Source organism: Actinomyces gaoshouyii, from assembly GCF_002072175.1.
Taxonomy (GTDB): domain Bacteria; phylum Actinomycetota; class Actinomycetes; order Actinomycetales; family Actinomycetaceae; genus Actinomyces; species Actinomyces gaoshouyii.
This window is the reverse complement of sequence record NZ_MVIV01000009.1, coordinates 1-57,208: the sequence shown is the minus strand read 5'-3', so window position 1 is coordinate 57,208 and position 57,208 is coordinate 1. Positions and strand designations below refer to the sequence as shown.

Genomic DNA, 57,208 nt, shown 5'->3' with positions numbered 1-57,208 from the left:
ATGATCATGACCGACCACCCGACCACTGCCGAGTCCACCACCGCTCACCCGATGGCCGCCCAGCACTCGCCCGCCCCCATCCCGTCCGGCGTGGACGTCGCCGCCATCGAGGAGGCGCTGCGCGACGTCATCGATCCCGAGCTCGGGATCAACGTCGTGGACCTGGGCCTCCTCTACGGCGTCTCCTTCGACCCTGACGGGACGGTTGTTCTCGATATGACTCTGACGACCGCGGCCTGCCCGCTCACCGATGTCATCGAGGAGCAGGCCCAGCAGACCCTCGCCCTCATCGCCGACAAGGTGCGCATCCAGTGGGTGTGGCTGCCGCCGTGGGGCCCGGACAAGATCACCCCCGAGGGCCGCGAGCAGCTGCGCGCCCTCGGCTTCAACGTCTGATCCGTAGCCTCGAGACCGGTCGAAAATAGCATCGAGACCGGTTCACTCGGGCACGGCGGTCGTTGATTCACCGGGGCGGTGGTTCCCATCGCGCCCCAGGCCCTGGCGCTCTCGACCCGGCCGCCGACGAGCGTTCCGCTGCTTGCAGCCTCCACGAGGAAACTGCGGATGGCGGCGCTGCGGGCGCGCGACCTCTGCTCCCAAGCCGGCCCGCGCCGGACCAGGACCGATCCCGGGGCCGTCTTAGGGCCGGCGCAGTATCGCGCCTGGCTACGGTAGCCGCGGGTCGGGCGCCCCGATGACCGCCTCGCGCAGGACACGCGCATGCGTCCGCGCGTGGTCATAACCCGCGAAGAGCATCGTCAGCCTTCCCGCAGCGCCAACGCGCGCAGATGCGCCACGGCGCCCCGAGCGGCCGTCTCGTCGGTCAGCTCGGCCCGGTATGCCTCCACGAACTCCGGCCACGGCAGGCCCCCGGAGTGGAAGGCCCGGCGCAGCCCGGTCGACGGCGCCGACTGCTCCTCGGGCGGGTCACTTCCATGTACCGGGGAGAGGGCGACGCGGATGGTGGCGTCCACCGCTTTCATCGTTATCGCGAAGAAGCCGCTGGGCAACCTCGTGCGCCAGGACTTCGGCCCCTACCTCGTGGCGACGGGAGCGACCTTCGGCGTGATGCTGAGCCGCGTCATCAAGCACTGGGAGCGCTGAGCGCGGTCAGGGCGGCTCGGCCCCGCCGCCCGGGATCCGCCACCTTGCCCTGAGGGCACTCAGAGCTGGGAGGCGGCGACGGCGAAGGTGTTGCAGGCGCTGAGGTCGCCCTGCTCCAGGCCCGTCTTGAACCAGCGCACACGGGACTCGGAGGAGCCGTGCGTCCAGGAGTCCGAGTCGACGCCGGCCCCGGAGCGCTGCTGGATGTGGTCGTCGCCCACGGCGGAGGCGGCGTCGAGGGCGGTCTGGATCTCCTCGTCGCCGGGCTTGTTGAGGAAGGGCTTGCCGGTCTCGGGGTCGATGGTCGTGGAGGCGTAGTGGACCCAGGTGCCGGCGTAGCAGTCCGCCTGGAGCTCGGTGCGCACGGAGTCGGAGTCGGCGCCGGTGCCGGAGCGGTCGGTCTTGCTCATCGTGCCCTGGAGGTTCTGGATGTGGTGACCGAACTCGTGGGCGACGATGTACTCCTCGGCCAGGGGCGTGTCATTGGCGCCGAGCTGGGACTCCATGTCGGAGAAGAAGGACATGTCGAGGTAGACGGTGGAGTCGCCGGGGCAGTAGAAGGGGCCGACGGCGCTGCTGGCGGACCCGCAGGCGGTGGAGACCTGGTTGCCGTTCCACAGGACGAAGTCGGGCTTGGCGTAGGCGCGCCCATCCTGGGCGGGCAACTGCTCGCCCCATACCGCGTCCAGGGACTCGGCGGTGGCCACCATGCGGCACTGCGTATACGTGTTGGCGGCCTCGCCAGTGGTGCACATCGAGGTGTCGATCGATGATGAGCCCGTCTGGGCGGCGCTCCCGCCGTCGTCCTGGCTCACCAGGCCGGTCAGGTCCACGCCGGTGAGCTGGGAGAGCAGCATGACGGCGATGACCGCGACCACGGATCCGCCGCCGATGGCGGCGCCGCGGCGCCCCGTCGATCGTGTCGAGACCCGATCGGGGTCGAGCTCGATGCCAGAGTTGAAGGACACGGTTCCTCCGATGCGGTGCGGGAGCCGGACGACTGGTCCTCCGGCGCGGGACGGCACCAAGAGTACCGGTAGAGCCCGGGTAGGCTGGCCACGTGCTCTACGACCTGCTGTACAAGACCGTGCTGACGCGAATCGATCCTGAGGTCATCCACGACATCTGCATGGATGCGATCGAGGTCACCGGGCGCGTTCCCATCGTGCGGGACGTCGTGCGCCAGATGTGGGGGCGCCGCCCGAGCCTGCCCGTGCCCAGCGCCTCCCAGGGCGGCCCCTTCGCCCGCCCGGTTCCCGGGATCCTGGGCCTGGCCGCGGGCATGGACAAGGAGGGCAGGGCCGTCGAGGGCCTGGACATGCTTGGTTTCGGCTTCGTCGAGGTCGGCACGTTCACCGCCCGCGCCCAGCCCGGCAACGACAAGCCCCGCATGTGGCGCTACCCCGAGATGCGCGCGATCCGCAACCGCATGGGATTCAACAACGACGGCGCCGATGAGGCCGCCCGCCGCCTGCGCGCCCTGCGCTCGACGCCGCGGGGTCGCTCGATCGTCGTGGGCGCCAATATCGGCAAGACCAAGGCCACTGAGCTCGAGGACGCGGTCGAGGACTACCGCTACTCGGCCTCCCGGGTGGCCCGCTGGGCCGACTACCTCGTCGTCAACGTCTCCAGCCCCAACACCCCCGGCCTGCGCAGCCTGCAGAGCGTGGAGTCCCTCAGGCCGATCCTCATCGCCGTGCGCGAGGCCGGGGACGCCGCCGCGCGCAGGCGCGTGCCGCTCCTGGTCAAGATCGCCCCGGAGCTGGCCGACGAGGACATCGACGCCGTCGCCGACCTCATCCGCGAACTGGAGCTCGACGGCGTGGTGGCCACCAACACCACCATTGCCCATGACCTGGGCGAGGGGGGCCTGTCCGGCTCGCCGCTGCTGCCCCGGGCCCTGGAGGTGGTGCGCCGTCTGCGCGCGCGACTGGGGGAGGGGCCCACGATCATCGGCGTCGGCGGCATCTCCTCGATCATGGACGCCGAACTCATGCTCGAGGCAGGTGCCGACCTCCTCCAGGCCTACTCGGCCTTCATCTACAACGGCCCGGCCTGGCCCGGCCGCATCAACCGCGCCCTGGCCGTCTCCCACGCCCGCCGCCCCGTGCGCTGAGGCGTCTTCTCCCACCGGAGGGGAGCGGGGGCGGCGCACGGGACTTGTTGGCCCGATCAGGCCGGGCGCGGATTGGGGGAGACGGTGCGGGTCCGGGCCGGATCGCGCATGATGACGTCGCCGAGCGCTGCGTCGATCGCCTTCATGATCGACTCATCCAGGACGACTCCGGAGGCCCTCACCGTGTCCCTCAGCTGCTCGGGGCACGAGGCTCCTACGATGGCCGCCGAGATGGCGGGGTTCTGCAGGACCCAGGCGATGGCGAGCTGGGGCATGGTCAGGCCCGCCTCCTCGGCCACGCCTCGCAGTGCCTGGACAGCGGTGAGGACCTCGGGGCGCATCCACCTCGAGATCATGTCCTTGCCACCCCTGCCATCCGTGGCGCGCGAGCCCGCGGGCGGCTCGGCGCCCGGCAGGTACTTGCCGGACAGGACTCCCTGAGCCATGGGGGAGAAGACGATCTGCCCGAGCCCCAGCTCGGTGGAGGCGGGGATGACCTCGCCCTCGATGACCCGCCACAGCGCGGAGTACTGGGGCTGGTTGGACACCAGGCGGAAGCCCATCTGAGAGGCCAGCCCCTGGCCAGCGCGGATCTGCTCGGCCGTCCACTCCGAGACCCCGATGTAGAGGGCCTTGCCCGCGCGGACCACGTCCGCGAAGGCCTGCATCGTCTCCTCCAGCGGGGTCTCGTAGTCGTAGCGGTGCGCCTGGTAGAGGTCGACGTAGTCCACCCCGAGGCGCCTCAGCGAGCCGTTGATGCCCTCCATGATGTGCTTGCGGGACAGCCCCACGTCATTGGGGCCCTTCGGGCCGATGGGCCAGTAGACCTTCGTGAAGATCTCCAGGGACTCCCGGCGCTGCCCGGACAGGGCGCGCCCGAGGACCTCCTCGGCGGCGGTGTTGGCGTAGACGTCGGCGGTGTCGAAGCTCGTGATCCCCAGGTCCAGCGCGGTATGAACGCAGTCGATCGCAGTGTCGGCCTCGACCTGCGAGCCGTGGGTGAGCCAGTTGCCGTAGGCGATCTCGGTGATCTTCAGTCCAGATGAGCCCAAGTGGCGGTAGGTGACCATGCGTCGACACTAGCCCGGGGGCGCGCCGCGGCGGAAGGACTCTTGCGCCGATGGCGAACTGAGCCGGCGCGTCATCACTCCGGGTACTGGCGGCGGGACACCTGCGGCCTGGGCTGGCGCATGCGGCGCATGGAGACGCAGCGGGACATGACGTACCAGAAGATCCGGCCCTGGGACGACCAGGCCTCGCGGCCGAACTTGGTGTCGAGGCGGCGGCGCAGGATGAGCCAGCAGGCGATGACGTCGAGAATCATGATGAACGTCAGCGCGTACAGGCCGAGCATCAGCCACAGCATGAGCTGCTGCATCGACTGCCCGAAAAGGCTCAGGATGACAACGGCGAAGGCCACGGGGATGAAGAACTCGCCTATGGAGAAGCGGGCGTCGACGTAGTCGCGGACGTAGCGCTTGACCGGTCCCTTGTCCCGCGAGGGGAGGTAGCGCTCATCCCCTGTCTCCATCGCCAGGCGCTGGCGCTGCCACGCCTCGTCCCTTCTCGCCCGGGCCTCGCGTTTGGCGGCCTTCCGGTCCGTGGGCACCACCGGGTGCAGGCGCCTGGCCTGGGCATCCCTGCGCTTGGGGGTGGGGCGGCCCTTGCGCCCGGCCTTGGACGGCGTCGTCTCGGGCTCGGGAGCGGGAGCCTCGTCCTTCTTGAAGAGCTTCACCGGCTCAGGGTAGCGGCTCATCCGCGATACCCTGCAAACCATGATCGCAGTCGACTCGATCCGCGCCGCGGTGCGCGATGCTTTCCCCACTATCGTCTCCGACCTGACTGATCTCGTGGCCATCCCCTCGGTCTCGGCGGCCAGCCACGACCAGGCCCAGGTGCTCCGCTCCGCCGAGCACGTGGCCTCCCTCCTGCGCGATGCCGGGCTGGAGGCCGAGGTGACCAGCGTGGACTGCCCCGACGGCACGCCCGGACGCCCCGCGGTCCTCGCCCACGCCGATGGCCCCGCCGGCTCCCCGCGCGTGCTCATCTACTCCCACCACGACGTCCAGCCCGTCGGCGACCCCTCCGCCTGGCAGCAGGCCGACCCCTTCGTCGCCGAGCGGAGGGGGGAGCGCCTCTTCGGGCGAGGGACCTCCGACGACGGTGCGGGCGTCGTCACGCACCCCCACGCCCTGCGGATCCTGCGCGAGCTCGGCGGCGGGCAGCTGCCCTGCTCCGTCACCGTGTACATCGAGGGCGAGGAGGAGGTCGGCTCGCCGTCCTTCGAGGCCTTCCTCGCCGCCCACCGCGACCGGCTCGACGCCGATGTCATCATCGTGGCCGACTCCTCGAACTGGAGGGTCGGGGTCCCGGCGCTCACCACCTCGCTGCGAGGCGTCGTCCAGGTCGATGCCCGCATCGACGTGCTCGACCACGCCCTGCACTCGGGCCAGTACGGCGGTCCCGTCCTCGACGCCGTGACCACCATGTGCCGACTCGTGGCCACGCTCCACGACGACGCGGGCGACGTCGCCGTCCCCGGCCTGGTCAGTGAGTCGGCCGCCGCCCCCGACTTCCCCGAGTACACCGAGGAGGACTTCCGCGCCGACGCCGGCGTGCTGCCCGGCGTCGAGCTCATCGGCACCGGGGACCTCACCGCCCGACTGTGGACCAAGCCGACCATCACCGTCATCGGCATGGACGTCACGCCCCTGGAGCGCTCCGGCAACGTGCTCGCCCCCTCGTGCACCGCTCGGATCTCCATGCGCATCGCCCCCGGGCAGGACCCCGACTCGGCGATCGAGGCGCTCACCTCCCACCTGGCGTCCCACGTGCCCTTCGGCGCTCGCCTGACCGTCACCGGGCGCGAGGCCGGCCCCGCGTTCCACGGCTCCTCGGACACCCCCGCCGGCCGCGCCGCCCATTGGGCCCTGACCACCGGATTCGGAGTTGAGGCCGTCGACATCGGCCAGGGCGGCTCCATCCCCTTCATCGCCACTCTCCAGTCCACGTTCCCGGGCGCTCAGGTCCTGGTCACCGGCGTCGAGGACCCGGACACCCGCGCGCACAGCGAGGACGAGTCGATGCACCTGGGGGACCTGGAGCGCATCGTCGTCTCCGAGGCCCTCCTCCTGGCGCGCCTGGGCGGTGCCATCGAGGCATGAGGGTCCTCCTCGCCCCGGGGCCGATGAGCCCCGAGCCCGGCGGCGCACCCATCACCGAGCTCGGACTGGGCGCCCGCGACGTCGCCGAGGCCCTGGCCCGCGGATGGTCACGCGCCCGCCCGGACGATGCCCTCGCGCTCCTGCCGATCCCCGACGGCGGCCCCGGGCTCACCACCGTGATCCGGCCGAGCGCCGTCGAGAGCCGGACCATCCTCCAAGCCCCGGGACCTCTGGGAGGCACGAGGCAGGCTGATCTCCTCCGTCTCGCCCCCGCGGGCGGCGCGGGCACGGGACCCGCCGCCCCGAGCACCACATGGATCCTCGACGCCGCGAGCATCGCCCCCGTCCCCGCCGATCGCCATGAGGCGGGCCGCGAGGCGGAGCACGGCAGCACACGGGGCTTCGGCGAGGCCCTGCGCCAGGCTCTGGAGCGCGCCCACCAGGGCGACGTGCTCATCGTCGGGCTCGCGCGCACCGCCGCGCACGACGGCGGCGCCGGGTTGCTCGACGCCCTCGGCGGGCCCGAGCGGGCCCGTAGCCGGATGTCCGGGCGCAGCATCATTCTCGCCCTTGCCGACACCCTGCCCCTGGGCGGCATGAGCGGGGCGGGGGAGGGGCTGACCGCCCTCACCGGCATCGCCCCGACTGTGGCGCAGGACCTCGACCGCCGGGCCTGCTCCCATGCCTCGGCGCTCATCTCCGCTCTCGCCAGCGATCATCCCGCCCCCAGGTCGCTGCTCGACCCGACTGCGGGTGGAGGGGCGAGTCCCGGGGGCAGCCATGATGGGCGGCTGCGCCCCTCGGCCTGGGGAACGGGCGCCGGGGGAGGGGCCGCAATAATCCTGCGGGCGCTCGGGGCCCGGGCCCTGCCGGGCGCCCGCGTGGCGGCGGGACTCCTGGGCCTCGGGGCCGCCGCGGAGGAGGCCGACCTGCTCGTCACGGCCGTCGGGGAGGCCTACGGCATCCTGGCCGATTCGGTGGCCGAGGCGGTCGGCGCGGCGGCCTCGCGCCTCGCCCTGCCCGCCATTCTCGTGGCGGGACTCTCGGCCGTTCCCCGCGGTGAGCTCGCTGGGGCGGGCATCGTCTCCCAGTACGCGCTCGCCCCCGCGGGGGCGAGCGGTGAGCGGTGGTTCGACGGTGGCGCCCCCGGGATTGCCCGGGGCTTGGAGGGCATGGGGGAGCGCCTGGCGCGCACGTGGTCCCGCTGAGCCCCGGAGCGCGGGGAGGCGCCGTCGCCTCAGCGCAGCACGGCGATCCCAGGGGCCATGGCGGTCGAGCCCCGCACAATGAGGTCGGGGATGAAGGTCATCTCCGCGTCCACGGGCTTCTCACCGTTGATGGCGGCCAGTAACGTGGACACGGCCGCGCGGCAGATGGCCTCCACCGGCTGGCGGACCGTTGTCAGCGGCGGATGCGTCATCGCCAGGAGGGGGGAGTCGTCGTAGCCGATGACGGAGATGTCCGTGGGGACCTCGCGGCCGGTGGACTGGATCCCCTTGATCGCGCCCAGCGCCATCATGTCCGACCCGCAGATGATGCCGGTGCATCCCTGCTCCGCCAGGGCGGTTCCCGCCGTCGCCCCGCCCTCATAGGTGTACAGGCTTTCCGCGATCCGAAGGTCCTCGCCCGGGCAGCAGGCCCGCATGGCGTCCTCGTAGCCGGCGCGCTTGCGCACGGCGGGGACCATGCGCGCGGGACCGGTGGCGAATCCGATCTTCCGGTGCCCGAGATTGGCCAGGTGCTCCACAGCCATCCTCGCGGCGGCACGATCATCGGTGGTGAACCCGGGCGCCTTGATCATGGGAGCGTTGCCGTTGAGCGTCACCAGGGGCACGCCCCGGGATCGCAGCCTCTGGTACCGGGTGACACTGCCCGTTGTGTCGGCGTGCCGCCCGGAGACGAACACGATGCCGGACACGCCCCGCTCCACGAGCATCTCGATGTACTCGTCCTCGCTGACCCCGCCGGGTGTCTGGGTGCACAGCACCGGGGTGTGCCCGCTGGGGGTGAGCAGCTGCTCGATCTCCTGGGCGAAGCGCGGGAAGATCGGGTTGCTGAGCTCGGGGACGATGAGGCCGACGAGGCCGCGGGAACGGTTGTCCACCGACTCGGGGCGCTCGTAGCCCAGCACGTCGAGCGCAGCGAGCACCTGCCGCCGGGTCTCGTCGGCCACGTTCGACTTGCCGTTGAGGACGCGGGAGACGGTCGCCGTCGAGACACCGGCCTGCTCGGCGATGTCCGTCAGCGTGATGCGCTGCGCCACTGCTACCCCTTCGCGGATGGGTGATCGGCCTGAGCCGATGCTTGGTTTCTGGGATGACTCTACGTCCCGTTGGCCCGGGGATGCTCACGATTCGGCGCCGCCCGCCGAGATGAGGACCGCCCGTGGAACCGGCGGGCGGGGGAGCTGGGGAGGATGACGGACCCGCCCGCCATGCCGTGGGGCGGAAGTCGTGGACTAGGGCGGCGGGCTGGCTCAGGCGACGGTGTCCGCCACGCACCACACCGTGGTCGTGGGGGGCACGATGAGGCGACCATCAGTATGTGCGAGCTCATGCGAGGCGAGCAGCACCTCGGCGTGCTCCGGGAGGCCGATCGAGGTGCTGGTGGTGTTGGTCAGGACGAGCATGTCCCGGACCAGGATCGACAGGGCGTCATCCGGGCACCACTCCATCCCGGAGACGAAGGCCATGGGGGCGTGGGGGAGCTGCCTCTCCCGCCGCAGATGGGAGGCGTGGCGGACGGTTGCCACCGGGGAGCCGAGCAGATCGCCCTGCTCGTCGGCAAGACGAGTGACCTCCTGGAGGAGCGACATCGGGCTGTCGTCCTTGTCATCGTCGAGGATGCCGACCTCGTCCCCCTGGCGGAGGTACACCGCTCCCGGCAGTGCCAGCATGAGCGTCTGGAGCGCGGTTCCACGGCGCAGGCGCGTGGCGCGGTCCGTGACGAACCAGCGGCGGTCGTCACTCGGTTCGAGATCAGGGTGATAGCGGTACGGGGGCATGACGCGCCAGGCGGGCGGGGCGCCGAAGCGCTCGTACTCCTCCAGTGAGGCCTTCAGATGCCGGGCGATTGAGTCGGCGTCCCAGCGCGTGAGGAAGAGCCTGTCATTGCGCAGATGGTGGAACCAGTCCTTCTGCAGGTGGTGGCGCAGGCTGTCCCCGTACTCCGCGGTCACGTCCGCGCCGAGGATGCCATCAGGGGTTGAGGAGCTCACGAGCATGAGCAGTTCCGCGCAGGTCCGGCTCAGTAGGTCGAGATCGGTCTCCTGACTGACCTCCGGTGGGAGGATCGCGCCCAGATCGATGCCGTCGACGCCGGCGTCGATGAAGCCCTCCGCTCGCTCGATGAGCCCGGGGCCCAGGGCCTCATGACCGGCTGTCAGCGGGTTGTCGTCATGCGCGTGCCGACCGGTGACCGGCCCCAGGGCTCCCGAGAGCCTGGCGATGACCCGCAGACCCCTGAGATGGGCGGCCTCGGAGAAGCGGCGGAGGTCCTCCAATCCGGGGTCCTTCAGCCCGAGGAGGCTGGGGCGCACGAGGATGCCGTCGGAGCCGAGCGACTGGGCATGGTCCAGCAGGCCGACGGCCCTGTCATGATCGACCTGGCCGACCACCGGGGCGTTGATCTCGTAGATCTGGGCGCCTCTCCACCAATCGCGATCACCGCTCTGGGGACGATGGACCAGGGTTGTCGTCGTCATGACAGCCGGCTTCCTTCCGCCGAGCGCGAGCGCGGCATCGACCCGGCAGCGCGCCAAGGATAGAATTAGATCGTAAGGAGAGGGCCCGTCGGGGATCGGGATGCCTCGGGTGCACCGACCATACCAATGCCGAGCCCTTGGCGCAGGTCGTCCCGATCTCTCCTGGCAGGAGTCTTGTCACATGCTCATCGGCGCGCTGCCCGCCGCGGGCACACCGCGCCCCGACTGGCTCGAACCCCGCACCGGGGGTGCGCTACCTTGGGTGGATGACCCCGCCAGCACGCAGCGATGACAGCGGCCCCCTGCTACCGGCCCCCGCCGGCGCAGTGGGCTACAGCCATGAGGATGCCGAGCGCTTCTGGCCGGAGCGGGCGAAGAACCCCCAGCGCACCCCCTTCGAGCGCGACCGCGCCCGCGTGCTGCACTCCTCCGCCCTGCGCCGCCTGGGAGCCAAGACGCAGGTGCTCGGCCCCGCCTCGGATGATTTCGTGCGCACCCGTCTCACCCACTCCCTGGAGGTCGCGCAGGTGGGCCGGGCGCTCGGGCAGGAGCTCGGCTGCGATCCCGACGTCGTCGACGCCGCTTGCCTCTCCCATGATCTGGGCCACCCGCCGTACGGGCACAACGGGGAGAGGGCCCTCGACGAGGTGGCCCGCTCCATCGGCGGTTTCGAGGGCAACGCCCAGACCTTCCGCATCCTGACCCGCCTGGAGCCCAAAACCGTCGATGCCACCGGGCGCGGCCTGGGGGTCAACCTCACCCGCGCCAGTCTCGACGCCGTCGCCAAGTACCCCTGGGCCAGGGGGGAGGGGCCTGGTGGGCCGGAGGGGAAGAGCGCTCGGAAGTACTCCGTCTACGACACCGACCGGGAGGTCTTCGAGTGGATGCGCGCGGGCGCCCCGGCCGGGCGGCGCTGTATCGAGGCGCAGATCATGGACCTGGCCGACGACATCGGCTACTCGGTTCATGACGTCGAGGACGCCGTGGCGCTGGGGCGCATGGACCCGGGGTCCCTCGACCGCCCCGGTGAGATCGACGGCATCATCGGTGCCACACGGGCCTGGTATGGCCCCGCCTTCAGTGCCGATGAGCTCGGTGCCGCCTGGGAGCGCTTGGCCGGGGCCCCGTACTGGATCGACTCCTACGACCATGGCATCGCCGACGCCGCGGCCCTCAAGAACCTCACGAGCCAGCTCATCGGCCGCTTCGTCGGCGCCGTGGCCGCGGCCACCAGGCAGGTGGCCGGCGATGGCCCGCTGACCCGCTACGCCGCGGATCTCGTCATCCCCGCCTCCACGGCCGCCGAGATCCTCGTCCTCAAGGGCGCCGCCGTCCGCTACGTCATGGCCCCCCGGGAGCACGAGCGCGTCTACCTCATCCAGCGCACCGAGATCTTCGACCTGGCCGATGCCCTCCTGGAGTCGGGGGACAAGCACCTCGACCCGATCTTCGCCGGACTCTGGCGGGCCGCGGACGACGACGCCGGGCGCGCCCGGGCGGTCATCGACCAAATCGCCTCGCTGACCGACACCTCCGCCCGCGCCTGGCATGCCCGCATCTGCGGGCTGCTCTCCGAGATCCCCGATGGGCTGTGAGCGCGAGGAGCGCGCGGCCCGGGATCCGCCGCGCCTCCATCCCCGCCCCCGCGCGCCCGGTCCGTTGCCGTCAAGGCCCGGACGTAGGATGACGCCATGGCGGGACTGATCAAGCGCGAGGACATCGACGCGGTGCGCGAGCGCGCCCGGATCGATGAGGTCGTCGCCGAACACGTCACCCTCAAACCCGCCGGTGTCGGCTCGCTCAAGGGCCTGTGCCCCTTCCACGACGAGCGCACCCCCTCCTTCCACGTCCGCCCCCAGGTGGGCATGTACCACTGCTTCGGCTGCGGCGAGGGTGGGGATGTCATCTCCTTCGTCCAGAAGATCAACCATCTGCCCTTCACCGAGGCCGTCGAGTACCTCGCGGGGAGGGTCGGCGTCCAACTGCGCTACGAGGAGGGTGGCGGACAGGTGCGCCGGGGCGTCGAGCCCGGCACCCGGCAGCGCCTCCTGGACGCCAACCGTCTTGCCGAGGCCTGGTTCGTCGAGCAGCTCGCCAGCCCCGCCGCCCAGCACGGTCGGGACTTCCTCACCTCGCGGGGCTTCGACCGCCTCGCCGCCGAGCGCTTCGGCGTCGGCTACGCCCCCGCCGGTTGGGACAACCTCGCTCGCCGCCTGCGCGACGCCGGGTACACCGAGGCCGAGCTCGTGGAATCCGGCCTGTGCTCCCAAGGGGGGCAGGACGGCCGCCGCGTCTACGACCGCTTTCGCGACCGCCTCATCTGGCCCATCCGCGACGTCACCGGTGCGACGCTCGGCTTCGGGGCCCGTCGCCTGTCCGACGAGGACAAGGGCCCCAAGTACCTCAACACCCCGGAGACGGCCATCTACCACAAGGCCCAGGTCCTCTACGGTCTCGACCTCGCCAAGTGGGACATCGCCCGCGAGCGCTCGATCGTCGTCGTCGAGGGGTACACGGACGTCATGGCCGCCCACCTGTCCGGCGTGCCCACCGCCGTGGCCACCTGCGGCACCGCCTTCGGCAGTGAGCACGTGCGGATCGTGCGCCGCCTGCTGGGGGATATCGCCGATCCCTCCGCGGGCGTCATCTCCGGCAACCGGGTGCGCGGCGGTGAGATCATCTTCACCTTCGACGGTGACGCCGCAGGTCAGAAGGCTGCCATGCGAGCCTATGCGGAGGACCAGCACTTCGCCGCCCAGACCTTCGTCGCCGTCGACCCCCACGGCTACGATCCCTGCGACCTGCGCATGGCAGAGGGCGACGAGGCCATTCAGCGCCTGCTGTCCCGGCGCATCCCCCTGTTCGAGTTCGTCATCCGCACCTCCCTGGGCAGCGTCAACCTGGACACCGCCGAGGGGCGTGTGACCGGGCTGCGGGCCGCGGCGCCCGTGGTCGCCGGGATCCGCGACCGGGCCCTGCGCCGCGAGTACACGCGGCGCCTGGCCGGCTGGGTCGGCATGCCCGACGATGAGGCCCGCGCCGCCGTGCGCGCCTACGAGGGCCGCGCCCGGCGCATCGAGGATCCGCCCCCAGAGGACGGCGGGCAGCCGGCCACGGCGGCGCGCCCGGGACTTCCCACGGCGGATGACCCCGTGGTCGCTCTGGAGCGCCAGGCCCTGGAGGTCATCCTGCAGATGCCGCTCGTCGCCGAGCGGGCGGGCGCCGACGACATCGCCCCGGCCTCCTTCACCCTCCCCATCCACCGCGCAGTTTTCGAGGCCGTGCAGGCCGCGGGCGGCACCATCGCAGTGCCGGGTCTCGTCGAGAGCGCCAGCGTCGCCGGCATGGAGCCGCGCGAGGCCCAGTCCCGTGCGATCCGCCACTGGATCGACCTCGTGCGCGGCGGGGCCATCGCCTCTGTCGACTCCGCCATCACCGAGCTCGTTGTCGCCCCACTGCCGCTGCCCGCGCCGCGCGGCAAATCACCTGAGCTCGACGCCGAGGCGGTGCGCCGCTACGCCGAGGGGGTGCTCGCCGCCCAGGTGCGGCTCGATATCAATCGCCGCCTGGCCGAGCTACGTGCTCGGCACCGGCGCATGAGCCCCGAGGACGAGGGCTATCGGGATCTCTTCGAGGCGATCACCGGCCTGGAGCGCCGCCGCCTGCGGATCGGGCAGCGCGCATGAGCTCAGCGCGCTGGCCCCGATCCCATGGGCGCGATGAGGAGGAGCGGCGGCGCCGGCGGCGCTGGCGCCGCAGGGGACTCACGCCCGCCAGCCTGCCCGCTCCCTGCCGGGCCAATCTGCCGGCGGGCAGGCTCCTGGGGGCCGTGCCGATCGATGAGTCGGGGGAGTCCTGGGCCGTCGCCATGGCAAGCGGGCTGGTCATCGTGTCGACCGACGCCCTGGCCGCCGACCACCCCTGGGAGCGAATCGACAAGGGCTCCTGGGACGCCGAGGCCCGTGCCTTCACCCTCACGCTCTCCGACGCCCCCGAGCGGTGCCTATCCCTCACGGTCCCCGCCCGGATCCAGCAGGGGGGCGCGGCCCGCCCCGTCGCCGTCGACCGCTTCGCCCGAGCGCTGCGCCAGCGCGTGGAGGCCTCTCTCGTCCACCTCGTCACCAGGATCCTGCCCAGCGGCGCCCAGGCGAGGGTCGCCATCAGACGGGGCGCGGACGGGGCCCTCTCCGCCGTCGCCTCCCCGGAGCCCGCTAGTGCGGCGACGGCGGAGGACCGCGCCGAGCTCGAGGCTCTTCTACGGGAGGCCTGCGACAGTGTGGGTCTGGACACACGCTGACTTTGCCTTGCTCTGGCGCGCATTCACGGGCGCGGCGCGATTCGACGCCCCGGCTCGGGGTTGCTAGAGTTCAATCCGCGCTCAGCGCCTTTCCCGCGTAGCTCAATGGCAGAGCATCCGACTGTTAATCGGACGGTTGCTGGTTCGAGTCCAGCCGCGGGAGCCCATAGGGCCCCGGTCCTAAGGACCGGGGCCCTTCGCGTCGTCCTCTTCGGCGGGCCGAGGGCCTGCGTGACTGTCGGGACTGGCTGGCGAGTCGTCCACGGGCGCCTGGAGACCGTCTCAGGCTCTGCCAGGGCCGGTGCGCCGTGCCGCCACTGCGCTGCGCGGGCTTCATCCTGGGCGTCGTTTGACCGCTGAGGGCAGTGCTTGGCGCTCTGTGGCATCGGTGGGCCGTTGAGAGCATCGCGGGGAGCGCTGCCCTGGGCGTCCCAGTGCTGCTCACGATGAGTGGCGAGCGGGCGCCGCGACCCGTCCTATCAGCCCGCTGGCCGAACTGCGGGAGCGAAGGATGCGCTTCATACCTCTATGAGTCATCCCCCACCCATGTGATCGTCTCCCCTGCTCGCCGGGATGCGGAAGTGCAGGTGAGAGCGCCAGTGCGCGCGTGAGACCACTGCCTATCTGGTGGTTTGGTCGATGGAACCTGAAAAATAACTGATCAAAGCGCTAGTGAGGGTGGTCTAACATGGGGAGCACGACCCAGTGGTGCTGGACGGCGGTGAGGGAGGAGGCTCTCCGCCACTGACCGGCGTCATGACGACACAGGAGGGAACTCGTGCCTCGAGCCGAAAGCCCGGGCGAGAATCCGATGAGCGATGGCCCCGCTCCAGCCGGCCCCCGTCACGTGGGAGGCAGTACCGCCCGCCTCCTCGGATCGCGGCGCGTTGCGCTGAGCGCGGCGGCGGTCGGCGCGGTTGGCGGGCTCAGCGCCCTGCTGCGGGACGGCGGCCCGGGGGGTGATGCGTTCTCCACGCCCACCGGCGGGCCGGCTCCGGGCGAGGGCGGCCCCCTGGCTCTGCCGGACTGCCTCATGCGGACCGTGGCCGGGGGCAACGAGGGGGACACCGGCGACACCAGTCCGGACTCCTCCGCTGCGGGCAGCGGGGCGAATGGCGGCGATGGCGCCGGCGGGGCGCAGGGCGCGGGCAGCGCCCCCGACGGCTCCGGGGTGTCCGACGGCGGCGCTCAGGCCCCCTCAACGGCCCGGGGCGGCACGGGCGGCGCCGACCGGGGCGCCGCGAGCGGAGCCAACATCGGCGAGGCCCCGGCTTCCTCCGGCAGTGGGAGCGTTCCGGAGATGGCCAAAACCGATGCCCTCGATGTCTACCGCAAGGCTCCGGGAACAGTGGACCTCGTGGCCTGCTCCGAGCTCGCCCCCGGACTCCAGCTGCGCACCTCCTCGGCATGGCACCTCGCCAGACGCGCCTCCATCGCCGCCACCGCCGAGATCGTCTCCGATATCGAGTCGATGGGCGCCACCGCCTGGATCGAGGGGCAGTTGGCCCCCGAGGGCATTGATGACACCTACGCCGAGAGCCTGGTCTCACGTCACTACGGGTGGTCCCAGCTCTCCGCCCTCGAGATCAAGCAGATCACCGGCGACCACTCCGCCAAGGCCTCGCCGTCGGTCATCAACGCCGCCCTGACCCGGATGCGCTTCGGCAACAGGGTCCTGGCCGAGTCCGTCGTCGAGCTGATGGCGGACCACGTCTACGTCCCGATCCACGGCAAGGGAGAGCCCTTCATCACGGAGTTCGACGTCCTGCTGCGCAAGCACGCGCTGGGCCGCTACGCCGATTTCCTCTACGCTGCGGTGACCAGTGCCGCCCTCCTGCGCGAGCTGGACAACACCGCTTCCACTAAGAACAACCCCAACGAGAACCTGGGGCGCGAGCTCCTGGAGCTCTACACCGTGGGGCGCGACTCCTACTCGGAGGACGACGTCAAGGTCTCCACCCGTATCCTGACCGGCAACGGCAATGACTGGTCCACCATGGGCTACGCCTACCGGTCGGAGGACCACGCCGTCGGGAGCGTCGACGTGCTGGGCTTCTCCGACGCCAACACGGACGCCTCCGCCGGTCAGGACATGCTCAAGCGCTATGTCGAGCATCTGTGCCACCTGCGGCCCACCGCGCTCAGGCTCGCCAAGAGGATCGCTCGCCGCTACATCGCCGATGAGCCCTCCGACGCCGCCGTGGAGGCGATCGCAAAGGCCTACTTGGACAATGACACATCCATCGCCTCCGCCGTCAAGGCCGCGCTCACTCATCCCGACTTCGCCGCCTCGGTGGGCAAGAAGTGGCGTCGCCCTACGGAGTTCTACATGACGATCGCCCGAGCCGCGCACGCCCAGGTCGCCGTCGCGCATGGGGACGTCAACGCCGGCGACTACTTCAACCTGGGCTCCTACGGCTGGCTCATCAAGGAGGCCGGCCACGAGCCCCGGATGTACGGGAGCGTGGACGGCTACCCGGATACCGCTGAGTTCTGGATGTCCGCGGGGACCACCATGGCCCTGTGGAACGGCGCCCAGAACGCCGTCGACGGCGATAAGAAGGAGTCGGGCAGGACCGACTGGCCCACGGCGCTGTCCATCACCGCCGGCCAGCCCGCGCTGGAGACGGCGCGGCGCATCAGTTGGCACCTGACGGGCTACGCCTGGACCGACACCGAGCTCTCCGGCGTCGCCGAGGTGCTCGCCGGCCTGCCCGGCACCGGCTCCGCGGCCACGTGGACCGTCACTGACAAGAACCTCACTGCCTTCGCCGAGCACGCGGTCCGCCTGTGCTTCTGCAGCCCTTACGCCTTCCTGCGCTGAGAGGAGACGGGACAATCATGGAGCGCTCAGAGCCCGGGACCCGCAAGACCCGCTTCACCCAGGGCGCCTCCCTCATGAGGGAGGACATCGTCACCCCCATGCACCATCACGACGAGGCCCAGGACGCGCTCCTGGTCGACGTCGATGGGCAGACCAAGCACATGACCGGCTGCCAGGCCGACGACTACGTCACCGAGAAGTACGATCTGCCCGAGCTCACCGAGGTCGACCACGTCGACGGCGGCCCCACGAATGTCAAGCGCCGCCATATCCTGGCCGGCGCGGCCGCCGGCTTCGGCGCGCTGCTGACGACCACCTCCGTGCCCCGCTACTCCTTCGCGGCCCCCTCGGGCGACGGCGGGAGCGAGCTGCTCGTCTGCGTGTTCATGCGCGGTGGCTTCGACGGCCTGTCCGCCGTCGTCCCCCTCAACGACCCCGCCTACTACGCGGCCCGGTCCACGATCGCCGTGCGCGCCGAGCAGACGATGCCCCTCGACTCCACCTGGGGCCTCAACAGCCACATGAAGTCCCTCAAGCCGATCTGGGACGCCGGGGAGATGGCCATCATCCAGGGCTCGGGCTCGCCGGACGTCTCCCGCTCGCACTTCACCGACCAGGTCACGGTGGAGCGGGCCGCCCCGGCATCGGTCCGCTCGGGCTGGCTCGGCCGACACCTCCAGACCAAGTCGACGAATACGGGGACCTTCCGGGGCGTCGCCATCGGGACCTCCACGGTTTTCTCCCTGACCACCAACAACCTCGATACCCTGGCGGTGTCCTCCATCGACGAGTTCGACCTGCGGGTCTGGGGCGGAGACGACATGAAGTCCCGAGTCCGGCGGGCCCTGGACGAGATGTACGGGGGCGCCGGGGGAGAGGTCCAGCGCTGTGCGCAGTCGGCCTTCAACGCGGCGAGCACCCTTCAGCAGGTCCGCTCCTCCTACCCCCGGACCTCGAGCGCCGGCTACCCGGACTCCGACTGGGGCAGGGGGCTGGCGGAGATCGCCCGCATGGCCAAGGCCGGGGTGGGCATGGAGGTCGCCTGCATCGACATCGGGGATTGGGACATGCACTCCGGCCTGGGCCAGGCCGCCGACGAGCAGGCATGGTTCTCCCGGCGCGCCCGCGACTTCGCCGACGGCCTGGCGGCCTTCCGCAAGGACCTGGGGGACAAGTGGGAGACGACGACGATCGTCACCATGAGCGAGTTCGGCAGGCGCGTCGCGGAAAACGGCTCAGGCGGACTCGACCACGGTCAGGGCAACACGATGTTCGTCATGGGTGGGGGAGTCAAGGGCGGCCGCGTCCTGGGCACGGTCCCGAGCCTGGTGGAGTCCAACCTCTCCCTGGGGGACGTCCCGATCACCCTGGACTACCGCCAGGCGCTGTCCGAGATCGTGTCGAACAGGCTCGGCAACAAGGCCTCCGTGGGAGAGGTCTTCCCCGGCTTCACCCCTGGGACCCCGCTGGGCATCGTCTGAGGGACTCATCGGCCGTGAGAGGATGGGCGCATGGCATATCGCGACATCCGCATCATCGGCGACCCGGTCCTGCGCACGGAGTGCGCCTGGATCACTGACATCGACGACTCCGTGAAGTCTCTTGTGGAGGACCTCCTTGAGACGGTGGATGAGGATGGTCGCGCGGGCCTGGCCGCCAACCAGATCGGTGTCGGCCTGCGGGCCTTCTCATGGAACATCGACGGCGAGATCGGCTACATCCTCAACCCCCGTCTCGATGAGCTCATCTGGGACGAGTACCAGGATGGCGACGAGGGCTGCCTGTCCGTGCCGGGCCTGTGGTTCCCCACCAAGCGCGCGTGGTACGCGCGTGCCACGGGCATCGACCTCGATGGCAAGGAGATCGTCGTCGAGGGGGAGGCGCTCATGGGCCGCTGCCTGCAGCACGAGTGCGACCATCTCGAGGGTCACCTCTACCTGGACCGCCTGGACCGCAAGAACCGGGCGCGTGCCATGAAGCAGCTGCGCGAGCAGGGGCTGTGAGCCCGATGCTCCCCGCGGGCGAGGCGCCTTGAGCGCGGGCCCGCATCCTGGCATGATTCAAGAGCACGCCGCGTGCCTCATGATGACCGCCCCTGAATCACTTGGCGAGATCGTTGGGGAAGACGACCCTCGACCAATCCAGGAGGCTGTTGATCGTGAACGGTGGTCACACCCGCGGTGTACTTTTCGTGCACTCCGCCCCCCGGGCGCTGTGCCCGCATATCGTCTGGGCGGCTCAGAACGCCCTGGGCACCGAGCTCCACCTCGACTGGACCGAGCAGCCTGCCGCTCCTGGCATGATGCGCGCTGAGACCAGCTGGGTGGGGCGGGTAGGCATGGGCGCGGTCCTCGCCTCCGCCCTGCGGGGGTGGGCCAATCTGCGCTACGAGGTGACGGAGGAGGCCAGTCCCGGCTCCGACGGCGGGCGCTGGTCGCACACTCCGGACCTCGGGATCTTCCATGCCCAGACCGATGTCCACGGCAATGTCGTCGTCCCCGAGGACCGCATCCGCGCCGCCCTCCAGTACGCCTCCCAGCCCGAGGCCATGAGGCGGCACCTCGACCTTGCCCTGGGTCAGGCCTGGGACGACGAGCTCGAGCCCTTCCGCTACGCCGGTTCCGGCGCCCCCGTGCGCTGGCTTCACCGGGTTGGCTGAGGGGCTCGAGGTCAGGGCCGACGCAACACGAGGGCGGCGTTGTGCCCGCCGAACCCGAAGGAGGTCGACGCGGCGCTGCCCAGCCCCGGCGCCTCGCGGCCATCCGGGCCGACGACGTCGAGCCCCAGGTCCGCGATCTCAGGGTCGATCCCGCCGGGTAGGAGCGTGGGCGGCAGGAACCCGTCGACGATCGCCATGGCGGCCAGCACCGCCTCCAGGCCACCAGCGCCACCGAGCAGGTGCCCGGTGGCTGATTTCGTGGCGCTGAGCGCCGCTCCGGGGGCGACTCGAGCGATCATCCGCGCCTCGACGAGGTCACCCGCGGGTGTGGAGGTGGCATGGGCGTTGATGTGGCCGAGCTCGTCCGGGACGAGGCCGGCTTGGGCCAGGGCCTGGCGCAGGGCGCGCTCCTGCTGAGCGCCGGTGGGGTCGGGTCGCGCGACATCCATGGCATCAGCGGTGATCGCACTGCCGGCGAGATGGACGAGCGGCTGCGCGCCCCGCGCATGCGCGTGCGCGGCGGACTCCAGGACGACCACGCCGGCCCCCTCGCCCAGGACGAATCCATCGCGGTCCGCCGCCAGGGGGCGCGAGGCTCCGGCGGGGTTGTTGTTGCGAGTGGAAAGGGCCCGCATGGCGGCGAAGGCGGCAACGGTCATGGGGTGCAGCGCGGCGTCTGCGCCCCCGGCCAGCACTATGTCGGCGCGGCCCAGGGCGATGAGGTCGGCGCCGTGGGCAATCGCCTCGGCGCCGGAGGCGCAGGCGGACACGGGGGAGTGGATGCCCGCTCTCGCCCCGAGCTCGATGCCGACGGCGACCGCCGGGGCGTTGGGCATGAGCGCGGGCACCGCCGTGGGCGCCACCCTGCGGGGGCCCCGCTCCCGCAGCGTGTCCCAGGTCTCCATGACGGAGAGCACCGGGCCCATTCCGGGCGAGATGGACACCGCTAGCCGCTCCTGGTCGACCTCGGGGGAGCCCGCCTGGGCCCAGGCCTCGCGCGAGGCGATGAGCGCCAGTTGGCTGGCGCGGTCGAGTCGGCGCAGTTCCCGGGGCCCCAGGACCTCGGCGGGTTCGACGGCCAGGGGCGCGGCGATGCGCACCGGCAGCCCCATGCCCTCCGCCCAGTCCTGGGTGATCGCCCGGACGGCGCACGCGCCCGAGCGCAGCGCGCGCCAGGTGCTCGCCACGTCCCCGCCCAGCGGCGTGGTGGCGCCCAGACCGGTGATGACGACCTCCCGATCCGGGTCCTGCCCCAGCAGTTGGCCGACTGGGCGACGGTGCTCCTCACCGGGCACGGGTCAGGCCTTGCGCGCCATGACGTGCTCGGCGAGGGCGCCCACGGTCGGCAGTGCGGGGATGAGCGAGTCCTCGAGGGTGACCCCGAGGCGCTCCTCGACCCGCGTGGCGATGGTGAGCAGCCCCAGGGAGTCGATGTCGAGGTCCCCGGCGAAACTCGAGTCGCTGGAGACCAGCTCGGGCGCCACGCAGGCCTCCTCGGCGGTGAACTCGATGACGACGCTCAGGATGTCGGTGGCCTGCTCGGTGTTGTTGGTCATGGTGGTCTCCTTGCGTGGGTCGGGGGCGGCATGCGCCGCCGGGTGGGCAACAGTGGTGGGGTGTGGAGCGTCTGGGACCTCGGGCCGTGTGCCGGAGCGGTCTTAGAGGCGCGAGGCGGCGGCGAGCCGACCGACGAGCACCGCCATGTGGAGCATGAGCCCATCGCGAGGATTCGTGGCGTCCCAGCCGACCTGCTCGCTTACCCTCCCCAGCCGGTAGCGGACCGTGTTGGCGTGGACGAACAGGGCGCGGGCCGTCGCCTCCAGGCTCCCGCCGAGCGCCAGGTAGGTGGCGACGGTCTCCTCGAAGGGATCACCCATGGCGTGGAGCGGTTCGTGGACGAGTGCGAGGATCTGCTCATGGGCGAGTTCGTCGCCGGACAGCAGGCGCTCGGGGAGGAGGTCATCGGCGCGCACGGGATTGGGGGCCTCGGCCCAGCCCGGCAGCGCCCGCAGCCCGGCCAACGCCGAGCGCAGGGAGAGCCCCGCGTCATCGACCTCGGCCACCACGGGGCCCACCACGGTCGGGCCATCGAGGGACGCGGCGATCTCCATGGCGATCTCATCGACGCCGCGTTCGGTGCGACCCTCGCGGAGGGGATGGCTGTACTGGCTGTGCTGACCGGCAGGTCCGGTGGGCGCCTCGGGGGAGGCGCCCAGGATGATGATGACCGAGTCCCCGCGCACCGAGACGAGGCAGTCCTCGGCCTGGGTCCGGCAGGTGTGACGCAGGCGGGAGGTGGCGATCGCGTCCAACGCCGTTCTCGACGCGATGGCGACGACGGGGCCGCGATGGGTCCAGCCGGCCGAGCCGGCGCGCGTGGCCGCCTCCGCGGGGGTGCCGTGGAGCATGGAGTCCACGGCGACCGACTCGAGGCGGGCGTCCCATGCGCCGCGGGCCTCGGCGGCGCGGGCGTAGACCTCCGCCGCGGCGAAGCCGACGTCGCGGCCGAAGGTGAGCACGAGGATGCGGACGGTGTCATGGTCCTCGGTGGGAACCGCCTGGGGCGCCTCCTCGACGACGACGTCGAGAACGGTGCGCACGAGGTCGAGGGTCTGCCCCAGGGTGATCGTGCCGGTGAGGGTCGCGGGGGCGACGGAGAAGATCTGGGAGGGCTTCGCCGCGCTCTCGGGCTCCTCGACGGAGTCGACGAACATGGTGACTCCCAGGTGGGAGACATTCTCGATCTGCTTGCGCGATGCCTCGGGAAGCGTGCGGTACCAGGGATGGGCGGCGCTGATGCGGTCGAGGGAGTGCTCGATGATCGTGTTCTGCGCCCGTCGGAGGGCCGCGACAGACGCCTCGCTCAACTCGTCCATGATCAAATGCTACCCAGTGCGAGGCCGCCAGGGATAATGTAGGGCACCCAAATGAGGCGTGATGGGGCGGGGAAAACGGGACCCACGCCGTCGGCCTTGAGATCCTGATGGAGGACATGGACATGCGACCGGCGACTCGTACCGAGGTGGATCTCCTGGGATCGCGAGAGGTGCCCCTCGACGCCTACTGGGGCATCCACACGCTGCGGGCCATGGAGAACTTCCAGATCTCCGGGACCACCATCGGCGATGTCCCCGAGCTCATCCGGGGCATGGTCCAGGTCAAGAAGGCCTCCGCCCTGGCCAACGCCGAGTTGGGAACCCTGGCACCCGAGCTCGCGGAGGCCATCTTGTGGGCATGCGATGAGATTCTCGTGGGCGGCCGGTGCATGGACCAGTTCCCGGTCGATGTCTTCCAGGGCGGCGCGGGAACCAGCCTCAACATGAACACCAACGAGGTCGTGGCGAACCTCGCCCTGGAGCGCCTGGGCTACGCCAAGGGCCGCTACGACGTCGTCAACCCCAACGACCACGTCAACAAGTCCCAGTCGACGAACGACGCCTACCCCACCGGCTTCCGCCTCGGCCTTTACCAGGCGGTGGCCGGGATGGAGGCGGACCTGTGCGACCTCATCGACGCCTTCCTCGATAAGTCCCGCCAGTTCCACGACGTCCTCAAGATGGGGCGCACCCAGCTCCAGGACGCGGTCCCCATGAGCCTGGGGCAGGAGTTCAAGGCCTTCGCTGTCCTGCTCGACGAGGAGATCACGCGCCTCATGCACAACAGCGCTCTCCTCCTGGAGGTCAACCTGGGGGCCACCGCCATCGGCACCGGCCTCAACACGCCCCCCGGCTACCCTGCGACCGCCGTGCGCCACCTCAAAGAGGTTACGGGCCTGCCGGTCTCCGGGGCCCAGAACCTCCTGGAGGCCACGAGCGACACCGGCGCCTATGTGTCCATGCACGCCACGATCAAGCGCCTGGCGGTCAAGCTCTCCAAGATCTGCAACGATCTGCGGCTGCTCTCCTCAGGGCCGCGCGCCGGTCTGGCGGAGATCCGCCTGCCCGAGCGCCAGGCGGGCTCATCCATCATGCCCGCGAAGGTCAACCCCGTCATCCCGGAGGTGGTCAACCAGATCTGCTTCAAGGTGATCGGCAACGACCTCACGGTGACCATGGCCGCCGAGGCCGGCCAGCTCCAGCTCAACGTCATGGAGCCCGTCATCGGGCAGGCGGCCTTCGAGTCCATCCACCTGCTGCGCCGGGCCATGCGCGTCCTGCGGGACCTGTGCGTCGTGGGCATCGAGGCCGATGAGGAGGTCTGCCGGCGCAACGTGCTCGATTCGATCGGCATCGTCACCTACCTCAACGAGGTGATCGGTCACCACAACGGGGACCTCGTGGGCCGCGAGTGCGCGCGGTCGGGGCGCTCCGTGCGCGAGGTCGTCCTGGAGATGGGCCTGCTGGAGGAGTCGGTTCTCGACGAGCTCCTCAGCGCGGAGAACCTGCTGCGCCCCAAGTACCGGGACGCCCAGCGCTACTCGGGCGCGGATCCCTCTGTCGCCGCTGTCGGGGTCTCCGAGGTGGGAGAGGGCGCCAGGGTCCCGCAGGAGGCCTGAGCCCCGCGCGGGCCGGGCCCCGGACTCCTCGGCTGACGCGGGGGGCCCGGCTGGTGATCGTCACCAGCCGGGCCCCCCGCGTTGGTCGGGCACCGCGCTCAGACGTCGCCGCCGTCCGATCCGGAGGTGCCCGCATTGACATTGGTCAGGTCGTAGCGGGCGATGGCCTGGGCGACCACATCGCGCTCGAGCTTGCCCTCATCGGCCAGCGCCTGCAGCGCCTTGACGACCACGGAGGCCGAGTCGATGAGGAAGAAGCGGCGCGCAGCCGGCCGGGTCTCGGAGAAGCCGAAGCCGTCGGCCCCCAGGGTGTGGTAGCTGCCCGGGACCCACTTGCGGATCTGGTCGGCGACGAGGTGGTCGTAGTCGCTCGTGGCGATGAAGGGGCCCTGCGCCGCCTGGAGGCGGGAGGTCACGAAGGGAACCCGCTGGTCGCCGGTGGGGTTGAGGAAGTTCTCCCTCTCGGCGGCCAGAGCGTCGCGGCGCAGCTCGTTCCAGGACGTCACGGACCAGGTGGAGGCGCGCACGCCCCAATCCTCGGCGAGCACTCGGCGGGCCTCCTCGATCCAGGGCAGTCCCACGCCGGAGGCGAGGAGCTGGACCTCGGGGCCATCGCCGTCGGCGGGGCCGGACAGGCGGTGGATGCCCTTGATGATGCCCTCGACGTCCACGTCCTCGGGCTCCGCCGGTTGGCTGATCGGCTCGTTGTACACGGTGAGGTAGTACATGACGTCGCGGTTGCGCCCGGTCTCGGGCCCGTACCAGCGCTCGAGGGCGTCGCGCACGATGTGCCGGATCTCGTAGGCGTAGCCGGGGTCGTAGGTGACGACGGCCTCGTTCGTGGCCGAGATGAGCGGCGAGTGTCCGTCCATGTGCTGGGTGCCCTCGCCGGCCAGCGTGGTGCGACCGGCGGTGGCTCCCATGATGAAGCCGCGCGTGAGCTGGTCACCGGCGGCCCAGAACTGGTCCGCGGTGCGCTGGAAGCCGAACATCGAGTAGAAGATGTACACCGGGATCATCGGCTCGCCATGGGTGGCGTAGCTGGTGCCCACCACCTGGAACAGCGCGGCGGAGCCCGCTTCGTTGATACCGGTGTGCATGATCTGGCCGTCCGTGGACTCGCGGTAGGACAGCATCATCTCCGCGTCCACGGGCGTGTAGTTCTGGCCCTGGGTGTTGAAGATCTTCTTCGTGGGGAAGAGGGACTCCAGGCCGAAGGTGCGCGACTCGTCAGGGATGATGGGCACGATGCGCCGACCGATGCCGTCCTCCTTGATGAGCTCCTTGAGTAGCTGGACGAAGGCCATGGTGCTGGCCACCTCGCGCTTGCCCGAGCCGCCCTTGAGGACGTCGTAGGGGCGGTCACCGGGCAGCTGGATCTGCCTGGGGGCGTCGCGGCGCTCGGGGAGGAAACCACCGAGCTGGTGCCGGCGGTCCATCATGTAGAGCAGGGCCGGGTCATCCGCAGCGGGCCGGTAGTAGGGGGGCATCTTCGGGTTGGCCTCGAGCTGCTCGTCCGTGATCGGGATGTGCAGCCGGTCGCGCAGGCCCTTGAGGTCGTCCAGGGTCAGCTTCTTCATCTGGTGGGTGGCGTTGCGGCCCGCGAAGTGAGAGCCGAGCAGGTAGCCCTTGACCGTGTGCGCCAGGATGACCGTGGGCTGCCCCTTGTGCTCGGTGGCGGCCTTGTAGGCGGCGTACATCTTGCGGTAGTCGTTGCCGCCGCGCTGGAGGGCCCAGATCTCCTCATCCGTCCAGTCCTTGACCAGGGCGGCGGTGCGCGGGTCGCGGCCGAAGAAGTGCTTGCGGACATAGGCGCCGTCGTTGGCCTTGAAGGTCTGGTAGTCGCCGTCGAGCGTCTCCATCATGAGGTGCTCCAGGGCGTGGTCCTTGTCCGCGGCGAGGAGCTGGTCCCAGCCGCGTCCCCACAGGACCTTGATGACGTTCCACCCGGCGCCCTTGAAGGAGGCCTCGAGCTCCTGGACGATCTTCCCGTTGCCGCGCACCGGGCCGTCGAGGCGCTGGAGGTTGCAGTTGATGACGAAGGTGAGGTTGTCGAGCTGCTGGCTGGCGGCGAGCTGCAGCATGCCGCGCGACTCGGGCTCGTCCATCTCACCGTCGCCCAGGAACGCCCAGGTGCGCTGCTGGCTGGTGTCCTTGATGCCGGCTCCCGCGAGGTAGCGGTCGAACCAGGCCTGGTAGATCGCCTCGGCCGGGCCCAGGCCCATGGAGACCGTGGGGTACTCCCAGAAGTCCTCCATGCGGCGCGGGTGCGGGTAGGAGGGCAGGCCGCGGCCCTTGCCGCGCGCCGGGTGGGAGACCTCCTGGCGGAAGCCGTCGAGGTCGTCTTCGCTCAGGCGGCCCTCGATGTAGGCACGGGCGTAGTTGCCGGGGGAGGCGTGGCCCTGGAAGAAGATGTGGTCCCCGCCGCCGGGGTGGTCCTTGCCGCGGAAGAAGTGGTTGAAGCCGACCTCGTAGAGGGTCGCGGTGGAGGCGTAGGAGGAGATGTGCCCGCCGACGCCGACCCCCGGGCGCTGGGCGCGGGTGACCATGACGGCGGCGTTCCAGCGCAGCCAGCGGCGGTAGGTGCGCTCCATCGACTCATCGCCGGGGAAGTAGGGCTCATCCTCCACGGGGATGGTGTTGACGTAGGGAGTGGTGGTCTGCCCCGGGACCGTGACGTTCTTCTTGCGGGCCTCGGCGAGCATCGACAGCAGGATGAAGCGCGCGCGGGGGGCGCCCTTCTCCGCGATGAGGGCGTCGAGGGACTCGCGCCACTCCTGGGTCTCCTCGGGATCGTTGTCGTTGACCTTGGTCAGGAGGCCGTCGATGAGGGGTGTGGCATCGCTGGTGGGGCTCACGGAATCCTCTTCCTTGCGTCGTTCCGATGGATTGGAGGGCGCTGGCGAGCTGGGTGGCCCGGCGTCGCTCCTGCGCCCGGTGACCCGGTCCGCCGCGAGCCCAGGGTCGGCCCGCGTCCTGTTGGGCTCTAATCTACGGCGTTCGAAGGCGCTTCAGGACGGCCAAGGGGGAAAGAAGTCCCAAGCGACCTGTGAGGTCAGGCACGTGGTGCGGCGCCGTCGGGGGCGTCGCGGCGCGCCGAGGAACGGACAGGCGCTTGCGCGGGCGGCCCTCATGCGGTGGGCTATGCACAGGTCCCACAGGGGGACCGTAGCAGGGGCGCTGAGCCCGGAAGGACGGTAGAGGGATAGTGGCGAGCGCAGCGGGCGGGGCTTTCGGCTTCGCCTCCGGTCTCATCATCCAGGAGTTCGGGTATGACGACGATGTCGACCCCGCCCTGAGGCAGGCCGCCGAGGCTCTCACTGGCACGGAGCTGGTGGACGAGGACTACGAGGACGTGGCCGACTCCGCCATCGTGTGGTGGCGCGCCGACGACGGCGACATCGACGATCTGACGGACCTGCTCGTTGACGCGCAGGCCAACCTCGACGGCGATGGGATCATCTGGGTGCTCACGCCCAAGGCGCGCACGGCGGGCGCCGTGGCGGCGGCCGATATCGAGGAGGCGGCGGCGACGGCGGGCATGCACGCCACGTCGACGGCCTCGATGGGTGACGCCTGGAGCGGCACCCGGGTCTCCAGCCGGCGCCGCTGAGGCACTTGCGGCGGCTGACCCCATCTGGGTGCTCTTCGCGCGGGGAGCGCCCCACTGGACCTGTAGCTCAGTTGGTAGAGCAACGCGCTTACACCGCGTCGGTCGTCGGTTCGAGTCCGGCCGGGTCCACAGACGAGCCGGCGCGGGGCCCATCACCTCCTGACCCGCAGCGGCCCGCCCTGACGAGGGGGTGGGCTCCTGGGCGCTCACGCGGTGGTCGGTCAGGTGGTGCCGGCGGCCCGTAGGTCCTGGCGCCAATGTCCTCCACATCGCTTGCGCGTGCGCGCGAGGCTCCGCAGGATGGGGCTGTGGGAGACCAGTGGCGCCGTCATGTGCTGGCCGCCGTGCGCGCGCTGCGCCGGCTCGATGGGCACGGCGCGGGGCACGGGAGGATCGTCGTCGTCCTCGGGCACGCCGATGCCGGGCCGAGCGCGGGTGGCGCCAACAGGCGCCGCGCCAGGGCCGCCGTCGCCGTCCTGCGCCCGGGGGATCTGCTCATCTGCTCCGGAGGCGCCGTTGTCGGCGAGCGCCCCGAGGCGGAGATGCTCGCCGAGCACGCCCGCGGCCTCGGTTGGCGGGGAGCCACCTGGACTGAGACCGCCTCGCGCTCCACCTGGGAGAATATCGGCGCCCTGCCACCTCTGATCGAGGCTGCGGGCGGAGACGGCCCCATCATCCTCGTCTCCGATCCGCTCCACGCCGCCAAGGCCGGGCTTATCGCCAGGCGCCGGTTCCCGGCCCTCGCGCGCCGGCTCGCCCCCATGCCCCCGCGCGTCGCCGCCCTGGCGCGCCCCGGACCGGTGCGCACGGTGCTGGCCGCTGCAGACCTCGTCCTGACCTCCGCCCTCCCCGCCTGGGCGCCGCGCTCGGCCACGGGGGCGGCCGGGATCCGCGCCCTGCCCGGTGCCGTGGCGGGGCAATGGCGGTGCCGGCGCCCCTGCCAGCTCCCACGTAGGCGCGAGAGCGGCGCGGCGATGGAGCGGGGGAGGCAGGGGAGACAATGACCAGCATGACCAGGACCAACACCGGGGAATCCGATGAGGCCGGTGCGGACATGTCCACCGACCCCGGGCCGCCCGCCGATGGGCACGGCATCAGCCCGGGGGCGCGGAGGCGCATAGGAAGAAGGTGATCGCCAGGTTCTCCGCCGCCTGGACGGGGCCCTCGGGCAGGACCGTCCAGCAGAGCCGCCAGCCCGTCATGCCGAAGTGCTTCGAGAAGCTGGAGATGATGACGGCCCCGGGCGTGCTCCAGGACGGTGCGCGCGGGCCGACCGTCGGTGTCGTCGGCACGAGGACGCAGTGGTCCCGGCGGCATCCACGGGCTCCCGGTTGCAGGGGTAGGGCGGGTCCGCGATATCGCCTCCCTCAGGGCCTCGATGAGTGCGCCGGTGTGCCTCGCCGCAGCGTGGGACGACGGCCCGGAGCGACTGGCCCGCTCATCCGCATGTGGATACGGCGTCATGACTGGTAGCCTCGCTCAGGCGCGGGCCCCGCCCGCCGCCGGCCCCCATAGCTCAGCGGTTAGAGCAGCGAGCTTATACCTCGTCCGTGCCTGATAAGCACAAGGTCCCGGGTTCGAATCCCGGTGGGGGTACCGCACCGCGTCCAGGGCCCGCGGGCCCTGGACGCGGTGCCCGCCCCCGTGGTGGAACCGGTAGACACAGCGGCCTTAAAAGCCGATGCCGCGAGGCGTGCGGGTTCGAGTCCCGCCGGGGGCGCCACGACATTCTTATACGAACCCGCATGACGCGGGACCGTGTTGGCGGACGCTCCGGGTGCCCCAGTCACCTCAGTCGATGACGTGCGCTCACCCTTATGGGTGTGGGCGTTTTTGTTAGGATGAAACGGCCGGGTGTGGTGTGGCCGGGTGTGGTGTGGCCCGGCTGGATTGGCCTGAGGCGGTACTGCTGCCGTGGCTGCCACGGCCTCCGTGGACCGCAGACATCATGCATGCTCGTTCTCCGGTGTCCTGTCCCTGACCACCAAGAAGGTCAAGATCTACCCTATTGAGGGCAACCAGAACACCGAGCAGATCATGTGCTGTCTTGATCGCCTGGTGCGCGAGACCGGTCATGACAAGATCGCTGTCACCCTACGCACCCGACCACGACCCGGTCGAGCATGCCTGGAGCACAGGACAAAGACGCAATCGCGAACATTCAGCGTGACGCACCCGAGGAAACCTGTACTCATTCATGGGCTACATCAGTGGTCGCACTTTCGAGTACGACTTCGAGCACCTCCCAAGCCGCGCACCAGCACACGATCTTGTTTAATTTCGGATTATAAAGAAGTACAGAAGGTCCCCACATTCAACATAGCCTTCACTATATTTAGTCTAACCCATCTTCATTTACAGCACTCCATGAGTAATCTTCTGTTTAGGACTGGGTGCACAAATAATTGCAAGTAAACCAAAGATGGGCCAAACAGTATTTAGGAAAATGCTAATAACGTAGGCGCCTGAATACGAGAGAGTAAACGGAGTTGCTAATGCGATTCCGAGCGGGCCACAGTATACAGGGTACCCTGCAAATGACGTAGATCCACCGACGACCCAGCCTACACTATCAAGGTCGGAGAACTTCCATAAAGCAGCAATCTGGAGACCAACAATCAAGGCAAACCCTCCCATATAGATAAAAAGTCTTAGATAAAACTCCTTAAATCGCGCTGCAGCAAGCCCGAGAACCCATGCGATAGACACTAATGCCGCACCGGAGATTATTTTAGCACATACTGCGTATATCACAGTCTTTGACGCTTCTTGCCCCTCTGGCCAAGTTGTTGTGCTTGCCAGCAACGAGAATAGTCCCGTTGAAATGAATCCGAGGGCGAGCGGAAGCGTCTTTACGAGATATTTACGAAAGTGCGAATGTGTAGAAAGTTGAAGAAGGGTGTCGTTCTTGAGTACAAGGGTGTCGTTCTTGAGTACAAGGTACATAAAGATCTGCGCACCAACATAAAACGCAGTTGCTGTGGGAACCAATACGACGGTAAATACCCACACAACGTCAGTAATACTTTTGTAGGAATCCAGTAACTCTCTGAATGTAGAGACACCCACTAAAATGACTAAGCACACTGAAAAGAATCCAATATGCTTACGTGCCTCTGTGAAGATATCACGCATTGATCATCGCCTCCTTAATCCTTGACTCCAGGCTTTGATTATTGGAGATAGAATCTGAAACACTGATCCTGAGGAGAATTTTGCCATTATGAAGTACGAGACATTCATCAAAAAGCGATTCGAGCCCTGAGATAAGATGTGTGCTAATGATCAACAGGGCATCATTAGGCTTATAGCGCTTAATTAGATCTAACATGTGGTCGCGCGTGACAGGATCCACTGCAGCGAGTGGCTCATCAAAAAGATACACTGATGACCGTCTCGCGAGTGTCATGCCAAGGTTCAGCTGCTCCTCCATCCCCTTAGACAGCTCACCAACCCTCTTTTTTACGTCCAAAGATAAATCGCCGATAATCGATTCACCCAGATCGGCATCGAAATCGTTGAAGTATTTCGCTAAGACGCCCGGAACAGATCCAACCTTTAAAAACTTGTAGATGAATGGTGTATCAGGCAAAAATACGGGGTACGACATATCTTTAATGTGCGACTCTCCTGATTGCACAGGCAAAAGCCCCGATAAGGCCTTCAATAACGTTGTTTTTCCAGCACCATTATGACCAAAAAGACCTACAATGTTGGGATCATTAAATCTAATGTTAACAGGAGATAGTGAGAACTTCCTACCTCTTGACACAACAAAATCGTTCAACTCGAGGAGCATATCCATGCCCTAATCATAACACGGTGCTATGCAATAACCGAAAAGATGATATCTCGTGATATAGGTCACAACAACGATCCAGCTGATCACCTTTATGGCAATAACCCATCGTGGATTCCTACGCCCATCCAAATATTCATTCACATTGGCCCATGCGAGAAGACGTCGGTAACCGTCGGAATTGAGTATTGGTAGAGCGTTAGCCGAGAGGGCGATCTTCCTGCTGCGTTGCAAATAAGGATTGTCGGCATTCATGATGTGTGGCGGCATGTAAGATTGATATCAAGGTAGCATCTAACCGGTCGTGACGAACTGTCGTCTAGTTACGTATTTTGTGATTTTAGTCACATTTTCTGCCGCCAAGTGCCTCCGCACCGTTCCCCGATCGAACCCGAGCTCCAGGCCGATGTCGATGAGGGAGACGCCCTGGGCGACGAGCACTTCGGCGCGCTGTCGGTGCTCCTGCGTGAAGCGGTGCGCACCCCGGCGGGCCGGGGTCGGCCTGGGGCGCTGGCGCCAGATGGCACGCACAGTGTTCTCGTGCACGCCAAGGCGCTCCGCTACTGCGCGGGCACCGAGAGTTCCGTTGGCCTCTCGCCGGATGGCGGCCCGCTTCCCACGCGAGATGGGGCGATTCTCGATGTGGATGCCCCTCCGCACGACCGTGGACTGCTCGGGTGGTGCGGCGGTGTCGCTGTTGCCTGTTCCGGTTTCCTGTATTGCTGCGGTGACCTCGAGGTCCGGCTCCTCCGAGCCGGATCTGGGCACCCCCGTTGCAGGAGACGCTCACGGAACCGGAGCAGGCCCTTCCAGTAGTTCTTTGTGTCGAGGGTGCTGAGGCGCACCACGGTGCTCGTATACGAACCCGCATCGTCGTGCGGGGCGGGCTGCTCCTCAGGTCGTGCGGCCTCTTGGCCGGAAGCGCTCCAGGCCTTCCAGGGCATCCGCGGACCGCTGATAGAACCGCGGAGCTCGCCACCGGGGTGTCGCCAATGGCTGGGAGGTGCTTGAAGCGGCCCGCGGATGCTCAGGACGGGGCCGGCCCTCCGATGCTGTCGGAGTGGAGAAATCGGCGGGCGCCTCGCCCGTAGTTCCCGGGGCAACGGAAGCGATGTCGATCCCGCTGCCGTGGGCAGGCCGGCGGCCCGGTGGCCCCGGAGCGACCGGTGGAATCCCAACGATCGCCGTCGGCCTCCTCTTCCGGATCCATATCCACGCCAGCAGGATCGATGCTTGGGGGGCGATGGCCCGGCGCCGAGCAGATCCCCGCCCCGCGCGTTCCTATGCGGCGCTCAGCTTGGCGGCGCCGAAGGAGACATTGAAGTCATCGCACCACAGGACCACGCTCGTCCACGCGCTCGGGTCCGTCCCCGCGGGCAGGTCGTAGACCTGGTTGCCAAGATTTCCCTTGATCGGCCCCACATCCAGGTGCTCGTAGTCCCCGGCCGTGAACCAGCCGTCCATGCCCTCGATCACCGGTCCGGCGCTCAGCCATACCCGCACGTCCGGGCCGTTCGACGTCGCGAGGTTCTCCAGCACCAGCTGGTGCGAGCCATCCGGGTTGCGCAGGATGCGCGCCGTCCCAGTCGTCGAGTGCTCGTGGGAGATGAACGAACCGCTCGCCACCTGAACGGGCCCCTGCGGTGCGGGCGCGTCGGTGGCGCCGCCGGCGCCATCCGCTCCCATCGCCTCACCGGAGGGTGCCTGAGGCGTTGCTGGCGTCGTCGCCGCCGAGAAGGCGGGGATCCTATCGTTCACGGTCTGGTCGATGAACAGCAGCCACGGCTTGAACACGGCCAGGGCGATCCCAGTGGCGGCCAGGAAGACCACGGCCAGGGAGACCACAAGGCGCTTGTGGCCGGACAGGAAGCGGGGCATGTCGATAACTCCTCGGAATGATGAGGCCCAGTGCCGTGTTCTGGGCGTCGATACGGCTCGCCCGAACAACATGTCCGCACTCCGGAATTATTGCCACTGGACGTATGGCTCTCCTCACGCCTCGCGATGACCTGCCGGGTTCCGCCGCTCCCCTGGGGGACCGAGTCGTCGCCCGCGCGGTGCGAGGCGTAAACGCCGCGCCGGCGGTCCAGGCCGGTAGCCACCAGCCCCACGAACAGTGGGCGAGTTCGCGCGGGCCCCGACCGCGCTGCGCGTCCATCGTTGTGATCGCGGGATCGGGCGCGTGCGCGCCATCGTCCATGACGAAGACCTCGTCGTGCCGGAGCGCGCGCCCGTCCCGCAAGACGCCCGCCCCGGCGCCGTGCCGCTAGCCTTGCCGCATGATCGAATCGCCGCTCCACCCGCGACCCTCCGCCGGGGAGGCCTCCTCGGCCGCTGAGGAGCTGACCGTCGCCGACGTCGTCGCCCTCGTCGAGGCCGCCGCCCCGTCCCACCTGGCCGAGTCCTGGGACTCCAACGGGCTCATCTGCGGGGACCCCGAGGCTCCCGTGGCCTCGATCCTGCTCGCCGTGGACCCCGTCGCCTCTGTCGTCGACGAGGCCATTGAGCGCGGCGCCGACATGATCATCACCCACCACCCCCTCTACCTGCGCGGTACCGACCGCGTGGCCGCGACCGACCCCAAGGGCCGTGTCGTCCACCGCCTCATCCGCAGCGGCATCGCCCTGCTCAACGCCCATACGAGCCTCGATGCCGCCCACGGCGGCATCGCTGCGGCGCTGGCCGCCTCTATCGGCCTGCTGGGCGCGGTCCCGCTGGAGCCCAGCCCCGCCGACCCCGCCCAGGGCATTGGGCGCATCGGCTCCCTGCCGGTGCCCACCCGCCTGCGCGACTTCGCCGACGCCGTCGCCGCCGCCCTGCCCGATTCGCCCCCCGGCATCCTCGTGGGCGGAGACCTGGACGCCACCGTGGAGACCATCGCCGTCTCCGGGGGAGCGGGCGACTCCCTCCTGGCGCGCGCCCGCGAGGCCGGCGCGGACGTCTTCCTCACCGCCGACCTGCGCCACCACCCCGCCAGCGAGCATCTGGAAACCGGGCGCCCCTACCTCATCTGCGGCACCCACTGGGCCACCGAGTGGGTAGGCCTGCCCCCGCTCGCCCAGCGGCTGGCCACTGCCGCCGAGTACGGCGGACGTAGACTCTCCACGCATGTTTCCACGATCTGCACCGACCCCTGGGCCCTGCGCCTGAATACTGGCCCCGCGCCAGTGAGATAACCCCAGCCCCTTTTCACCCTCGACGACCGGAAGGACATCCCGTGACCAGTGCCCCCCTCGCCGAGCAGCGGCTCCTCATCGATCTGCAGGATATCGACGCCACTCTCGCAAGGCTCGCGCACGAGCGGCGCGCGCTGCCCGTCCTGGCCCGCATCGAGACGACCATCGCCCGTCTCAAGGACAACAAGCGCGCAGCCCTGCTGGCCACCGCAGCCCTTGCGGAGGCCAAGAGGGGAGCCACCCACGCCGAGGACGAGGTCGGGCAGGTCGTCCGACGCGCCGCTGCCCTGCGCGAGCGCCTGGCCGCGGGAGGCGACGCCGCCCGGGACCTGGCCGCCATCCAAGGGGAGATCGATCAGCTCGGCCGGCGCCAGAGCGTTCTCGAGGACGCCCAGATCGCCGCCATGGAGGCCCTCGAAGCGGCCCAGGCCGAATCGGACCGGCTCGCCGATGAGGAGCGGGCCATCCGCGCCGCGGGCCGGGAGCTGACTGCCGAGCGCGACGCCGGGTTCACCCGGATCGATGAGGAGACCGAGCGCCTGTGCGCCCGGCGCGATGAGCTCGCCGGCACCATCTCACCTGCCCTGCTCGCCGACTACGACGCCGTGCGCGCCGCGACGGGGGGCCTCGGCGTCCTCGCCCTCCACGGGCACCGCCTCGAGGGCGGCTCCGTCGAGCTCAGTCCCGCCGAGCTCGCCCGCATCGACGCCGCGCCGGCCGACGCCGTCATCCACGCCGAGGAGAACGACGTCATCCTCGTGCGCATGGATATCTGAGCCGGCCCGGTTCCCGCAGGGCCCATGGCTCCGGGGCCCGGAGCGGATCAGGGCGCCGTCGGCCCGCCCACCAGGCGGGGCTCAGGCCAGGACGAGGGTCAGGTCACGGCGCCCCGAGTGATCCGGGGCGGACAATTCAGCGTCCGCCACGCCCTCCAGGCCGGCGCCCGCCTCGGCCACGCCGTTCGCCGTCGATGGCGAACGGCCGGCGGCGCGCAGGGCGATGAGCTCCCCGGCCAGCAGGCCCCGCATGTGCTTGGCATGGTGGGAGACCACTTGACGCCGGCCCTGACGGATCCGGACCGCCCGGATGCGAAGCAGCTCTCCGCCCCAGGAGCGAGCAGGTTGCCAGGCCCCGGCATAGGCGGAGGAACGGGCATCGATGACGAGCCCCGCCTCCTCGGCGATCGGGCCGAGAACCGCGGCGAGCTCCCGCTTCCAGAAACCGTTGAGCCTCCCGCATCCCGGTAGGGAGGCGCCCATCGCCAGGCGGTGGGCAGGCAGCCGGTCCGTGGCCCGCACGGCGCCCCACAGGCCCGAGAGGATGACCACATGGCGCGACAGCGCCTCGGCCTCGCCCGGCGTGCCCGCCCCGCCGAGGCGCGCGGCCTCGTAGAGGACGCCCGTGTACAGCTCATGGGCGGGCGCGCACGGGGCCTCTTCCAGGACGAGGTTGAGAGCTGCGTCCGCAGCGGAGCGCGGGCCCAGGCCGAGGATAGCTGCGGCATCCGGGGCGGTGCTCACGCGGGACAGCTCATCCATGACCTCGCGGCGTGCGGTGGTGAGTCGGTCGGCCGCGAGCAGGGAGGCGAGGTCGAGGCGGGGCCCGGAGACGGGAGGGGTCTTGCCCTCGCTGGGAGGCAGGAGGATGAGCACACGCACATGCTAGACAATCGAGGTGCTCTGGAGGTTTCCTCCGGCGGCTATGCTGGGCGTGCGGACGAGCCGACCGGGCGGCCGCGGTACCCCAAGGGAGTCTACGCACTCCCTGCGGGATCGAGGAACGTCCGGGCTCCACAGAGCAGGGCGGTTGCCAACAGCAACCCGGGGCGACCCGCGGGACAGTGCCACAGAGAGAAGACCGCCGCCAGGCCACTGGCGGTCAGGGTGAAAGGGTGGGGTAAGAGCCCACCAGCGCGCCGGGTGACCGGCGCGGCTCGGCAAACCCCGCCCGGAGCAAGACCGCGCAGCAGGCGCCCGAGGGCTGCTCGCCCGAGCCTGCGGGTAGGTCGCGTGAGGCCGTCGGCGACGGCGGTCCAAGATGGATGGTCGCCACCGCCCGGTCCGGCAACGGCGGGCGGCAACAGAACCCGGCGTACAGGTCGGCTCGTCCGCGCCTCGTCCTTCCGCCCCGGCAAACGCCGCTGGCGGAGGAGAGAAGAGAGAAACATGGTGGGCTCCTCCCGATTCGGGAGGAGCCCACCACGCTCGTCATGCTCAGATGGTCGTCGATTCTCAGGCCGACCGCGCGCTGGAGGTCACTTCGCCTTGATGTAGCCCTCGTCGACGCCGGTGAACGCGGTGACCGCGAAGACGCCCTGGTTGACGGCGCTCTGGTCGATGAGGAAGGTGACGTAGCCACTGGCCTTGCCGCCATCGCGGGGCATGGCCTGCTGGATCAACTCGCCCTTGTCGCTGTAGTTCTCCGTAGCGGAGGTGGTGGTGCCGTTGTGGACGAAGTCCATCTTGAAGGTGTACTTCTCGTACTGGCCCTTGCCGTGGTACGTGATCTCGACCGGGACCCGGATGTACACCTGGCCGGCGCCGGGCTCCTTGTAGCTGTAGCTGCTCATGGAGCTCTTGGCGGCGTCATTCGCATTCCAGTTCACGTCGCCGACAGTCACATCGAGGCTCGCGTTGGGATCTTTGTAGTCGTTCTTGGAGGCGTGGAAGGTCAACGGGCCCGTCGTCGTGTCCTTGGGGTTGTCCATCGAGGTGCCCTCGGTCCCCGCTGCCGGCTTGGCCGAACCGGAGGGCGTGGAGGACGACGCCTTAGGAGCCGGCGGCTCGGGCTCGTCCTCGGCGGGCTTCGGGTCGGACTTGGCCGCCGTCGAGGTCTGCGTGCCGCCGCCGGCGTCATCGCCGCCGGCGAAGGCCCAGGTGAGGCCGCCGATGAGCGCGATCACCAGAACACCGATGAGCGTGAAGAACCACCACTGCTTGTAGACGGGCTTGGCCGCACCGCCGCCGCCGGGCACGTCCACCGGCTGCCAGCCGGCGGCGGGGGCGGGCTGGCCCTGGCCGTGGAATGGGGTGGGGGCCTGGGCGTAGCTCATCTCCGCGGCATAGGGGCTGCCGGGAGCCGAGGAGCCCATCGGGGCGGGCAGCCCGGTGGAGGCGTAGTCCGCGGATGGCGCGGAGGCCGACTGGCCGGTCGGGTCGGCCACGGGACCCGACCGGCCAGTCTGGACCACCTGGGTCGGGGCCCAGGCGGGGTCCGAGGTGCCGGGGCCGGAGGCCGAGACGGGGGAGGCATCGTCCGAGTCCTCGACCCAGAGCTGCCAACCCTCGGGAGCCGGACCCCATGCGGGGTCAGGCTGCCACCCGGCGGGCGGGACGAAGCCCTCTGGCGGGGCGGGCCAGTTCGGCGGTGGGTTGAAGCGAAGAGCCATTGGAACCTCCGGGAGTGGGTACGTTAGTGAAGGAGTTGGGGCACATCTCCGCGGCGAGAGCTCGCCTTGTCCGTGCCATAACTGATAAATCGAATCTACACCGAAAAGCCGACACGGCGGGTACCGGATCGGCGCCGCGTGCGGGGCACCCTTACCCGGGCACTGCTCCCCGTGCGCGACCCTGCTTGATCCGCGGCCGGACGCGGCGGCGAGGCGCCCGCCAGGGCGGCTCAGGGCAGGGTGAGGATATCCGCGCCATCCTCGGTGACCACGAGCGTGTGCTCGAACTGGGCGGTGCGCGAGCGGTCCCGGGTGACCACCGTCCAGCCGTCCTCCCACTGGTCCCACTCGATGCCACCCAGGGTGAGCATCGGCTCGATGGTGAAGACCATGCCCGGCTCCATGACGGTGTCGTAGCGGGGGGCGGAGTCGTAGTGCGGGATGATGAGCCCCGAGTGGAAGGCCTCGCCGACGCCGTGGCCCGTGTAGTCGCGCACGACGCCGTAGTCGAAGCGCTTGGCGTAGGCCTCGATGACCCGCCCGATGATGTTGACCTCGCGGCCCGGGCGGACGGCCTTGATCCCCCGCTCCATGGAGGTCCGGGTGCGCTCGATGAGCAGGCGCGTCTCCTCATCCACCTCGCCGACGGCGTAGGTGGCGTTCGTGTCGCCGTGGACGCCGTCGACGTAGGCGGTGACGTCCAGGTTGATGAGGTCGCCCTCGTCCAGCGCCGTCGAGTCGGGGATGCCATGGCAGATCACCTCGTTGATCGAGGTGCAGATCGACTTCGGGAAGCCCATGTAACCCAGGCAGGACGGGTAGGCGCCGTGGTCGCACAGATACTCGTGGGCGATACGGTCCAGTTCATCGGTGGTCACGCCCGGCGCGATCGCTGCCGCAGCGGCCTGCATGGCCCGCGCCGCGATCCTGCCCGCCGCCCGGATGCGCTCAACGGTCTCGGGGGACTTGATGTCCGAGGCCGTCACCCTCTCGGGCCCATCGTGGAACATGTACTCGGGGCGGGCGATCGACTCGGGCACGTCGCGCCGGGGCCCGACGATGCCGGGCACGAGGGTTCCGCGCGGCGCCCGATCGGCGCCGGAGCGATGGGGGGATCCAGGGGGCGTCGGAGCAGTCATGCCCACAGCATAGGAGCCGGGCAGTGGGCGCACAGCCCGCTCGTCTCCCCTCCCGGATGCGCGCGATCCGACCCGTCCCAAGCGCCCCCTCTCGGGCGGTGGTGTGACCTACGATGTGACCATGGCAAAGATCCACTTCGTGCGCCACGGCCGCACTGTCCTCAATGAGCAGCACCGCACCCAGGGCTCAGCGGACTCGCCCCTGACCCCTTCGGGGCGCGAGGGCGCCGCGATGGCCCGCGACTTCCTGGCCGGCTACCCCCTCACCCGTGTCTACCTCAGCCCCCTGGGGCGGGTCGTCGAGACCACGGACATCCTCACCGAGGGCCGCGAGCTCCCGCGCACCATCCTCACCGGGCTGCGCGAATACGACTACGGGATCTACGACGGCGGCCCCGACCCCGAGATGATCGCCGCCCTGCCCACGCGCACGCTGCTGCCCGGGGTCCTGTCCGGCCGCTTCGAGGGGGCGCCCGAGGGCATCAGCGCCACCGACTACCTGCGCGACATCGATGGCGCCCTTGCCCGCATCCTGGCCGATCTGCGGGCCGATGCCGATGCCGGCAAGAGCGACGCCGAGGCGCTGGCGGTCTCCCACGGCATGACGATCATGACGATCATGGCCCGCTGGATCGGCCTGGAGGTCTACTCCAAGGCGCCCATGGCCAACTGCGCCATCACCACTGTCGAGGTCGACCCGACGGTCCCCGGCGGCTCCCCCCGCCTCCTGGATTGGGCCCTCGACCCCGGCAATCAGGGCGTGACTTTCCCGACCGAGGACATGAGCGGCGTCTTCGACGGCGTCGACATCGTTCCCATCGACTTCACCCGGCCCGAGGGGCTGTGAGCCGCGGCCGGCGCTCGTCGCGGCGAGCGCCGGCCGTCACTGCGCGCCCCTGGCACGATCAGGAGGCGAAGCTCTCCTCGGCGCTGGGGAAGGATCCGTCGCGCACCGCGGCGTTGAAGTCCTCGGCGGCCTGGCGCAGGGCGGCACCCACCTCGCCGAACGCGCGGGCGAAGCGGGGCTTCCAGTCCGTCATCCCCGCCATATCGGTCCACACGAGCACTTGCGCGTCGCAGCCCGCCCCTGCGCCGATGCCGATCGTGGGAACGTCGAGAGCCCTGGTGACGGCTGCGGCGAGGTCCTGCGGCACCATCTCCAGAACGAGGGCAATCGCCCCAGCGCCCGCCAGGGCGGAGGCGTCCGCCAGCAGCGCCTGGGAGGCGGCCTCGCCGCGCCCCTGGACGCGGAAGCCGCCGAGCATGTTCACCGATTGCGGGGTGAAGCCCAGGTGCCCCACGACCGGGATCCCCGCCTCGCTGAGCGCGCGGACCGTCGCCGCACGCGGCGCGCCGCCCTCCAGCTTGACCGCGTTGGCCCCGGCCTTGACCAGCCGGGTGGCCGACTCCAAGGCCTGAGCGGGCCCCGCCTCATAGGTGCCGAAGGGCAGATCGGCGACGACGAGCGCGCGCGTCGTCGCCGTGGCCACGGCCCGCGTCGCCACGGCCATCTCATCGAGGCTCACCGGCAGCGTGGAGCCGTGGCCGAGCATGACATTGCCGATCGAGTCGCCGACCAGGAGCATGTCCGTGCCCGCTGCATCGAGGATCGACGCAGTCACGGCGTCATAGGCGGTGAGCATGGTCAGGCGCTCGCCCCCGGCCTTCGCGGCCGCGAGGTGGTGGACGCGCACCGGCTTGCCGGCCGGCGGCAGGGCGCTCGGGGGAGCGTAAGGGGAGTCCGTGCTTGCCATGATTCCAGCCTAGCCGCCACCACAGGGCCCTTCACGCCGCCCGCCGGCCCGCCCGCGACCCGCGCGCCGAAACCCGGCCGACTCCCGCTCCCGATAGAGTCGGGGCGTCCCGGTACCGCCGTCGGGATCCGAGCGCTGATCAGAGATGAGGAGCAGCATGGACAAGCAGCAGGAGTACGTGCTCCGCGCGATCGAGGAGCGGGATGTCCGCTTCGTTCGACTGTGGTTCACCGATGTTCTCGGCCAGCTCAAGTCCGTGGCCATCGCGCCGGCCGAGGTCGAGGCCGCCTTCGAGGAGGGCATCGGCTTCGACGGCTCCACCATCGAGGGCCTCACCCGCGTCTACGAGTCCGACATGCTCCTGAGCCCCGACCCCTCCACCTTCCAGATGCTGCCCTGGCGCAATGACCGCGACCGCGTCGCGCGCATGTTCTGCTCCGTGCTCACGCCCGACGGCGAGCCCGCCCGCACTGACCCGCGCGCCGTCCTCGAGCGCCAGCTCGCGCGCGTCGCCGACGCCGGATTCACCTGCTACATCCACCCCGAGATCGAGTTCTACCTCGTCAACCGCGACGAGCGGGGCCGCATCACCCCCACCGACGACGCCGGCTACTTCGACCACGTCCCCGGCGGCACCGCCCATGACTTCCGTCGCCGCGCCATCCTCATGCTCGAGCAGATGGGCATCTCCGTGGAGTTCTCCCATCACGAGGGGGGCCTGGGCCAGAACGAGATCGACCTGCGCTTCGCCGATGCCCTGTCGATGGCTGACAACATCATGACCTTCCGCGCCGTCATCGAGGAGGTCGCCATCCAGGAGGGCTGCATCGCGACCTTCATGCCCAAGCCCTTCGTCGGCCAGCCCGGCAGCGGCATGCACACGCACTTCTCCCTATTCGAGGGCGACCACAACGCCTTCTACGATCCCGCCGGCCAATACCAACTCTCCGCCACCGGTCGCGCCTTCATCGCCGGGATACTGCGTCACGCCAAGGAGATCACCGCGATCACCAACCAGTACGTCAATTCCTACAAGCGCCTGTGGGGCGGGGACGAGGCCCCGAGCTACGTGTGTTGGGGCCACAACAACCGCTCCGCCCTCGTGCGCGTCCCCATGCACAAGCCCGGCAAGGCGCAGGCCGTGCGCGTCGAGTACCGCTCCCTCGACCCCGCCGCCAACCCCTACCTCGCCTTCGCCACCATCCTCGCCGCGGGCATGAAGGGCATTGAGGAGGGATATGACCTGCCCGCCGAGACCGAGGACGACGTGTGGGCCCTGACCGACGGCGAGCGCGACGCCCTGGGCATCGAGGCTCTGCCCACATCCCTCAAGCGGGCGGTATCCGCGATGAGCGGCTCCGACCTCGTGGCGGATACCCTGGGGGAGGACACCTTCGAGTACTTCCAGCGCAACAAGAGGCATGAGTACCAGGCCTACGACGCCCAGGTCACCGACTTCGAGATCGGCCAGTTCTTCCGCCGCGCCTGAGGCGGGCCGACGCCCGGGAGCGAGGCGCAGGAGGGATGAGCTCATGGCCAGCGAGAGTCGGCGCGCCGGCGGCATGACCCCGCTCATGGGACTGCCATCGCCCAGCCCGCGCCGCAGGCTTCTCGGCGCCGGCTTCGCCGAACCCGACCGCGCCCTGCGGGCCCTGGAGGACCGGGCGCTCGCGGAGCTCATCAGCCGCGCGAGTGGGGAAGCCGCCGAGGCGAGGGGCCGTCTCATCGACGCCCTGGGCGACACCGCTGACCCCGATCTGGCCCTGCTCTCGCTCCTGCGCCTGGCCGCGGTGCTTGCCCAGGAGGACGACCCGACCGCCGCCAACGGCCTCATCGCGGCCCTGCGCGCCGTCGTCGGCGAGCCCGTCCGGGAAGGGGCGGGTGGGGGTTCCCGGGCCCACGCCGATCGGCTGCTCGCGGTCCTCGGGTCGTCCCAGGCGCTCGGCGATTTCCTCGTCTCCCACCCCGATCACCTCGACGCCCTGAGTCCCGAGCGCGCCTGGAACGCGCCCGGCCGTCCCGACGCCTCCCTCCTCCTCGTCGATGCCGCGCGCGAGGCCCTCGCCGCTCACGCGGGAGCCGATCCCCTCGCCTCGGCCGGCCCCGCCGATCCCGCGGCGATCGAAGCGGCCACCGCTGCGATGCGCCGCGCCTACTACGATCGGCTGCTCGCGATCGCCGCCGACGACCTCGTCTCAACCGCCCCCGCCGCCCACGTGGGCGTCGTCGGTGCCGCGATGGCCGACCTGGCCGACGCCGCCCTCGAGGCCGCCCTCCTCATCGCCCGCGCGGGTGTGGGGGCGGATGCGCGCAGGGTCGCCTTCGCCGTCATCGCCATGGGCAAGGCCGGCGGGCGCGAGCTCAACTACATCTCCGACGTCGATGTCATTCATGTCGTCGGACCCGCCGCCGCCGTCGCCGGGACCGCCGAGGAGCCCGGCGAGGCCGAGCTCGTGCGCCTGGGTACCGAGATCGCTGGTCACCTGCACCGTGCCACCTCCGCCTCTGGGAGCGAGCCCTCCTTGTGGCCCCTGGACACAGGGCTGCGCCCCGAGGGGAAGGATGGCGCCCTCGTGCGCACCCTCGCCTCGCACGTGGCCTACTACGAGCGCTGGGCCTCCTCCTGGGAGTTCCAGGCGCTCCTCAAGGCGCGAGCCGCCGCGGGGGACCCGGTGCTCGGCCGCGCCTACGAGGAGGCCATTGCCCCCTTCATCTGGTCGGCGAGCTCGCGGCCCCATTTCGTCGACGACGCCCGTGCCATGCGCCGCCGGGTGGAGTACGAGTCCCAGCGGTTGGGGGAGGACAGGCGCATCAAGCTCGGCCCCGGTGGCCTGCGGGACGTTGAGTTCACCGTCCAACTCCTCCAACTCGTCCACGGGCGCGCCGACGCCGAGCTGCGGGTGCGCTCCACGCTCGACGCGCTGGCGGCGCTGTCCGTGGGCGGGTACGTGGGCCGCGATGACGCCCTCGCGCTCGACGAGGGCTACCGGGAGCTGCGCCTCCTGGAGCACCGCGCCCAGCTGCACCGGCTGCGCCGCACCCACGACCTGCCCGAGCGCGACGCCGATCTGCGCCGCATCGGCCGGGGGATCGGCATCCCCGAGCCCGGCGACCTCCGCACCGCCTTCCGGGCCCGTCGCCGGCAGGTGCGCGCCCTCCACGAGGAGATCTACTACCGGCCCCTTCTGGGCGCCGCCGCGGCCCTGTCCGCTGACGAGATGCGGCTCAGCCCGCAGGCCGCCCGGGACCGGCTGGCCGCCGTCGGCTACCTCGACCCCGACGGCGCTCTGCGGCACATCCAGGCCCTCACCGAGGGCATCAGCCGCCGCGCCGCTATCCAGCGCCAGCTCCTGCCGGTCATCATCGGGTGGATCGGCGAGGGCCCGGACCCGGACAACGGGCTGCTCGGCTTCCGGCGCCTCTCCGACGACATCGGCACCTCCCACTGGTACCTGGCACTGCTGCGGGACTCGCCCGTGGCCGCCCAGCGTCTGTGCCAGGTGGTCTCCGGGGCCCGATGGACCACGGACCGCCTCGCCGAGCGTCCGGAGGCCGTCGCCTGGCTGGACGACGATGCCGAGCTCGCCCCGCGCAGCGGCGAGCAGTTGCGCGAGGAGATCACCAGGATCCTCGCCCGTCGCGGCCTCGAGGGGGCCACGCCCGCCCAGGCGGAGGCGCGCAGCGCCGAGGCCGTGCGCAGGATCCTGGGCGTGCGCACCCGCGAGCTGCTGCGGGCGGCCCTGGCCGACTCCCTCGACGGCGTCAACCCGGCCCGCACAGCCCGCATCCTGACCAGCACCACGGATGCCGTCATCGATGGCGCCCTGCGGGCCGCGATCAGGCTCGTCGTCGCCCAGCGCGGACAGCAGGAGGGGGACGGCGGGAGTGGCGGCCAGACCGCCTCGCTGGCCCGGCACTCCGTCATCGCCATGGGGCGGCTCGGAGGGGAGGAGACCACCTACGCCTCGGACGCCGATGTCATCTTCCTCCACGCCCCGCGTCCCGGGGCTGATGAGCGCGCTGCCGCCCGCGAGGCCGACGAGGTGGCCCGTGCCACGATGCGCCTGCTCGTCTCAGGCCCGCACCCGCTCGCGATCGACGCGGGCCTGAGGCCCGAGGGGCGCCAGGGCGCGCTCAGCCGGTCGTTGGCCTCAGCCGCCGAGTACTACGGCTCGTGGTCGGCGGTGTGGGAGCGCCAGGCGCTGTTGCGGGCTAGGGCCTGCGCGGGGGATACGGCGCTGGGCGAGGAGTTCCTGGCCCTCGTCGCCCCCCTGCGATGGTCCGTCGATGGTCTGGGGGAGGAGGAGTTGCGCCAGATCCGCAGGCTCAAGGCCCGCATGGAGGCCGAGCGCCTGCCGCGGGGCGCCGACCCCGCCCGGCACCTCAAGCTCGGCCCCGGGGGTCTTTCCGACGTCGAATGGGTGGCGCAGGTCCTCCAGCTCGCCCACGCCCACGAGGTTCGTGCCCTGCGCACAACCTCCACCCTCGAGGCGCTCATGGCGGCCGCCGAGGCCGAGCTGCTACCAGTCGATGACGCCGGCGTTCTCATGAGCGCCTGGATCCTGGCCACCCGCATCCGGGCCGCCACGGTGCTCGGCGTGGGCCGCGACTCCGGCGCGCGGGTGGACATCCTGCCCTCCGACGAGCGGGGCATCCGGCTGGTCGGCAGGCTCCTGGGGCTCGCCAGCGGCAGCGAGCGGGACCTGGAGGACCTCTACCGGCGCAGTGCCCGCCACGCTCGCGCCGTTGTCGAACGCGTGCTGCGCTCGGCCGGAGGGGGACCAGGGCTGCCGGATCAGCTGGAGCAGCAGGGCCAGCCGAGCCGACGGGGATCGGCGCTCGCGCGGCCCACCGCCCCCGGCCCGGCGGGCGCGACGCTGTCGGGTCAGGTCGGCCGAGCAGGTCAGACCGTGACTCCCGAGAGGGCATCGTCGTCCCGCTCGACCTGCCCGCGGTGGCGCGTCCCCCGCCGCAATGCCGGGCCGTACCCGTGGTCCTGAGCGGCCCTCGGCACGCCCGGGATGGCCTGAAGGGGCTCAGGATGACTCGGAGGCGGTCTCGGTGAGCACCGGCGCTGGCAGGATAAGGCCGTGAAACTCATCCTCGTGCGCCACGGGCGCACCATCGCCAATGTCATGCAGGCCCTCGATACGGCTTTCCCCGGCCAGCCCCTCGACGAGAACGGACGCGAGCAGGCCGCCACTATCCCGGGAAGACTGGAGGACGCGGGGCTCCTGGCGGGTCTCTCCTCACTATGGGTCTCCCCGATCCTGCGGGCGCGCCAGACTATGGAACCGGTCGAGCGGGCCACGGGGCTGCGGGCAACGATCCTGCCGGGGCTGCGCGAAGCCCTCGCGGGTGATCTGGAGATGGCCACGGATGAGCGGTCGGTGGCCTGCTATGTGGATACGACACGCGCATGGATGGCGGGCAGGCTGGGCGCGCGCATCCCGGGCTCCCTGGAGGACGGCCTCGACACGATTGCGCGCTTCGACGGCGCTGTGCGTGCCATTGCGGAGCACTCGGCCCATGAGGCCCCCGAGGGCGGGCAGGATGAGCGGGGCGGGGGAGCGGCGCTGCTCGTCTCCCACGGCACGGTGCTGCGCCTGTGGGCCGCGCTGCGCGCAGCGCCGGGAAGCGGCGCCGATCCGCTGTGGGTCGCGGAGCACCCGCTGCGCAACACCGGCATCGCGGTGGCCGAGGGCGATCCCGATGCCGGCTGGTGCCTCCTCGACTGGAATGACGGTGCGTGGAGGGGCGGCACCGGCTCCGCGTGACGCGCGGGTGGGGGACCGGGCGCCATGGGCCCGCTGTTGCGCCCTCGTCCCCGTCTTACCGTCTCGGCCCGGTGTTGCGCCCTCAAACTGCGAGAATGAGGGCGCAACACCGGGCCGAGACGGTATTTGGGGGCTGAGATCGTTTCCGCGGTCCGAGGGCGCAACGGCCGGGAGTGCTCCGCGCTCGGGGAGCCCGCTACAACACGGAGGACAGAAATGCCCGGGTGCGCTCGTTGGTGGGGCGGTCGAGGACCTCGGCGGGCACCCCCCGCTCCACGACTACGCCACCGTCCATGAACAGCAGTTGATCGCCGACCTCGCGGGCGAAGCCCATCTCGTGAGTGACGACCACCATCGTCATCCCGTCCCGGGCCAGGTCCTTCATGACGGCCAGGACCTCACCGACGAGCTCGGGGTCGAGCGCGGAGGTGGGCTCGTCGAAGAGCATGAGCTCGGGATCCATGGCGAGCGCCCGGGCTATGGCGACGCGCTGCTGCTGACCGCCGGAGAGCTGTGAGGGGTAGTGATCCATCCGCTCGGCGAGGCCCACGCGCTCAAGCAGCTCGGCGGCCCGCTTGCGGGCCTGCTCCTTGGGAGTCTTCTTGACGTGGACGGGCGCCTCCATGACGTTCTGGATCGCCGTCATATGGGGGAACAGGTTGAACCGTTGGAAAACCATGCCGATCTTGGCGCGCTGTGCCGCCCGCTGCTTGTCCGACAAGGAGTGCAGTACGGGCTTGCCGTCGCGGCCGGGGGCCTCCCGCATGCCGATGAGCTCGCCATCGACCCACACGCGCCCGGCATCGATGGACTCCAACTCGTTGATGCAGCGCAGCAGTGTGGACTTGCCTGAGCCCGAAGGCCCCACGAGCACCGTGACGGTGCCCGCCGGGACGGTGAGGTCGACGCCGCGCAGCACGTGGAGCTCGTCGAAGAACTTGTGGAGACCGGAGACGCGGACCTTGGGCTCCGTCGCCGGGGCGGCCTGCTGGGGGGGTGACTGGCTCACGGGGTGACCTCCATGAAGGGATCGGCCTTGGTGGTGTGGGCGTCGAGGATGGCCTGCTGGCGCGCCGACAGGCGGCGTCGCTTGCCACCGGCCCCCGGGCGCGAGGAATCGAAGCCGCGCCCGTAGTAGCGCTCCAGGTAGTGCTGGCCCACCATGAGGATCGAAGTGATGATGATGTACCACAGCGCTGCCACGATGAGCAGCGGGATCGTCTGGTAGGTGCGCGAGGCGTAGGAGTTCGTTACGAAGGTCAGGTCCAGAGTGAAGGGCACCGCGAGGACCAGGGACGTCGTCTTGAGCATCGAGATCGTCTCATTGCCCGTGGGCGGCACGATCACCCGCATCGCCTGAGGCAGGATGATCCGGCGCAGGATCTGGCCCTTGCTCATCCCCAGGGCGCCGGCGGCCTCGGCCTGGCCCGGGTCCACGCTGCCCAGCCCGGAGCGCACGATCTCAGACAGGTACGCGCCCTCGTTGATGCCCAGGCCCAGCACTGCGGCCACGAAGGGGGTGAACACGGCATTCGTCTGGAAGGTGAGCAACTCGGGGCCGAAGGGGACGCCGAGGCTCAGGTGCTGGTATAGGGCGGACAGAGCACCCCAGAAGACCAGCTGGGTGTAGATCGGCGTGCCGCGGAAGAACCACAGGTAGGCTACGGCGACGCCACGCAGCACCGGGTTGGTGGACTGACGCATGATCGCCGTCGTCACCGCGAGGGTGATGCCGATGAGCATGGCCAGGAACGTCAGGAGGATCGTCCACCCGACGGCGCGGATGACGTGGACCTCCCGGAAGAAGAACCAGACACGGTCCCAGCGGAAACTCTCGTTGGTGACCAGCGAGTGCGCGAGCATCGAGCCGAGGACCACGACGACCGCGGCGCTGATCCACGTCCCCGGCCGGAGCACCGGGCGCGGGTGGTTGAGGACGACGGCGTCGCTCTCGGAACTGGTCAGGGCGTTGTTCTCTGCGGCCGTCATATGGGTCACTCCGATACGGCTGGGTTGAGGGTGGCACTCGAGAGAGCCGCGTCCTCGACGCCCCAACTCTCGAGGATATCCGCGAGGATGCCCTCATCCATGAGGTACTGGAGCGCGGCCTGGATCGCGGCACAGGTCTGGGAGTTCTTCTGCAGGACCACGCCCTGGGGCGCGGCGTTCTCCACCTCCCCGATGGTCTCGACGGCGCCGTCCGTGGTCTCGACGGCGTAGCCGGCGACCGTGGAGTCCGAGTAGGTGGCGTCCAGGGTGTTGCCGACGAGAGCGGAGGTTGTCTCAGCCTGCTTGTCGTAGGAGCGGATGTCGATGGCGTCCTGGCCCGCGGCCGCGCAGGCCTGGGAGTCGGCCTCCAGGGCATCGGCCTGGGCCGTGCCCGTCTGGACGCCCACGACCTTGCCGCACAGGTTGAGGTGGTCGGAGACGTCGAGGCCCTTGGGGTTGCCCTTGACCACGTTGAACTGGCTGCCGACCTGGACGTACTGGATCATGTCCACGTTCTGCATGCGCTCATTGGTGATGGAGAACGAGGAGATGCCCGCGTCGTACTCGGTGCCCACCTTGGCGATGATCGAGTCGAAGGAGGCGGAGTGCATCGTGGCGTCGACGCCGAGGACCTTCCCAAGGGCCTGGGCGAGATCGGCGTCGTATCCGATCGGCTTGCCGTCGGCGTCCAGGAACTCGGCGGGGGCGTAGTCCGTGGCGGCGCCGATATCGAGCCTGCCGTCGGCGCCGAGCGCCCCGGCGGGCAGGAGGGCGGCGATATCGTCCTGCTTGGTGATGCTGGAGACGTCGTAGCCCCGGGTCTTGGCCTTGGCGGACCCGGTGGCGAGGTCGTTGGCGTTCGTGCAGGCAGACAGGCCGGCGGCCAGGCCGATTGCGGCGATGGCCGCGATGGCCCGGGTGGGGGTGGTGCGCATGGGATGGCTCCTCGGGGTAGATGACCGTGGCCCACTCTATCCACTCCGGTGCATATCTATTGCATGGAGTGAGTATTGCGCGTGTCACGGCCGGGGGCGGGCGCCCATACGCCCGCCCCCGCCTGCTTCACATGTCGTAGTACAACTCGAACTCGTAGGGGTTCGGGCGGGCCCGAAGCGGATCGATCTCGTTGGACCGCTTGTAGTCGATCCAGGTCTCGATGAGATCGGGGGTGAAGACATCGCCCTCGGTGAGGTAGTCGTGGTCGGCCTCCAGGGCCTCCAGGGCGGCGTCGAGCGTGCAGGGCAGCTTCTCGATGTCGAAGTACTCCTCGGGGGCGAGCTCGTAGAGGTCCTTGTCGATGGGCTCGCGCGGCTCGATCCGGTTGCGGATGCCATCGATTCCGGCCATGAGGACGGCGGAGAAGCACAGATAGGGGTTCGCCGACGGGTCCGGGACCCGGTACTCCACGCGCTTGGCCTTCGGTGAGGAGCCGGTGACGGGGATGCGGATGCACGCCGAGCGGTTGCGCGCCGAGTAGACCAGGTTGACGGGCGCTTCGAAACCGGGGACGAGCCGGTGGTAGGAGTTGACCGACGGGTTGGTGAACGCCAGCAGGCTCGGGGCGTGGGCGAGGATGCCGCCGATGTACCAGCGGGCGACGTCGGAGAGCTGGCCGTAGCCGCGCTCGTCGAAGAACAGGGGGCGCCCGTCCTTCCACAGGGAGTGGTGGCAGTGCATACCCGATCCCGCCGCGCCGAAGAGCGGCTTGGGCATGAAGGTGGCGGACTTGCCCGCCCCCCAGGCGACGTTCTTGATGACGTACTTGAACTTCATCATGTCGTCGCCGGCGGTCAGCAGTGGGGCGAAGCGGTAGTTGATCTCCTGCTGGCCGCCGGTGCCCACCTCGTGGTGGGCGCGCTCGATGTCCAGGCCCGTCTCCAGGCAGACCCGCACCATCTCATCGCGCAGGTCCGCCATCTGATCGGTGGGGGAGACCGGGAAGTAGCCGCCCTGGAAGGCGACCTTGTAGCCCTGGTTCCCGCCGGGCTCCTCGCGCCCGGAGTTCCAGGAGGCCTCGTCGGAGTCGACGGCGTAGAAGGCGCCCTGGGGAGTGGAGGCGAAGCGCACGGAGTCGAAGAGGTAGAACTCGGCCTCGGCGCCGATGAAGCAGGTGTCGGCGATGCCGGTGGAGCGCAAGTAGTCCTCGGCCTTGGCGGCGATGGAGCGGGGATCGCGTGAGAAGACCTCGTCGGTGAAGGGGTCGACGATCGAGAAGTTGATGATGAGGGTCTTGCGCGCGCGGAAAGGATCGAGGAACGCCGTCGTGACATCGGGGATGAGCTTCATATCCGACTCGTGGATAGCGGTGAAACCGCGGATCGAGGAGCCGTCGAACATGAGGCCGTCAGTGAGGGCGTCAGACTTGAACGCCGCCGCCGGGATCGTGAAGTGCTGCATGATGCCGGGAAGATCGCAGAAGCGCACATCGACGAGCTCGACCCCTTCCCGCTCGATGTACTCCAGTGCCTCGGCGGCGTCCTTGAACATGGGTTTGCTCCTCGACGATCGTTGGTTCCGCTGCGGGTGCGGCAGGTGATGAGCCTAGGCGCGCGGCGATGACGCGGCGGTGCCGCGCGTGTGTCCCTGGTGTTTCGGCCGAGGCGCCCTCGTTGGCCGTCAGCGCTCTGGGGCCGCGGCCGCGCCCGGCTCAGCGGCCGCGCAGGGCCCGGCGGTCCGGGCGGACTTTGGATGGATCGATGCCCTTGGGGATCGGCAGGCCCTTGGTCCCCAGGGAGGATAGGCGCTTGGAGACCTGGGAGATCTCGGAGTTCGTCAGGCGGGTCGGCTTGGTGGGCAGTTTGCGCAGCGCGGCCGACAACTCGCCGAGGCGGACCTGGCCCTCATCGGTGCCGACGTTGATGACGTGGAGGGGGACCGTGGACAGGATGCGGTTGATCTTCTTGCGCTCATCGGTCACCAGTCGCTGCGTGCGGCCCGTGGGGCCCTCCACGACGAGCACGATGCCAGGGCGGCCCACCAGGCGCCAGATGACGTCCTGGGTCTTGGGATTGATGGCGACCGGCTGCTCCTCCAGATACCAGCCCCTGCCGACCTGGTCGAGCACGGCCTTGGCCGCGCCGGGGACGCCCTCGATCTGGGAGTAGGAGGCCCGGCGCACCGTCCACGACAGCAGGATCATGTCGAGGAGGAAGGCGAGCATGATCCCGAGGATCACCCAGTACCAGACCGCCATCCCGGTGCCCAGGGCGATCGCGATCGACAGGAGGATCGAGGCGGCGGCGGTGCCGATCAGCGCCCAACCGATCCACGGGTAGGTGCGCCGCGAGATGGTGTAGGCGTCCTTGAGGTTCTGGGCGTAGGCGGCCAGGCGGCGCTTCTTCTTGGGCTGGGTGCTTCGGGCTGTGCTCACGGTGAACAGGATAGACGACGCCGCAGGCGCGGCCCGGTGGTAAATCGATCCTCGGCCGTGTCTTGCGGCCCCGGGGCCCGGCGCCCGCGCGGGGCGGATGACCGGTTCAGGAGGCGGCGGCCAGAGCGGGGGAGGGGGCGAGGAGCGCGCTGGCCTCCTGGCGCGCGGTCGTCGGCTCGGTGAGGGAGCGCAGGTGCTCGGGCACCTCCCAGCCGCGCTTGACCACGGCCCTGCCCCACAGCATCCCGGCGCGGTAGGAGGAGCGGACCATCGGCCCGCTCATGACAGCGGCGAAGCCCATCTCCTCTGCCAGCGAGGACAGCTCGATGAACTCCTGCGGCTTGACCCAGCGGTCGATGGGGTGGTGGAGCTTGGAGGGGCGCAGGTACTGCGTGATCGTCAAGATGTCGCAGCGCGCCTCGACGAGCGCCGCCATCGCCTCCTCGATCTCCTCGAGGGTCTCGCCCATGCCCAGGATGAGGTTCGACTTGGTCACCAGGCCCGCCTCGGAGGCCGAGCGGATGACGTCCAGGCTGCGCTCGTAAGAGAATGCGGGGCGGATGCGCTTGTGGATACGCGGGACCGTCTCCACGTTGTGGCCCAGGACCTCCGGGCGCGAGGAGTAGACCTCGGCGAGGGCGCCCGGGTCCCCCTTGAAGTCGGGGATGAGCAGCTCGACGCCGGTGGTCGGGGAGAGCTCGTGGATCTGCCGGCAGGTCTCGGCGTAGAGCCAGGCGCCGCCGTCGGGCCGGTCATCGCGGGCCACGCCGGTGACCGTGGCGTAGCGCAGCTCCATCTCTTTGATGGAGGCCGCCACGCGCCGGGGCTCGTCGACGTCGTACTCCGTGGGGCGGCCAGTGGCGATGTCGCAGAAGTCGCAGCGACGGGTGCAGATCTCCCCGCCCACGAGGAAGGTCGCCTCGCGGTCGTTCCAGCACTCGTAGATATTGGGGCAGTTCGCTTCGGCGCACACGGTGTGCAGGTTCTTCTCGCGCACCAGGCCGCGCACATCCTCATATGTTTCGGAGACGACGGCCCTGGTGCGCAGCCACGAGGGTTTGGACTCGATGGGCGTCTCGGCGTTGCGGGCCTCGACGCGCAGCAGCCTGCGGCCCTCGGGGGCGACGGCTGTGCCTGCCCTGGATGTGGCCTTGGGGGCGATCGTGTCTACCACGTGCTCTCCTTCTGAGTGCATTCGCGCGAGCCCTGACAGTGTATTGCCCCACGCGACGTTATGGGACTGAGGGCCTATGTGATTCTCCAGCCAGCGTCTCCGCGCTCAATCTGCTCGCAGCGGGGCGAGACGGTCCTCGAGGGCGGCGACGACGCCGTCGGCGAGCGCGCCCGCCGCGAGCGCGCCCGGCGGCCTGCCGACCTCGGCGGCGATGGAGGTGACCCCGGCGTCGTCGATACCGCAGGGGATGATCCGATCCAGGGCGAAGGCGTCGAGATCCGGGCTGACGTTGAGCCCGATCCCGTGCTTCGTGACGCCTCTCGCCACGCGCACGCCGAGAGCGCAGATTTTCCGCTCCGCCCGGAAGAAGGGCCCTCGGGGATCGTCTGGGCGGCCCGGTGCCCATACGCCCGAGCGCCCCTCGATGCGCGTCGAGGGGATCCCGAGCTCTGCGCAGACATCCATGACCGCGGCCTCCAGCGCGCGCACGTACTTGATGACGTCGATGGGCTCGGCCAGGCGCACGATCGGGTAGACGGTCAGTTGCCCCGGCCCGTGCCAGGTCACCTTGCCCCCGCGGTCGACGTCGACCACAGGCACTCGATCCGGGCCCGCGATGTCCCCCTTCGGGCGCTCCCAGGAATGCGTGCGGCGCCCCACCGTGTACACCGGCTCGTGCTCCAGGGCGATGATCGTCGAGCGCCGCCTCCCGGAGACGACGGCGGCGTGGACGGCGTCCTGGAGGCGCGCCCCCTCGCCATAGGGGACGAGGCGCTCGCCCAGATCAATGTCCAGGCGGTCCATGGGGAGCGCCGGGGCGCTGGCTGTCATGTGCTGCACGGGCCCACAGTAGGCCACGGGCAGCGGCGGGGCTGCGTGCGGGCCATGGGCCAGGAGTCGCTGGGACGGCCGTCGGCGTCAACATCCGATGAGTTATCCACAGATTCTCCAGGCTACTTCCGCCGAGCTCCGCAGCCGCTGACCATGGGGCCATGAGGACTGCATCACCCACTACCGCGCCGACACGGCGTCGCGCGTCGCTGCTGGCTCCGCGGCGGCGGGCCCGGAGCGAGGACGGCGGCCCCTCGCGGGGTCCGGGAGGGATCACGGACGCCGAGTCGAGCGCCCTGGCCAAGAGGGGGATCTCCCTCGGCGAGGCGCTGGGGAGGAACGGGCGGGCCGACGGCTGCCCCATCCGGGGCGTGGACGGCGAGGGGCGTGACGTTGTCGTGCGGGTCATCGAGCGGCCGGAGCGGGGCACGCGCGCCATGCGCCGCCTGGCGGCGCTGAGGAGCCTGCGGCACAGCGGCATCGCGAGGATCCGCTCCCTCGTGCCACTGGCCGGAGGGCGACTGGCCGTCGTCACCGATCTCATCGATGGGGCCGACCTCGCCGTCGTCCTCGGGTCACGGGGTCGCCTGGGCAGTGGGGAGAGCGCCGCGCTCCTCGACGCAGTGGGCTCGGCCCTGGCCGCCCTCCACGACGAGGGGCTGGTCCATGGGGATGTGTCCGCGGCGAATGTCATGATCGCCTCCTCAGGGGCTCCAGTGCTCATCGACCTGCTCGGCGGGATCATGGAGATGGGCACGCAGGGCACCGCCGCCCCGGAGCGACTGGCGGGAGGGGCCGCGACACCGTCGTCCGACGTGTACTCCCTGGCCGCCCTCGTCCTGGAGTGCCAGGGGGCCGATTCCGCCTCGCGGGAGGAGGCCGCGTCGCTGCTTGCCGACGCCCTCCGGGAGGATGCGAGGGCGCGACCCACCGCGCGGGACCTGGCCGCCCGTGCCCCGCAGCTCGGATGGCCCGAGGCGATCGACCTGCCCGAGGGCGCCCGCCTGGCCTCGGGGGCGCTGCGCTCGGCGGCGCGCACCCCCACTAGGGTGGTTCCGTCGCGGAGGTCCCTCGGCCCCGGCGAGGTCGGGCGCCTCTCGCGCGGCCGGCTCGCCACGGCTCTGGCCATTGGGGGAGCCGTCCTCGCGCTGGGGGCCGCTGGGATCATGGCCTGGGCGGAGAGAGACGATGATGCCGGCAGTGCCGCCCCGGCCTCCTCCGCCGGCCCGGGGGCCGCGCCTGCGAGCGCGGGGGATGAGTCCCTGGAGGACATCGTCACCGGTCTGGTGAGGGCGCGGGACTTCGCTCTGGTCTCCGGCGATGCCGCAGCGCTCGCTCTGACTTCCGTCGAGGGCTCGCCCGCCGCGCGCGCCGACACCGAGCTGCTGGCCTCCCTTCTGGGCGGCGACGAGCGGGTGGCGGGACTGACGACTTCGGTGACCGGCGTGAGCGAGTTGGCGGGCGCCTCCTGCCCTAACCGGCAGTGGGAGGGAGCCAGGTGCGCCCGGGTGTCCCTGCATCAGGGGCCCACCACCTGGACGGATGACGACGGCGCGCATGAGGCACCCGCCCCGCAGGCTCGCGAAGTGGTCCTCGTCCTCGTTCCTGGTCCGTGGCGCGTTGCCGAGGTTCTGGAGGCCGGGTGACCCGGCGGGATCGCGGCGGAACGCCGGCGGGGGCGGACCCGCGCGGTGGTGCGGGTCCCGCCCCCGCCGAAGAGGCGATCAAAGCGGTCTCAGAGCCTCACAGGCCGAGCTCGCCGGCGAAGTCGCCGTCCTCGAGGCGCTTCTTGACGGTCATGAGGTAGCGCGCGGCGTCGGCCCCGTCCACCAGGCGGTGGTCGTAGGACAGGGCCAGGTAGCACACGGAACGGATCGCAATAACCTCGTAGCCATCAGCGTCCTTGATGACGCGCGGCTGCTTGACGATCGCGCCCAGTCCCAGGATCGCGACCTCGGGCTGGTTGATGATCGGGGTGTCGAACAGGGCACCACCGGAGCCGGTATTGGTGATGGTGAAGGTGGAGCCGGAGAGCTCGTCCGGGTTCACCTTGTTGTCACGGGTGCGGGCGGCCAGGTCGTTGATGCGCTTGGCCAGGCCCGGGATATTGAGGTCCCCGGCGTTCTTGACCACGGGGACGAGCAGGCCGCGCGGGGTGTCCACGGCGATGCCGACGTGCTCGGCATCGTGATAGGTGACCTCCTTGCCGTTGATGGATGCGTTCACCTTCGGGTGGGCCTTGAGGGCCTCGGTGGCGGCCTGCACGAAGAAGGGCAGGAAGGTGAGCTTCGTGCCGTTAGCGGCCAGGAACGCGTCCTTCGCCTTGGCGCGCAGCGCGGCGACGCGGGTGACGTCCACCTCGACGACCGTGGTCAGCTGGGCGGAGGTCTGCAGCGAGTCGATCATGCGCTCGGAGATGACCTGGCGCAGGCGGCTCATCTTCTCGGTCTTGCCGCGCAGCGCGGTGTCCGCGGCGGGCTCGGCCGACGGCGCCGCGGCGGGGGCCGGCGCGGCAGTGGGAGCCGACTGGGCGGCGGCCGCCCTGGCCGCGGCCTCCTCGGCCGCCTTGGCAGCGGTCAGCACGTCCTCCTTGCGGATACGGCCTCCCACACCGGTGCCGGTCACCTGGGTCAGGTCGACGCCCTTCTCGCGAGCGAGCTTGCGCACGATCGGGGTGACGTAGCCCGCCGCGGCCACGGCCGCGGCCGACGGGGTCGCCGGTGCGGATGCCTCGCCGGTGGGTGCGCCGGTGGGAGCCGGGGTAGCCGGCGCGGGAGCCGCTGGGGCGGCCGCCTGGGGCGCCGGGGTTGCTTCGGGGGCGGGGGCGGAGCCGGCC

General features: G+C 70.1%; 48 protein-coding genes, 4 tRNA genes, 1 other RNA gene and 1 pseudogene. 27 read left to right on the top strand and 27 right to left on the bottom strand.

From position 1 onward, the window contains the following. Positions 1-6 precede the first annotated feature (6 nt). Positions 7-396 carry a metal-sulfur cluster assembly factor gene (locus B1H50_RS08170; protein WP_080463307.1) on the top strand — a complete coding sequence of 130 codons (390 nt, stop codon included), beginning with the start codon at positions 7-9 and terminating at the stop codon, positions 394-396. A gap of 362 nt (positions 397-758) precedes the next feature. Here B1H50_RS08170 and B1H50_RS08165 read toward each other — a convergent pair whose 3' ends face one another. Further along, positions 759-974, bottom strand: a complete 216-nt coding sequence (locus tag B1H50_RS08165) for a DUF488 family protein (RefSeq protein ID WP_229657926.1) — start codon at positions 972-974, stop codon at positions 759-761. Between B1H50_RS08165 and B1H50_RS09560 the strand changes: the two genes are divergently transcribed. Beyond that, a complete protein-coding gene (locus tag B1H50_RS09560; RefSeq protein WP_188640720.1) occupies positions 964-1,104 on the top strand; it encodes a hypothetical protein in 141 nt (46 codons plus the stop codon). The two genes, B1H50_RS08165 and B1H50_RS09560, sit on opposite strands and share 11 nt — an antisense overlap. Before the next feature lie 59 nt (positions 1,105-1,163). Here the strand turns inward: B1H50_RS09560 and ypfJ are convergent, their stop codons facing one another. Next, the gene (gene ypfJ / locus B1H50_RS08160) at positions 1,164-2,072 is read right to left on the bottom strand and encodes a KPN_02809 family neutral zinc metallopeptidase (RefSeq protein WP_080463287.1); all 909 of its coding nucleotides are present in this window, start codon (positions 2,070-2,072) and stop codon (positions 1,164-1,166) included. 92 nt (positions 2,073-2,164) lie between these two features. On the opposite strand from ypfJ, the gene B1H50_RS08155 reads away from it, so the two are divergent. Next, on the top strand, positions 2,165-3,220 hold the full coding sequence (locus tag B1H50_RS08155; RefSeq protein WP_080463286.1) for a quinone-dependent dihydroorotate dehydrogenase: 1,056 nt from the start codon (positions 2,165-2,167) through the stop codon (positions 3,218-3,220). 56 nt (positions 3,221-3,276) lie between these two features. On the opposite strand, the gene B1H50_RS08150 is transcribed toward B1H50_RS08155, so the two are convergent. Together B1H50_RS08150 and B1H50_RS08145 are read right to left on the bottom strand one after the other, a co-directional pair. After that, entirely contained in the window at positions 3,277-4,290 is a 1,014-nt protein-coding gene (locus tag B1H50_RS08150) for an aldo/keto reductase family protein (protein ID WP_080463285.1), read from the bottom strand. Positions 4,291-4,364: 74 nt separating this feature from the next. Continuing rightward, a complete protein-coding gene (locus B1H50_RS08145; RefSeq protein WP_080463284.1) occupies positions 4,365-4,976 on the bottom strand; it encodes a DUF3043 domain-containing protein in 612 nt (203 codons plus the stop codon). Between the two features lie 19 nt (positions 4,977-4,995). Between B1H50_RS08145 and B1H50_RS08140 the strand changes: the two genes are divergently transcribed. Together B1H50_RS08140 and B1H50_RS08135 are read left to right on the top strand one after the other, a co-directional pair. Continuing rightward, positions 4,996-6,384, top strand: coding sequence for a dipeptidase (locus B1H50_RS08140; RefSeq protein ID WP_080463283.1), 1,389 nt, complete (start codon positions 4,996-4,998; stop codon positions 6,382-6,384). Then, a complete protein-coding gene (locus B1H50_RS08135) occupies positions 6,381-7,592 on the top strand; it encodes a glycerate kinase (protein WP_080463282.1) in 1,212 nt (403 codons plus the stop codon). Before B1H50_RS08140 ends, B1H50_RS08135 begins: the two co-directional genes overlap by 4 nt. Positions 7,593-7,621: 29 nt before the next feature. Here the strand turns inward: B1H50_RS08135 and B1H50_RS08130 are convergent, their stop codons facing one another. Further along, a complete protein-coding gene (locus B1H50_RS08130; RefSeq protein ID WP_080463281.1) occupies positions 7,622-8,647 on the bottom strand; it encodes a LacI family DNA-binding transcriptional regulator in 1,026 nt (341 codons plus the stop codon). A gap of 213 nt (positions 8,648-8,860) precedes the next feature. Beyond that, positions 8,861-10,087 carry an alpha-amylase family protein gene (locus tag B1H50_RS08125; protein WP_164505190.1) on the bottom strand — a complete coding sequence of 409 codons (1,227 nt, stop codon included), beginning with the start codon at positions 10,085-10,087 and terminating at the stop codon, positions 8,861-8,863. A gap of 266 nt (positions 10,088-10,353) precedes the next feature. On the opposite strand from B1H50_RS08125, the gene B1H50_RS08120 reads away from it, so the two are divergent. The 8 genes from B1H50_RS08120 to B1H50_RS08085 all read left to right on the top strand — a co-directional run bounded on the left by B1H50_RS08120 (position 10,354) and on the right by B1H50_RS08085 (position 19,867). Next, positions 10,354-11,682, top strand: a complete 1,329-nt coding sequence (locus tag B1H50_RS08120; protein ID WP_229657925.1) for a deoxyguanosinetriphosphate triphosphohydrolase — start codon at positions 10,354-10,356, stop codon at positions 11,680-11,682. 96 nt (positions 11,683-11,778) lie between these two features. After that, positions 11,779-13,773, top strand: a complete 1,995-nt coding sequence (gene dnaG, locus B1H50_RS08115) for a DNA primase (RefSeq protein WP_080463280.1) — start codon at positions 11,779-11,781, stop codon at positions 13,771-13,773. Further along, a complete protein-coding gene (locus B1H50_RS08110; RefSeq protein ID WP_080463279.1) occupies positions 13,770-14,384 on the top strand; it encodes a hypothetical protein in 615 nt (204 codons plus the stop codon). Before dnaG ends, B1H50_RS08110 begins: the two co-directional genes overlap by 4 nt. A gap of 91 nt (positions 14,385-14,475) precedes the next feature. Beyond that, a tRNA-Asn gene (locus tag B1H50_RS08105) sits at positions 14,476-14,547 on the top strand. Between the two features lie 648 nt (positions 14,548-15,195). Next, on the top strand, positions 15,196-17,208 hold the full coding sequence (locus B1H50_RS08100; protein WP_080463278.1) for a DUF1800 family protein: 2,013 nt from the start codon (positions 15,196-15,198) through the stop codon (positions 17,206-17,208). A gap of 17 nt (positions 17,209-17,225) precedes the next feature. Beyond that, the gene (locus tag B1H50_RS08095; protein ID WP_080463277.1) at positions 17,226-18,689 is read left to right on the top strand and encodes a DUF1501 domain-containing protein; all 1,464 of its coding nucleotides are present in this window, start codon (positions 17,226-17,228) and stop codon (positions 18,687-18,689) included. Positions 18,690-18,719: 30 nt separating this feature from the next. After that, positions 18,720-19,211 carry a peptide deformylase gene (locus tag B1H50_RS08090; RefSeq protein WP_080463276.1) on the top strand — a complete coding sequence of 164 codons (492 nt, stop codon included), beginning with the start codon at positions 18,720-18,722 and terminating at the stop codon, positions 19,209-19,211. A gap of 155 nt (positions 19,212-19,366) precedes the next feature. Beyond that, positions 19,367-19,867, top strand: a complete 501-nt coding sequence (locus tag B1H50_RS08085; protein WP_080463275.1) for a DUF3145 domain-containing protein — start codon at positions 19,367-19,369, stop codon at positions 19,865-19,867. Between the two features lie 11 nt (positions 19,868-19,878). Here B1H50_RS08085 and B1H50_RS08080 read toward each other — a convergent pair whose 3' ends face one another. From B1H50_RS08080 to B1H50_RS08070, 3 genes are all read right to left on the bottom strand, one after another. After that, entirely contained in the window at positions 19,879-21,162 is a 1,284-nt protein-coding gene (locus tag B1H50_RS08080) for a beta-ketoacyl-[acyl-carrier-protein] synthase family protein (protein WP_080463274.1), read from the bottom strand. A gap of 3 nt (positions 21,163-21,165) precedes the next feature. After that, positions 21,166-21,423, bottom strand: a complete 258-nt coding sequence (locus B1H50_RS08075) for an acyl carrier protein (protein WP_080463273.1) — start codon at positions 21,421-21,423, stop codon at positions 21,166-21,168. A gap of 102 nt (positions 21,424-21,525) precedes the next feature. Then, on the bottom strand, positions 21,526-22,743 hold the full coding sequence (locus B1H50_RS08070) for a PucR family transcriptional regulator (protein WP_080463272.1): 1,218 nt from the start codon (positions 22,741-22,743) through the stop codon (positions 21,526-21,528). Positions 22,744-22,865: 122 nt separating this feature from the next. On the opposite strand from B1H50_RS08070, the gene aspA reads away from it, so the two are divergent. Further along, positions 22,866-24,362, top strand: a complete 1,497-nt coding sequence (aspA, locus tag B1H50_RS08065; RefSeq protein ID WP_080463304.1) for an aspartate ammonia-lyase — start codon at positions 22,866-22,868, stop codon at positions 24,360-24,362. A 98-nt stretch (positions 24,363-24,460) separates the two neighbouring features. Here the strand turns inward: aspA and aceE are convergent, their stop codons facing one another. Further along, the gene (gene aceE, locus B1H50_RS08060) at positions 24,461-27,220 is read right to left on the bottom strand and encodes a pyruvate dehydrogenase (acetyl-transferring), homodimeric type (RefSeq protein ID WP_080463271.1); all 2,760 of its coding nucleotides are present in this window, start codon (positions 27,218-27,220) and stop codon (positions 24,461-24,463) included. A gap of 350 nt (positions 27,221-27,570) precedes the next feature. Between aceE and B1H50_RS08055 the strand changes: the two genes are divergently transcribed. From B1H50_RS08055 to B1H50_RS08045, 3 genes are all read left to right on the top strand, one after another. Continuing rightward, on the top strand, positions 27,571-27,975 hold the full coding sequence (locus tag B1H50_RS08055) for a DUF3052 family protein (RefSeq protein ID WP_080463270.1): 405 nt from the start codon (positions 27,571-27,573) through the stop codon (positions 27,973-27,975). 56 nt (positions 27,976-28,031) lie between these two features. Beyond that, positions 28,032-28,104 (top strand) — tRNA-Val (locus tag B1H50_RS08050). A 179-nt stretch (positions 28,105-28,283) separates the two neighbouring features. Next, the gene (locus tag B1H50_RS08045) at positions 28,284-28,979 is read left to right on the top strand and encodes a YdcF family protein (RefSeq protein WP_158082837.1); all 696 of its coding nucleotides are present in this window, start codon (positions 28,284-28,286) and stop codon (positions 28,977-28,979) included. Between the two features lie 99 nt (positions 28,980-29,078). Here B1H50_RS08045 and B1H50_RS10015 read toward each other — a convergent pair. Next, positions 29,079-29,259, bottom strand: a pseudogene (locus B1H50_RS10015) (aminotransferase class I/II-fold pyridoxal phosphate-dependent enzyme); the annotation flags it as partial. 221 nt (positions 29,260-29,480) lie between these two features. On the opposite strand from B1H50_RS10015, the gene B1H50_RS08035 reads away from it, so the two are divergent. Together B1H50_RS08035 and B1H50_RS08030 are read left to right on the top strand one after the other, a co-directional pair. Then, positions 29,481-29,571, top strand: a tRNA-Ile gene (locus B1H50_RS08035). 42 nt (positions 29,572-29,613) lie between these two features. Further along, positions 29,614-29,698, top strand: a tRNA-Leu gene (locus tag B1H50_RS08030). Between the two features lie 632 nt (positions 29,699-30,330). Here the strand turns inward: B1H50_RS08030 and B1H50_RS09630 are convergent. The 4 genes from B1H50_RS09630 to B1H50_RS08015 all read right to left on the bottom strand — a co-directional run bounded on the left by B1H50_RS09630 (position 30,331) and on the right by B1H50_RS08015 (position 33,652). Further along, the gene (locus B1H50_RS09630) at positions 30,331-31,110 is read right to left on the bottom strand and encodes a hypothetical protein (protein ID WP_143231777.1); all 780 of its coding nucleotides are present in this window, start codon (positions 31,108-31,110) and stop codon (positions 30,331-30,333) included. After that, positions 31,103-31,780 carry an ATP-binding cassette domain-containing protein gene (locus B1H50_RS08025; RefSeq protein WP_080463267.1) on the bottom strand — a complete coding sequence of 226 codons (678 nt, stop codon included), beginning with the start codon at positions 31,778-31,780 and terminating at the stop codon, positions 31,103-31,105. The genes B1H50_RS09630 and B1H50_RS08025 overlap by 8 nt, the downstream gene beginning before the upstream one ends. 288 nt (positions 31,781-32,068) lie before the next feature. Beyond that, on the bottom strand, positions 32,069-32,320 hold the full coding sequence (locus B1H50_RS08020; RefSeq protein ID WP_229657924.1) for a helix-turn-helix domain-containing protein: 252 nt from the start codon (positions 32,318-32,320) through the stop codon (positions 32,069-32,071). A 735-nt stretch (positions 32,321-33,055) separates the two neighbouring features. After that, positions 33,056-33,652: a DM13 domain-containing protein gene (locus tag B1H50_RS08015; RefSeq protein WP_080463266.1), complete on the bottom strand. Its 597-nt coding sequence runs from the start codon at positions 33,650-33,652 to the stop codon at positions 33,056-33,058. A 401-nt stretch (positions 33,653-34,053) separates the two neighbouring features. Between B1H50_RS08015 and B1H50_RS08010 the strand changes: the two genes are divergently transcribed. Together B1H50_RS08010 and B1H50_RS08005 are read left to right on the top strand one after the other, a co-directional pair. Next, positions 34,054-34,950: a Nif3-like dinuclear metal center hexameric protein gene (locus B1H50_RS08010; RefSeq protein ID WP_080463265.1), complete on the top strand. Its 897-nt coding sequence runs from the start codon at positions 34,054-34,056 to the stop codon at positions 34,948-34,950. A gap of 41 nt (positions 34,951-34,991) precedes the next feature. After that, positions 34,992-35,726 (top strand): zinc ribbon domain-containing protein, encoded by a 735-nt coding sequence (locus B1H50_RS08005; protein ID WP_080463264.1) that lies wholly within the window; start codon positions 34,992-34,994, stop codon positions 35,724-35,726. 81 nt (positions 35,727-35,807) lie between these two features. On the opposite strand, the gene B1H50_RS08000 is transcribed toward B1H50_RS08005, so the two are convergent. Then, positions 35,808-36,602 (bottom strand): YaaA family protein, encoded by a 795-nt coding sequence (locus tag B1H50_RS08000; RefSeq protein ID WP_080463263.1) that lies wholly within the window; start codon positions 36,600-36,602, stop codon positions 35,808-35,810. Positions 36,603-36,667: 65 nt separating this feature from the next. Between B1H50_RS08000 and rnpB the strand changes: the two genes are divergently transcribed. Next, an RNA gene (gene rnpB, locus B1H50_RS07995) (RNase P RNA component class A) lies at positions 36,668-37,060 on the top strand. 144 nt (positions 37,061-37,204) lie between these two features. Here the strand turns inward: rnpB and B1H50_RS10090 are convergent. Then, entirely contained in the window at positions 37,205-38,338 is a 1,134-nt protein-coding gene (locus B1H50_RS10090; protein WP_080463262.1) for a hypothetical protein, read from the bottom strand. 230 nt (positions 38,339-38,568) lie between these two features. Then, positions 38,569-39,477 carry a type I methionyl aminopeptidase gene (gene map, locus B1H50_RS07985; RefSeq protein ID WP_080463261.1) on the bottom strand — a complete coding sequence of 303 codons (909 nt, stop codon included), beginning with the start codon at positions 39,475-39,477 and terminating at the stop codon, positions 38,569-38,571. 121 nt (positions 39,478-39,598) lie between these two features. On the opposite strand from map, the gene B1H50_RS07980 reads away from it, so the two are divergent. Next, positions 39,599-40,324: a histidine phosphatase family protein gene (locus tag B1H50_RS07980; protein WP_080463260.1), complete on the top strand. Its 726-nt coding sequence runs from the start codon at positions 39,599-39,601 to the stop codon at positions 40,322-40,324. Positions 40,325-40,382: 58 nt separating this feature from the next. Here B1H50_RS07980 and panB read toward each other — a convergent pair whose 3' ends face one another. Beyond that, entirely contained in the window at positions 40,383-41,231 is an 849-nt protein-coding gene (gene panB, locus B1H50_RS07975) for a 3-methyl-2-oxobutanoate hydroxymethyltransferase (RefSeq protein WP_080463259.1), read from the bottom strand. 157 nt (positions 41,232-41,388) lie between these two features. Between panB and glnA (B1H50_RS07970) the strand changes: the two genes are divergently transcribed. The 3 genes from glnA (B1H50_RS07970) (at position 41,389) to B1H50_RS07960 (ending at position 47,008) form a co-directional block, all read left to right on the top strand. Next, positions 41,389-42,720 carry a type I glutamate--ammonia ligase gene (gene glnA / locus B1H50_RS07970; RefSeq protein WP_080463258.1) on the top strand — a complete coding sequence of 444 codons (1,332 nt, stop codon included), beginning with the start codon at positions 41,389-41,391 and terminating at the stop codon, positions 42,718-42,720. A gap of 43 nt (positions 42,721-42,763) precedes the next feature. Further along, positions 42,764-46,231: a bifunctional [glutamine synthetase] adenylyltransferase/[glutamine synthetase]-adenylyl-L-tyrosine phosphorylase gene (locus tag B1H50_RS07965; protein ID WP_080463257.1), complete on the top strand. Its 3,468-nt coding sequence runs from the start codon at positions 42,764-42,766 to the stop codon at positions 46,229-46,231. Positions 46,232-46,321: 90 nt separating this feature from the next. After that, on the top strand, positions 46,322-47,008 hold the full coding sequence (locus B1H50_RS07960) for a histidine phosphatase family protein (RefSeq protein ID WP_080463256.1): 687 nt from the start codon (positions 46,322-46,324) through the stop codon (positions 47,006-47,008). 196 nt (positions 47,009-47,204) lie between these two features. Here the strand turns inward: B1H50_RS07960 and B1H50_RS07955 are convergent, their stop codons facing one another. From B1H50_RS07955 to lipB, 7 genes are all read right to left on the bottom strand, one after another. Continuing rightward, the gene (locus B1H50_RS07955) at positions 47,205-48,017 is read right to left on the bottom strand and encodes an amino acid ABC transporter ATP-binding protein (protein WP_080463255.1); all 813 of its coding nucleotides are present in this window, start codon (positions 48,015-48,017) and stop codon (positions 47,205-47,207) included. After that, positions 48,014-48,997 (bottom strand): amino acid ABC transporter permease, encoded by a 984-nt coding sequence (locus tag B1H50_RS07950; protein WP_080463254.1) that lies wholly within the window; start codon positions 48,995-48,997, stop codon positions 48,014-48,016. The genes B1H50_RS07955 and B1H50_RS07950 overlap by 4 nt, the downstream gene beginning before the upstream one ends. Before the next feature lie 5 nt (positions 48,998-49,002). Next, positions 49,003-49,932: an ABC transporter substrate-binding protein gene (locus B1H50_RS07945; protein WP_080463253.1), complete on the bottom strand. Its 930-nt coding sequence runs from the start codon at positions 49,930-49,932 to the stop codon at positions 49,003-49,005. Positions 49,933-50,059: 127 nt separating this feature from the next. Next, positions 50,060-51,484 carry a type I glutamate--ammonia ligase gene (gene glnA / locus B1H50_RS07940; RefSeq protein ID WP_080463252.1) on the bottom strand — a complete coding sequence of 475 codons (1,425 nt, stop codon included), beginning with the start codon at positions 51,482-51,484 and terminating at the stop codon, positions 50,060-50,062. A gap of 160 nt (positions 51,485-51,644) precedes the next feature. Next, entirely contained in the window at positions 51,645-52,367 is a 723-nt protein-coding gene (locus tag B1H50_RS07935; RefSeq protein ID WP_080463251.1) for a DUF4191 domain-containing protein, read from the bottom strand. Between the two features lie 106 nt (positions 52,368-52,473). After that, the gene (gene lipA, locus B1H50_RS07930) at positions 52,474-53,541 is read right to left on the bottom strand and encodes a lipoyl synthase (RefSeq protein WP_080463250.1); all 1,068 of its coding nucleotides are present in this window, start codon (positions 53,539-53,541) and stop codon (positions 52,474-52,476) included. Positions 53,542-53,646: 105 nt separating this feature from the next. Beyond that, positions 53,647-54,345, bottom strand: coding sequence for a lipoyl(octanoyl) transferase LipB (lipB, locus tag B1H50_RS07925; RefSeq protein WP_080463249.1), 699 nt, complete (start codon positions 54,343-54,345; stop codon positions 53,647-53,649). 188 nt (positions 54,346-54,533) lie between these two features. Here lipB and B1H50_RS07920 point away from each other — a divergent pair, with 188 nt between their 5' ends. Continuing rightward, positions 54,534-56,018, top strand: coding sequence for a protein kinase domain-containing protein (locus B1H50_RS07920; protein ID WP_080463248.1), 1,485 nt, complete (start codon positions 54,534-54,536; stop codon positions 56,016-56,018). A 97-nt stretch (positions 56,019-56,115) separates the two neighbouring features. Here the strand turns inward: B1H50_RS07920 and sucB are convergent. Further along, positions 56,116-57,208 (bottom strand): 2-oxoglutarate dehydrogenase, E2 component, dihydrolipoamide succinyltransferase (gene sucB / locus B1H50_RS07915; protein ID WP_143231776.1); only part of this gene is annotated, 1,093 nt, incomplete at its 5' end.

Bases quoted from the DNA above. Each gene is read 5' to 3' on its own strand.
- B1H50_RS08170 (WP_080463307.1), top strand. From the start codon at position 7: ATGACCGACCACCCGACCACTGCCGAGTCCACCACCGCTCACCCGATG.
- B1H50_RS08150 (WP_080463285.1), bottom strand. From the start codon at position 4,290: ATGGTCACCTACCGCCACTTGGGCTCATCTGGACTGAAGATCACCGAG.
- B1H50_RS08145 (WP_080463284.1), bottom strand. From the start codon at position 4,976: ATGAGCCGCTACCCTGAGCCGGTGAAGCTCTTCAAGAAGGACGAGGCT.
- B1H50_RS08140 (WP_080463283.1), top strand. From the start codon at position 4,996: ATGATCGCAGTCGACTCGATCCGCGCCGCGGTGCGCGATGCTTTCCCC.
- B1H50_RS08135 (WP_080463282.1), top strand. From the start codon at position 6,381: ATGAGGGTCCTCCTCGCCCCGGGGCCGATGAGCCCCGAGCCCGGCGGC.
- B1H50_RS08125 (WP_164505190.1), bottom strand. From the start codon at position 10,087: ATGACGACGACAACCCTGGTCCATCGTCCCCAGAGCGGTGATCGCGAT.
- B1H50_RS08120 (WP_229657925.1), top strand. From the start codon at position 10,354: ATGACCCCGCCAGCACGCAGCGATGACAGCGGCCCCCTGCTACCGGCC.
- dnaG (WP_080463280.1), top strand. From the start codon at position 11,779: ATGGCGGGACTGATCAAGCGCGAGGACATCGACGCGGTGCGCGAGCGC.
- B1H50_RS08110 (WP_080463279.1), top strand. From the start codon at position 13,770: ATGAGCTCAGCGCGCTGGCCCCGATCCCATGGGCGCGATGAGGAGGAG.
- B1H50_RS08100 (WP_080463278.1), top strand. From the start codon at position 15,196: ATGAGCGATGGCCCCGCTCCAGCCGGCCCCCGTCACGTGGGAGGCAGT.
- B1H50_RS08095 (WP_080463277.1), top strand. From the start codon at position 17,226: ATGGAGCGCTCAGAGCCCGGGACCCGCAAGACCCGCTTCACCCAGGGC.
- B1H50_RS08090 (WP_080463276.1), top strand. From the start codon at position 18,720: ATGGCATATCGCGACATCCGCATCATCGGCGACCCGGTCCTGCGCACG.
- B1H50_RS08075 (WP_080463273.1), bottom strand. From the start codon at position 21,423: ATGACCAACAACACCGAGCAGGCCACCGACATCCTGAGCGTCGTCATC.
- B1H50_RS08070 (WP_080463272.1), bottom strand. From the start codon at position 22,743: ATGGACGAGTTGAGCGAGGCGTCTGTCGCGGCCCTCCGACGGGCGCAG.
- aspA (WP_080463304.1), top strand. From the start codon at position 22,866: ATGCGACCGGCGACTCGTACCGAGGTGGATCTCCTGGGATCGCGAGAG.
- B1H50_RS09630 (WP_143231777.1), bottom strand. From the start codon at position 31,110: ATGCGTGATATCTTCACAGAGGCACGTAAGCATATTGGATTCTTTTCA.
- B1H50_RS08025 (WP_080463267.1), bottom strand. From the start codon at position 31,780: ATGGATATGCTCCTCGAGTTGAACGATTTTGTTGTGTCAAGAGGTAGG.
- B1H50_RS08015 (WP_080463266.1), bottom strand. From the start codon at position 33,652: ATGCCCCGCTTCCTGTCCGGCCACAAGCGCCTTGTGGTCTCCCTGGCC.
- B1H50_RS08010 (WP_080463265.1), top strand. From the start codon at position 34,054: ATGATCGAATCGCCGCTCCACCCGCGACCCTCCGCCGGGGAGGCCTCC.
- B1H50_RS10090 (WP_080463262.1), bottom strand. From the start codon at position 38,338: ATGGCTCTTCGCTTCAACCCACCGCCGAACTGGCCCGCCCCGCCAGAG.
- map (WP_080463261.1), bottom strand. From the start codon at position 39,477: ATGACTGCTCCGACGCCCCCTGGATCCCCCCATCGCTCCGGCGCCGAT.
- B1H50_RS07980 (WP_080463260.1), top strand. From the start codon at position 39,599: ATGGCAAAGATCCACTTCGTGCGCCACGGCCGCACTGTCCTCAATGAG.
- panB (WP_080463259.1), bottom strand. From the start codon at position 41,231: ATGGCAAGCACGGACTCCCCTTACGCTCCCCCGAGCGCCCTGCCGCCG.
- glnA (WP_080463258.1), top strand. From the start codon at position 41,389: ATGGACAAGCAGCAGGAGTACGTGCTCCGCGCGATCGAGGAGCGGGAT.
- B1H50_RS07965 (WP_080463257.1), top strand. From the start codon at position 42,764: ATGGCCAGCGAGAGTCGGCGCGCCGGCGGCATGACCCCGCTCATGGGA.
- B1H50_RS07950 (WP_080463254.1), bottom strand. From the start codon at position 48,997: ATGACGGCCGCAGAGAACAACGCCCTGACCAGTTCCGAGAGCGACGCC.
- B1H50_RS07945 (WP_080463253.1), bottom strand. From the start codon at position 49,932: ATGCGCACCACCCCCACCCGGGCCATCGCGGCCATCGCCGCAATCGGC.
- glnA (WP_080463252.1), bottom strand. From the start codon at position 51,484: ATGTTCAAGGACGCCGCCGAGGCACTGGAGTACATCGAGCGGGAAGGG.
- lipB (WP_080463249.1), bottom strand. From the start codon at position 54,345: ATGGACCGCCTGGACATTGATCTGGGCGAGCGCCTCGTCCCCTATGGC.
- B1H50_RS07920 (WP_080463248.1), top strand. From the start codon at position 54,534: ATGAGGACTGCATCACCCACTACCGCGCCGACACGGCGTCGCGCGTCG.